The following is a 56,937-nucleotide window of genomic DNA, read 5'->3' as shown; positions in this document are numbered from 1 at the left end:
GCTTCATGGCGCGACCTTTCGGGCGGCGGGGGCGGACGCGGGGTGGATCGTGGCGCCCAGGACGCCGTGATCGTACGCACTCTCCGCGTGCACCGTCTGGTCCAGGCCCGTCAGCTCCTCCTCGGGCGACGCCCGGAAGCCCATCAGCCTGTGGATGGCCTTGGCGATGCCGTATGTGACGAGGAAGGTGTACGCCGCCACGACCAGCACCGCCAGGAGCTGCTTCCCGAGCTGGCCGAACCCGCCTCCGTAGAACAGGCCCTCCTTCGTGGCCGAGCCGGTCATCGTCGAGGTGGCGAAGAGGCCGATCAGGAGTGTTCCCACGACGCCGCCGATGAAGTGCACGCCGACCACGTCGAGCGAGTCGTCGTAGTGGAACCGGAATTTCCAGGCCACCGCGTACGAGCAGACGACACCGGCCGCCAGGCCAACCACCGCCGCGCCCAGGACGCCCACGACGCCGCAGGCCGGGGTGATCGCGACCAGGCCCGCCACCGCGCCCGACGCGGCGCCGAACGTCGTCGGGTGGCCGTCGCGCTTCTGCTCCACGAACAGCCAGCCCAGCAGGCCCGTGCAGCCCGCGATCAGGGTGTTGAAGAGGGACGCGGCGGCCAGACCGTTGGCGCCGAGGGCCGAGCCGCCGTTGAAGCCGAGCCAGCCGAACCAGAGCAGGCCCGCGCCCATGACGACCATCGGCAGGTTGTGCGGGCGCATCGCGTCCTTCTTGAAGCCCGCCCGCGGGCCGAGCACCAGACACAGGGCCAGGCCCGACGCGCCGGACGCGATCTCGACCACGAGTCCGCCCGCGAAGTCCAGGGTGCCCAGGTGCTGCCCGATCCAGCCGCCGGGGCCCCAGACCCAGTGCGCCACGGGAACGTATACGAGCAGCGCCCACACGGGTACGAAGACCAGCCACGCGGCGAATTTCGTGCGGTCCGCGACGGCTCCGCTGATCAGCGCCGCAGTGATGATCGCGAACGTCAGCTGGAACGTGGTGAAGAGGAAGGTGGGGACCGTGCCGGTGAGGGACTGCGGTCCGATGCCCGCCATACCCGCGTGCTCCAGGCCGCCGATCAGGCCGGCGAAGGAGTCGTCGCCGAAGGCGAGCGAGTATCCCGCCACCAGCCAGACGACGGTCACGAGCGCGATCGAGACGAAGCTCATCATGAGCATGTTGAGGACGCTCTTGGAGCGGACCATGCCGCCGTAGAACAGCGCCAGGCCGGGTGTCATCAGCAGGACGAGGGCGGTGGCGGCGAGCAGCCAGGCGGTGTCGCCGCTGTCCAGGGAGGGGGCCGCGAGGGGGAGGGTCGTGGCAGGCATGCGAGCCAGCGTCACCGGTCCGGGTTTCCGAATCCGTACCCCGGCGTTTCCGCCGTGTTTCGTGTTGCCGAGCCGTTACCGGGACCTCACGGTGCTCGCGGGCTTCGCGGATCAGGGACAATGGGCGCCATGAGCGTTCACACCCCCGCTGCCGGATCCGCCCATCGCGCCGGTTTCGCCTGCTTCGTCGGCCGTCCCAACGCGGGCAAGTCCACCCTCACGAACGCTCTGGTCGGCAAGAAGGTGGCCATCACCGCCGACCAGCCGCAGACCACGCGGCACACCGTGCGCGGCATCGTGCACCGCGAGGACGCGCAGCTGATCCTCGTGGACACCCCCGGACTCCACAAGCCGCGCACCTTGCTCGGCGAGCGGCTGAACGACGTGGTGCGCACCACGTGGGCCGAGGTCGACGTCATCGGGTTCTGCCTCCCCGCGAACGAGAAGCTCGGCCCGGGCGACCGGTTCATCGCCAAGGAACTCGCGTCCATCAAGAAGACGCCGAAGATCGCCATCGTCACCAAGACCGACCTCGTCGACAGCAAGACCCTCGCCGAGCAGCTCATCGCCATCGACCAGCTCGGCAAGGAGCTCGGCTTCGAATGGGCAGAGATCGTGCCGGTGTCGGCCGTCGGCGACCAGCAGGTCGGCCTGCTCGCCGACCTCATCGTGCCGCTGCTGCCCGAGGGGCCCGCGCTCTACCCCGAGGGCGACCTCACCGACGAGCCCGAGCAGGTCATGGTCGCGGAGCTGATCCGCGAGGCCGCGCTCGAAGGCGTACGGGACGAGCTGCCGCACTCCATCGCCGTCGTCGTCGAGGAGATGCTGCCGCGCGAGGACCGGCCCGCCGACAAGCCGCTCCTCGACATCCACGCCTTCGTCTACATCGAGCGGCCCAGCCAGAAGGGCATCATCATCGGCCCGAAGGGCAAGCGCCTCAAGGACGTCGGCATCAAGTCCCGCAAGCAGATCGAGGCGCTGCTCGGCACGCCCGTCTACCTCGACCTGCACGTGAAGGTCGCCAAGGACTGGCAGCGCGACCCGCGCCAGCTGCGCAAGCTCGGCTTCTAGCGTTTCGTGGGGCTGAGGTCCTGCACGCCGATCACCCGCAGCAGTTCGAGGCGCTCGTACGTGTCCGTGCCCGGCCGCGCCGAGTGCACGACGAGCTGCTGGTCGTGGCTGTCGCTGAGCAGCACCTCGCAGTCCAGGTCGAGCACCCCGACCACCGGGTGCAGGAAGCGCTTCGTCGCCGCCCGGCGCACGGACACCTCGTGCGACGCCCACAGCTCCTCGAACTCCGCGCTCACACCTCGGAGTTCGGCCACCAGCGCGGCGGGACCCGGATCGTCGGGGCGCGCCGCGACCACCGCCCGCAGGTGCGCCACGTGCGCGCGGGCGTGCGTCGCGTAGTTCTCCGGCGGGATCATCGCGCGCACGGCCGGGTCCGTGAAGTAGCGGCGGACCAGGTTCTCGCCCGTGTGCTCGCCCGACAGGGCCACCGCCATCGTGTTCTGCGCGAGCACCTCGCCCCAGTCGCTCAGCACCTGCGCCGGCAGGTCGTGCAGCCGGTCCAAAATCAGCAGAAGGCCCGGCCGTACGTGCGCCGAGGGGCTGCCCGCGCGCGGTGGCTCCTCGCCCGCCAGATGGAACAGGTGGTCGCGCTCGTCCGCCGTCAGGCGCAGCGCCCTGGCCAGCGCGGTCAGCATCTGGCGCGAGGGGTGCGAGCCGCGGCGCTGCTCCAGGCGCGTGTAGTAGTCCACCGACATCCCGGCGAGCTGCGCCACCTCCTCGCGCCGCAGGCCGGGCGTGCGGCGCCGGGCGCCCGCGGTCAGGCCCACGTCGGAAGGGGCCAGGCGGGTGCGGGAGCGGCGCAGGAAGTCGGCGAGTTCGGCACGGTTCACTTCTTCAGGGTCGCCCGGGCCGTCCGGCTTATCCAGGGCGCGCCGCTCCCTGGATAAGCGCGTCTCTCCCGCCGGGGCGCCGTCGCGCCGACGGTGGTGTGCATGGCTACGACGACGAGGAGGCGGCCATGCTGACATTGGTGACAGGTGCGACCGGGCAGGTCGGGCGGCGGTTCGTGCCCCGGCTGCTGCAGAGCGCGGCGCCCGGCGACGAGGTCCGGGTCCTGGTGCGGGACGCGGCCCGCGGTGAGCGGTTCGCCGGACTGGGCGCGCAGGTGATGGTCGGCGATCTGCGGGACGCCGAGGTGCTCGGCAAGGCGACGGCCGGGGCGGACGCGGTGGTCAACGTCGCGGCGGCGTTCCGCGGAGTGCCGGACGAGGAGGCCCGCGCGGTCAACCGGGACGCGGCGATCGAGCTGGGGCGGGCCGCGGTGGCCTCCGGGGTGCGGAGGTTCGTGCAGGTCAGCACCGGGCTCGTGTACGGCGCCGGGCGGGGCAGGCCGCTGGTGGAGTCCGACGAAACCGTGCCGGGCGGGGCCATGTGGGGGGCGTACCCCGAGTCGAAGTGGGAGGCGGAGCGGGCGCTCGCCGCGATGGAGGGGCTCGACGATCTCCGGATCGGGCGGCTGCCCTTCGTGTACGGCGACGGGGATCCGCATCTGGTGGACGTGATGCGGTGGGCGCCGATGTGGCCTGCCACGCAGCGATTGCACATGGGGCACCATGCCGATGTGGCTCAGGGGTTGCGGCGGCTGTTGTACGCGCCTGGGGCTCAGGGGGTTTACAACATCGCCGACGATGCGCCCGTCACGACGGTCGATCTCTACGCGCTCAACGGTCTGGTGGTGCCGGGTGAGCTGTACGACAAGGTCGATCCGGATCCCTGGCGTGCGGTCCTGTCGACCACCCGGATCCGCCACGAGCTGGGCTACCGCCCGTTCTACCCGTCTGTCTGGGTCGCCCGAGACGCGGGCGCGCTCTAGCCCACCCCGGGGGGCGCGGGGAACTGCGCGCTCAGCCACGACGTGGGCGCGCCCGGGGACGAAAGGGTGGCCGGGGTTGGTGCTGGGCCCTGGGGCTCTGCCCCGGTCCCCGCTCCTCAATCGCCGGAGGGGCTGGTTGTGGCGGGGGTGCGCTCGGGGAGGAGACCGTGGGGCGACGGTGGTCAGGCGGTCGCCGGCTGGGCTATCAGCGCCGTGCCCACCGGGTGGAAACCCAGGCGCGCATAGATACGGGCCACCTCATCGTCCCCGGCCGACAGGAACACCGTAGAGATGCCGGCGGCCAGCGCGTGGGTGACCAGGGTTCCGGTCACCGCCAGACCGAATCCCCGCCGCCGCGCCGCAGGCAACGTGCCGACGCCGGCGATCTCCGTCACGTCGCCGACCGGCAGGTGCATGCCGGAGCAGAGGACCACCCCGTCCTCGACGGCCGCCGCGAGGACCGTGCGGCCCGACCGGATCCGGTCCTGGTGGTGCGGCACGCTGCCGTCCCCGGCCCGTGCCGTGATCTCCGCGGTGAGTTCCGCGGCGCCGGCCGGGCCCGTCGCGGTGCCGGGGTGGGCGAACGCCACGTGGGGCAGCGCCAACGCCGCGGCGAGGAACGGGTCCTGCGCGCCGAGGACCCGGACCCGGGGATGCGGCTCGGGTACGGGCGCGGACGCGTCCCGTGCCATCAGCGGATGCGCGCTGACCCGCAGCCCGGCCGCCTCCACGGCCGCCCGCATGCCCGGCGTGGTCTCCGCCACCCACTCGAACGCCTCGGGCAGCCCCAACTCCCGCAGCCGCGCGCACACTTCGCGGACGTCGGCGGCGCTCGGCGGCGGGGCGTCGGGACGCAGCGCGGGTCGCGCGTAGTAGGGCCAGCCCGGCCCCTCGCGGACGAAGAGCGTGAGCGAGCCGTACTCCTCGACGCGGGCGGCGGCGCGCGGCACCGTGTCGTAGTACCGCTCCAGGCGGCCCAGAAGGGTGGAGTGCGCGTCGATCGCGGTCATGGGCGCGGAGGCTACGTCATCCCCGCTGCGCCCGCAGCGCGTCCCGCAGCCGGCCGTCAGCGGGCCACGTGGTCGCAGGCCACCGCCGCCGTCGAACCGCCCCTGATCCGGCCCGGCCCGGCGCCGAACACGTCCCGGACCGAGGCGGAGACGTCCCACTGGAAGCCGAGCGGCAGGGGCAGGGACCGTGCGGCAGGGGCAAGGCCCCTACCGCAGGTGGAAGTTACGCCCCTTCCTTGAGGACCCGCGTGATCAGCTTGCGCTGCTCGTCCGTGAGCCGGGGGTCCGCGCAGTACACGGTCCGCCCGTCCACGGTGATCGTGTAGCTGAACCCGTCGGGGACCCCTATCGGCGGCGTGCCCCGGCCCGCGGCCACCGCCTTCTCGGCCAGGGCGTGCCACTCATGGGCGTCCGGGCGCCCCGCCGTGTCGATCTCCGCGTGCCGGTCGATGCCGGCGAACCCGCCCGTGCGTGAGACGTGAATACGCATGAGTCCCTGTCTACCCCTGAAAGAGCCGTCGGTCACTGGGCGGGGGTCACTGGGTGGGGACCCCGACCTGTTCCCATGCCTTGAGGACCGACTGGTGCTCCTCGCCTGCGCCGTAACGGGCCTGCGACGCCTTCACCGTCGCCTTGGCGAAGTCGGCGAACAGGCAGTCCTGCTTCAGTTCGCCGCTGGTGAGGGTGTCGTACCAGATCAGCCCGGCCCGCTCCCACGCGTGCCCGCCCAGCGACTCGGCGAGGATGTAGAAGGCGTGGTTGGGGATGCCGGAGTTGATGTGCACGCCGCCGTTGTCGCGGCCGGTCCGTACGAAGTGGTCCATGTCGGCGGGTTGCGGGTCCTTGCCGAGCACGTCGTCGTCGTACGCCGTGCCCGGGGCCTTCATGGAGCGCAGGGCGACGCCGGTGACGCGCGGCGCGAGCAGGCCCGCGCCGATCAGCCAGTCGGCCTCGGAGGCGGTCTGGCCGAGCGTGTACTGCTTGATCAGTGAGCCGAAGACGTCCGAGATCGACTCGTTGAGGGCGCCGGGCTGCCCGAAGTACGTGAGGTTCGCCGTGTACTGCGTGATGCCGTGTGTCAGCTCGTGGCCGATGACGTCGACGGGGATGGTGAAGTCGAGGAAGATCTCGCCGTCACCGTCGCCGAACACCATCTGCTCGCCGTTCCAGAAGGCGTTGTTGTAGTCCTGGGAGTAGTGCACCGTCGCGTTCAGCGGCAGGCCCTCCCCGTCGATCGAATGGCGGCTGAACTTCTCCAGGAAGACCTCGAAGGTCGCGCCGAGGCCGGCGTGCGCACGGTTGACGGTCGCGTCCTTGCCGGGCTTGTCGCTCTCGCCGCGGACCTTGCGTCCCGGCAGGTCCGTGTGGTGCCGGGCGTCGTAGACGGTGCGCTGCGGCTTCTCGGGCGCGGCGCCGGCCGGCGGGGCCACGGAGGGCGCGCCGAGCACGGTCGTCATCCGGCGGCGGGTGCGCTCGTAGGCGTCGCGCTCCAGGCTCTTGCGGGCGGCGGCGGCGATCGCCGCGTCGTCGGACTGGGCGATCCGGTCCTGGAGGTGGGGCGGCACGATCGTGCAGAAGACGGGCTCGAACCCCTTCGGGTTCCCCGTCGGGTTGGCGGTCATGCGCTGCAATGTGGCACTGGGTCATGCGGCTGTCACTACCTGCCACCATGATTGCTGAAATAGAGGTATTGATCACCTCTTGGCCGTTAAAGAACCCTGGTCCCGCATACTGATACGGGCCTTCCCGTCCGGCGCGTCTCGGCTAGGGTGCTGTGCATCATGCGTTTCGGGTTGCTTCTCCTTAGCTGCCGCGGTGAGGGCCTGTAGTCGAGGCCGACCCCCTCCCCGCGGAGTTTGGCGTTGCGCCGTCGGCCGCCTTACCGGCCACCCCTCGAGGAGCCCCACGCATATGTCGAACTTCCAGCGCCCCACGTCGATGCCGATCCACAAGTACGGCCAGTACGACCAGGTGGACATCCCCGACCGCACCTGGCCCGCCAACCGGATCACGGCCGCGCCCCGCTGGCTCTCCACCGACCTGCGCGACGGCAACCAGGCGCTGATCGACCCCATGTCGCCGGCCCGCAAGCGCGAGATGTTCGACCTGCTGGTCCGCATGGGCTACAAGGAGATCGAGGTCGGCTTCCCGAGCTCCGGGCAGACGGACTTCGACTTCGTACGCTCGATCATCGAGGACCCGGACGCGATCCCGGACGACGTGACGATCTCCGTACTGACGCAGGCCCGCGAGGAGCTGATCGCGCGGACCGTGGAGTCCCTGGTCGGCGCCAAGCGCGCCACGGTCCACCTGTACAACGCGACGGCGCCGGTCTGGCGCGAGGTCGTCTTCCGCGGCTCCAAGGACGCGGTCAAGCAGATCGCCGTGGACGGCACGCGCCTGGTCATGGAGTACGCGGAGAAGCTGCTGGGCCCCGAGACGGTCTTCGGCTACCAGTACAGCCCGGAGATTTTCACCGACACCGAGCTGGACTTCGCCCTGGAGGTCTGCGAGGCCGTCTGCGACGAATGGCAGCCGGGCCCGGACCGCGAGATCATCCTGAACCTGCCCGCCACGGTCGAGCGGTCGACGCCGTCCACGCACGCGGACCGCTTCGAGTGGATGAGCCGCAACCTGACGCGCCGCGAGTACGTCTGCCTGTCCGTGCACCCGCACAACGACCGGGGCACCGCCGTCGCCGCCGCCGAGCTGGCGATCATGGCCGGTGCCGACCGCATCGAGGGCTGCCTGTTCGGCCAGGGCGAGCGCACCGGCAACGTCGACCTGGTGACGCTGGGCATGAACCTGTTCTCGCAGGGCGTCGACCCGCAGATCGACTTCTCCGACATCGACGAGATCCGCCGCAGCGCCGAGTACTGCACCCAGATGGAGGTCCACCCGCGCCACCCCTACGCGGGCGACCTGGTCTACACCGCCTTCTCCGGCTCCCACCAGGACGCCATCAAGAAGGGCTTCGAGGCGATGGAGATCCGCGCCGCGAAGGCCGGCAAGACCATCGACGACATCGAGTGGGCCGTCCCGTACCTGCCGATCGACCCGAAGGACGTCGGCCGCTCCTACGAGGCCGTCATCCGCGTCAACTCGCAGTCCGGCAAGGGCGGTATCGCCTACGTCCTGAAGAACGACCACAGCCTGGACCTGCCGCGCCGGATGCAGGTCGAGTTCTCCAAGGTCATCCAGGCGAAGACGGACGCCGAGGGCGGCGAGGTCACGCCGAAGGACATCTGGAACGTCTTCCAGGACGAGTACCTGCCCAACCCGACCAACCCGTGGGGCCGCATCCAGGTCAAGGCCGGCCAGACGACCACCGACACCGACGGCGTCGACACGCTGACGGTCGAGGCCGCGGTCGACGGAGTCGAGCAGGTTCTGGTCGGTACCGGCAACGGTCCGATCTCCGCGTTCTTCCACGCGCTGCAGGGCATCGGCATCGACGCCCGCCTGCTGGACTACCAGGAGCACACGATGAGCGAGGGCGCCTCCGCCGTCGCCGCCTCGTACATCGAGGTCGCCATCGGCGACAAGGTTCTGTGGGGGATCGGCATCGACGCGAATACGACACGTGCGTCGCTGCAGGCGGTCGTCTCCGCGGTCAACCGCGCGACCCGCTGACCCGTCTGAGCTGCACGTTCGCGGCCCCGTACCCCTTTTGAGGGGGTGCGGGGCCGCGTCATGTCTCGGCCACCGGGCACGCCTCCCGTGACCTTGGCGTGACCAAGGTGCTGACGCCGCATCGACAATGTGGCTAACATCACGCCAACGCCGCGATGTTGCGGCGCCGTTACGGAGGTGTGCGACGTGCTGCCGATCTGGGGACGTATGCGACGAACCGGGATCTCACGGGTCTTGGGCGTGCACACCGCATGGACCACCGTGGGCGACGGCGAGTTCTTCTGCCCCGGCTGCGGTGGCGACCGCAACTACGAGCGGTGCACGGGCCGCCGCCGCTTCACCGTGCTCGGCGTGCCGGTGGTGTCGCGCGGCGAGACCGGGCCCGTCGTCCAGTGCGCCGCCTGCGCCGACCGGTTCGGCATGGACGCCCTCGACCACCCGACCACGCACCGGTTCTCCGGCATGCTCCGCGACGCCGTGCACACGGTCGTCCTCGCGGTGCTCTCGGCCGGCGGCTCCTCCTCCCGTACGTCGCTGGAGTGCGCGGTCGGCATCCTGCGGGCGGCCGGGTTCGACGACTGCTCCGAGGAACAACTGGCGGCGCTGGTCGAAGCGTTGCGCCTGGACACCGGGCGGCTGCCCGAGCACTGCGGGGCCGGCGCCGGGCTCGCCATAGAGCTGCACGAGGCGCTCGACCCGCTCGCCCAGCACCTAGCCCCGGCCGGCCGGGAGTCGATCCTGCTCCAGGGCGCACGGATCGCCCTGGCCGACGGCCCGTACTCGGCGGCCGAGCGGGACGCGCTGGGCACGGTGGGCGCCGCGCTGACCATGTGCACGGACGAGGTGAACCGCCTGCTCGCGGTGGCGGCGCGCACACCCAGCTGAGCACTGATGAGCCCCGCCTCTCGGACGAGAGGCAGCGGGGTCCGGGGCAGAGCCCCGTGTCCCTGAGCCGAGCCCCGCCCCGCCACCGCACCCGCATACTCCCGGGGGAGTACGGCCACACCGAAGTCGCCCCGCGCAGTACACCCCGCCTCGATCCTGAGCCCGACGAAGACCCCCTCCACGTCCCGGAGTCTGGACCCACGAACTCAGTGACGAAAGAGGGGCCCACTCATGGGGGGACCACCCGCACAGACGGCACGGCGCCGCCGAACCGCCCTGCCCTGGACGCTGCTGGCGCTATGGATAGCCGTCCTCGCCCTGGCCGGCCCCTTCGCCGGGAAACTCGGCGACGTACAGCACGACCGGGCCGTCGACTACCTGCCTTCCGGCGCCGACTCCACCCAGGTCGCCGAGGTCCGGGCCCGCCTCCCCGGCGGGGAGACCACGGAGCTGGTGCTCGTCTACCACCGCGACGGCGGCCTCAGCGCGGCGGACCGGCAGGCGGCCGAACGCCAAGTAGCAGCCGTGGAGAACGAGTTGGAGCTCGTAGCGACACCGGAAGGCGTGCCGTCCAAGGATGGCGACACCCTCATGTACCCCGTCGCCAGCACCGCGCCCGGCCAGGACGAGAAGGCCCGCGACGCCTTCGTGAACGACGTACGGGACCTCGCCCACGACACCGGCACCGACGCCGGCGCCGGAATGAGCGTCGACGTCGGCGGACCCGGCGCGCTCGCCACCGACGCGGCCGAGGTCTACGGAGCACTCGACGGGCCCCTGCTCTACACGACCGTCGCCGTCGTCGCCCTGCTGCTGATCCTGATCTACCGCAGCCCGTTCCTGTGGCTCGTCCCGCTCGCCGTCGCCGCCGTCGCCGACTTCCTCTCGATGGGCGTCGCGTACGGCCTCAACCAGACCTTCGGGACCACCGTCAGCGGCCAGAGCTCCGGCGTCATGACCATCCTCGTGTTCGGCGCGGGAACGGACTACGCCCTGCTCATCGTCGCCCGCTACCGGGAGGAGCTGCGGCGGATCGAGCGGCCCCACGACGCCATGCGCGCGGCCCTGCGCGGCTGCGGGCCCGCCGTGCTCGCCTCCTCGGGGACCGTCGCCGCCGGACTGCTGTGCCTGCTCGCCGCCGACCTCAACTCCTCGCGCGGCATGGGCCCGCTCGGCGCCGTCGGCGTCCTGTGCGCGCTCGTCGCCATGCTGACGCTGCTGCCCGCCGTGCTCGTCCTGCTCGGGCGGCGCGTGTTCTGGCCGCTCGTGCCCGCGTTCGGCTCCCGGCCCAAGGCCCGCAGGTCCCTCTTCGCCGCCATGGGTTCGTCGGCCGGGCGCAGGCCGCTCGCCGTGCTCGGCGCCGGAGCCGTCCTGCTCGGCGCGCTCGCCCTCGGCGCCTTCGCCCTGCCCGGCACCCTCAAGCAGCAGGACTCCTTCACCTCCGCGCCCGACTCGGTCACCGCGATGAAGACGCTCGCCGCCGCCTACCCGGAGAAGGGCACCCAGCCGATCACCGTCATCGCCCCGACGGGCCGTGCGGACGACGCGGTCGGGACGGCCAGGTCCACCGACGGGGTCGCCGACGTCCGGCGCGGGCGCAGCGGCGGCGGCTGGACCGAGATCAGCGTCGTCGCCGAGGGCGCCCCGCAGTCCGCCGCCGAGACCGCCACCATCGAGGCGCTGCGCGACGGACTCGACGGCCGGGGCGCCTACGTGGGCGGGCCCAGCGCCGAACAGCTCGACCTGAAGGACACCAACGCCCGCGACCGGCTCGTCGTCGTCCCCATCGTGCTGGCGGCGGTACTGCTGATCCTGGTCGCCCTGCTGCGCAGCCTCGTCGCACCGCTGCTGCTGCTCGTCGCCGTGGTCGCCGTGTGGGGCGCGTCCCTCGGCATCGCCGGACTCGTGTTCGGCCCGGTGTTCGGCTTCGACGGTACGGATCCGGGCCTCGGGCTCCTCTCCTTCGTCTTCCTCGTCGCCCTCGGCGTCGACTACGGCATCTTCCTCATGCACCGGATGCGCGAGGAGGTCCTGGGCGGGGCGGACACCGGGACGGCGGCGCTCACCGCGCTGCGCACCACGGGAGCGGTCATCGCGTCCGCCGGGCTCGTCCTGGCCGCCACGTTCGCGGTGCTCACCAACATGCCGCTGGTCCAACTCGTCGAGCTGGGCTTCGTCATCGCGGTCGGCGTACTCCTGGACACCTTCCTCGTACGTACGTACCTGGTGACGTCGGCGAGCCTCGCGCTCGGCCGGAAGGTGTGGTGGCCGGGGCCGCTGTCCCGCGCGCCCGAGACGCCCGCGCCGCCGGCCGCCGAACCCGCGCTCGCCCGTACACCCTGATATCGCGATTCAAGGCGCCCCTGCCTGCCGGAGGGGCGCCTTCCTGACGGAGGATGTGCCGGTGGACGTCACACGCCTGTTCCTGCCGCGCGGTCTGCTCCGGGCCGGCGGCCCGCCGGACCCCGGCCGGGTGCTGCGCCAGGACGCGGTGCTCGCTGCCGCGATGGCGGCCGTCGCCGTGTGCCTGGCGCTCCGCCTCCATGGTGAGGGGCGGCAACTGACCGTGCTGGGATGGGTGTTGCTGCTGGCCGCGCATGTACCGGCGGTCTGGCGGCGGCGGGCTCCGCTGGTCTCGTTCCTCGGCGTCGTCGCCTGCGTCGGGCCCTACCACGCGCTGAACTTCGACCATGCCGCGCCGCAAGTGGTGTCCCTGACGGCCCTGTTCACGGTCGCCATGACCGGCCGCCCCTTGCGTTCCCTGATCATCGGGGCCGGCGTCATCGGGCTGATGCTCTCCGTCAAGTTCGGCCAGAACATGGCCGAGGGACAGCAGGCCCTGCGGATCTCCGGCTGGATCGTCACGGTCGTCCTGCTCGGGGTGTACGCGCGACTGCACCGGCAGTACGTCGACTCGGTCGTCGAGCGGGCCGAGCGGGCCGAGCGCACGCGGGAGGAGGAGGCGCGGCGCCGGGTCGCCGAGGAGCGGTTGCGGGTCGCCCGTGACCTGCACGATCTGCTGGCCCACAGCATCACCCTGGTCGGCGTGCAGACGTCGGTCGCCGCTCATGTGCTGAACGCCGACCCGGACCGGCTCGACCGGGCCGCCGTCGCCAAGGCGCTCGACGACATCGCCGACACGTGCCGGTCCGCTCGCGGGGAGCTGCGGGCCACGCTGGAGGTGTTGCGGTCGATGCCGGACGAGGCGCGGGGGGCCTTGCCGGGGCTCGACGGGATACCGGAGTTGGTGCGGGCGGCTCGTACCGCCGGGGCCTCGGTCCTGGCCGATCTCGATGTCGACGGGGGGCTTGTGCCGGCCGGGGTGGGGGCGGCGGCGTACCGGATCGTTCAGGAGGCGCTGACCAATGCGGTGCGGCATGGTGGGGCGGGCCTCACCATTCGGGTGGGGGTGCGGGTGGGGGCGGGGGCGCTTGTTGTGTCGGTGTGTGATGACGGGGTCGGGATGGTGGCGTCGGGGGTGCCTGGGTTCGGGCTGGTCGGGATGCGGGAGCGGGTCCGTAGCGTGGGGGGTGTCCTGGATGTGGGGTCCGGGGAGGCGGGCGGGTTCGTGGTCACGGCGTCACTACCGCTCCCCGGCGCTCCCGTCACCCCCAGGGGCTCCGCCCCGGTCCCCGCTCCTCAATCGCCGGAGGGGCTTGAGTTGGCCGCACCCGGCGCTTCCGTCGCCCCCGGGGGCTCCGCCCCGGTCCCCGCTCCTCAATCGCCGGAGGGGCTTGAATTGACCGCACCCGGCGACGGGGTCGTGACCCGCAACGTCGTTGCGGCGCCCAGGCGGGGAGCCACCCGGTGACCCCGATCCGCGTACTGCTCGCCGATGACCAGGGACTGGTCCGCGCCGCCTTCGCCATGCTTGTCGAGTCCGCCGCGGACATGACCGTCGTGGCGCAGGCGGCGTCCGGGCGGGAAGCTGTGGAGTTGGCCCGGTCGGCTCGGGCCGATCTCGTCGTGATGGACATCCGGATGCCCGGTCTCGACGGTATCGAGGCCACCCGGCTGCTCGCCGCCGACGAGGACCTGGCGGGCGTGAAGGTCCTGATGCTGACGACGTACGACACCGACGAGCACGTCGTCGAGGCCCTGCGCGCCGGCGCCTCCGGGTTCCTCGTCAAGGACACCAGACCGGCCGAACTGCTCGACGCCATCCGCACGGTGGCCGCAGGCGACGCCCTGCTCTCGCCGGGCCCGACCGCCCGCCTCATCGCCCGCGTCCTGCGCGCCCCCGAGATCCCGGACCCCCGTCACGGCCCCCTGGACACCGCCGACGCCGCCCTGAACGGCCTCTCCGACCGCGAACGGCAGGTCCTCACGCTCGTCGCCCGCGGCCTCAACAACACGGAGATCGCCGAGACGCTGGGCCTCAGCCCCCTCACCGCGAAGACCCACGTGAGCCGCATCATGGGCAAGCTGGCGGCCCGCGACCGCGCCCAACTGGTCATCCTGGCCTACGAGTCCGGGCTCGTGACCCCCGTCAACATTCCCTAGCCGTGGTCAGGGTGAGGCCGTGTCCTCCCGCCCGCACCGCCCCGTGCGCTCAAGACCACCGCACGGCAGGCCCTGAGCCACGGCTACGACCTCGTACTCGTGGCGGACGGGCACACGACATCCGTGCGCCCCGACCCGTCGGACTCCGACCCGTCGGACTTCGTCCCGCCGGACCGGTCGATCGCCCACCACAACGAGATCTACCGGCACCTCGACTTCCCGGACCGCCGCATCCGCGTACAGCCGGCCGGTGAAGCGGCCTTCCGGGCGCCCTGAACGGCGGCCCTCAGGACACCTCCTGGACCAGGTCGTGCGTGGACTGCTCCTCGTCCACCGGGTGATGGCATCGGTAGACGTGGCCACCGGCTCCCCGGGGCTCCGGCATCGCCGCCGCGCAGGTGACGTCCGCCCGCCAGCACCGCGTACGGAACGGGCAGCCGGACGGCGGACGCGTGGCCGAGGGCACCGGCCCGGTCAGCGGGATCGGGTCGATGGGGTCGAGGAGGCCGGGCGTCGCCGAGAACAGGGCGCGGGTGTAGGGGTGGCGGGAGCGGTCGAGGACGTCGGACGCCGGGGTCTCCTCCACGATGCGGCCCAGGTACATGGTGATGACCCGGTCGCTCATCCGGCGCACCGTCTGGATGTCGTGCGAGACGAAGACCAGGGCGAGACCGAGCCGTTCCTTCAGGTCGAGGAGGAGGTTGAGGATCTGCGCGCGGACCGACACGTCGAGGGCGCTCGTCGGTTCGTCGGCCACCACGAGGTCCGGCTCCAGGGCCAGGGCCCGCGCGATGGCGACCCGCTGCCGCTGACCTCCGGAGAGCTGCCCGGGCAGTACGTCCGCCAGGGCCTTCGGCAGACCGACCAGACCCAGCAACTCCGTGACCCGCGCCTGCCGTTCAGCGGCGGTACCGCGCCGGTGCACGTCCATCGGGTCGCGCACGATCTGGCGTACGGTCAGCCGCCGGTTCAGGGCCGTCGACGGGTCCTGGAAGATCATGCCGATACCGGTGCCGAGCGCTGCGCGGCGCTGGGCGGGAGGCATGGTCCACAGGTCCGCGCCGCGGTGCGTCACGGTTCCGGAGGTGGGGCGCTGGACGCCCACCAGGACTTTGGCGAGGGTGGATTTGCCGCAGCCGGATTCGCCTACGACGCCGACCGTCTCGCCGGGAGCGATGGTCAGGTTCGCTGCGGTGAGGGCGTAGACGTGGTCGCGGGTGAAGAGGCCGTCGGAGCGGGCCTTGTGCACTACGTGCACATCGGCCAACTCCACCAGGGAAGTGGTCATTTCGGCTCCTTCTCCGGGGTCGTCGTGGCGGCGCCGCGCGCCGTGGGGACGGCGGCCGATACCGCGTCCGCGGGTGCGTCGTGGCTGGTCGCGCTCCGCGGCGGAGCCGCTGAATGATCCGGTCCCGCGCCCCTGGCGGCGACCGGGTGATGGCACGCTGACGAGTGCTTGAGCCCACCGGTCAGCTCGGGGGCCGTCTCCCTGCACACCTGTGACGCCAGCGGGCAGCGGTCCGCGAAGCGGCAGCCCGGGGGGAAGTCGGCGGGGGACGGGACGACGCCTCTGATCTGGGTCAGGCGGTCCGCCGCCGATTCCAGGGAGAGGACCGAGCCCAGCAGGCCGCGGGTGTAGTGGTGGCGGGGCGCCTCCACCAGGTCGGCCGTGACTCCCGTCTCCACGATCTGGCCGCCGTACATGACGACGACGCGGTCCGTGACGTCGGCGACCAGCGCCAGATCGTGCGAGACGAGGACGAGCGCGAAACCCAGCTCGGCGCGGAGCCGCAGCAGCAGCTCGATGACCTGGGCCTGCACGGTCACGTCGAGCGCCGTCGTCGGCTCGTCGGCGACGATCAGCTTCGGGTCGCGGGAGAGCGCCATGGCGATGAGCACGCGCTGGCGCTGGCCGCCGGAGAGCTCGTGCGGATAGCTGCGCAGGGTGCGGTCCGGGTCGAGCCCGACGACTTCGAGCAGCGCGGCGGGGGAGCGGTGGCCGCCGCGCCGGACGACCTGCTTGAGCTGGGCGCGTACGGTCATCGCCGGGTTGAGGGACGAGAGCGCGTCCTGGTAGATCATCGCCATGTCGTGGCCGAGGAGGCGGCGCCGGGTGCCCATCGGCAGGCCGACCAGTTCGCGGCCGTCGAAGGTGACGTGGCCGCGGATCCGGGCGCCCTCGGGGTGCAGGCCCATCACGGTCAGCGCGGTCAGTGACTTGCCGCAGCCGGACTCGCCGACCAGGCCGACGACCTCGCCGGGGCGCACGTCGAAGCTGATGCCGTCGACGATGTCGACCCCGCCGTGCCGTCCGTCGAAGCCGATGGCCAGGTCGCGTACGGAGAGGACGGGCGGGTCGTCCGGCAGCGGCCGGGCGCGGGAGCGCAGGCGGGCGGCGGCCTCGGGGAGGCCGGGGAGTTCGAGGACCTGGCCCGTGCCGGGCGCGGCGGCCTCCAGCCGGTCGGGCTCCCCGGCCGTCGGCACGTCACGCGCGGCGGGCGCCGCCCACGCGTCGGAGACGCCTTCGCTGAGGACGTTCAGGGACAGCACGGTGAGCAACATCAGCAGGCCGGGGAAGACGGTCGCCCACCAGCCGCCGATCAGCACCATGTTCTTGCCGTCGGCGATGACGCTGCCCCACGACGGGTCCGGGGGCCGCACGCCCGCGCCGATGAAGGACAGGGACGCCTCGAAGACGATGGCCTCCGCGACCTGGACGGTGCAGAAGACGAGGACGGGGGCGGCGCAGTTGATGGCGACGTGCTTGAGCACGATGTGCGGGGTGCGGGCTCCGATGACCCGCTCGGCCGTCACGTAGTCCTCGCCGTACTGGTCCAGGACGTTGGCGCGTACGACCCGGGCGATCGGCGGGGTGAACAGGAACGCGAGTGCGCAGATCAGCACCGGGATGCCGCCGCCGAACACGGCGACGAGCACGGCCGCGAGGGCGATGCCGGGGAACGCCATGACGACGTCGAGGCAGCGCATGACCGTCTCGTCCGCCGCCTTGCTCGACGTCGCCGCGACCGCGCCGAGGACCGCGCCGACGACGAGCGCGAGCAGGGTCGCCCCGAGCCCGATGGCCAGCGACCAGCGGGCCCCGTACATGAGCCGGCTGAGAATGTCGCGCCCGAGGCTGTCCTGCCCCATCCAGTGGTCGCCGGACGGCTGCCCGACCCCGTCCACCTGCGGCAACTGCTCGAGCGGATCATGCGGCGCAAGCACCGGCGCAAACACGGCCATGAGAACGACAAGAGTCAGAACGCCGAGAGAGACACGGGACAGCACCGGCAGACGGCGCAGCTTATTGAGCCCCTGCGGCGATCGAGCAGCGGGGTGCGGGGTGGAGCCCCGTGGCGTGGACCGGGTCATGCCGCCCCCCGCAGCCGCGGATTCACCAGCAGATACAGCACATCGATCACCAGGTTGACCACGACGAACCCCACGGCAGTGGTGAGCACCACCCCCTGCACCACAGCAGGATCCCCGTTCTTCACCGCGTCGATCATCAGCTTCCCCATCCCGGGCAACGAGAAGATCGTCTCCACGACCACCGCCCCGCCCAGCAGATAGCCCACGCGCAGCCCGAGCACCGTGAGCGGGTTGATCAGGGCGTTGCGCAGGACGTTGCGGCCGACCACGACGACCGGCGGGAGCCCGCTGCCGACGGCCGTGCGCACGTAGTCCTTGTCGAGCTCCTCCACGACGGCCGTCCGCACGATCCGGGTGAGCTGCGCGGCGACCGGCAGCGACAGGGCGAGCGCGGGCAGCGTCATCGTCCGCAGCCAGCCGGTCAGCGAGTCGGCCGGGTTGATGTATCCGCCGGTCGGGAACCAGCCGAGGTCGACGGCCAGGTACTGGATCATGAGCAGCGCCAGCCAGAAACCGGGCGCCGCGACCCCGGTCAGCGAGATGACGCGGACGATCTGGTCCCAGGTCCGGTCGCGGTGGATGGCCGCGCTGATGCCGAGCACAAGCGACACGACGACGGCGATGCCGAGGCCGAGGAAGGTCAGCTGGAGGGTGAGCGGCAGGGCGGTGGTGATCTGCTCGACGACCGGCTGCCGGGTCAGCACGCTGATGCCCATGTCGCCCTGGAGGAGATCCCCGACGAAGTGGAGGTAGCGCAGCGGCATCGGGTCGAGGAGTCCGTTGCGCTCGCGGAAGTCGTGCAGCTGCTGCGGGGTCGGGTTGGCGCCCTGGAAGTACGCGGACGCCGGGTCGATGTCGGCGAAGCGCATCACGAGGAACACGAACAGGACGATGCCGAGCAGCAGTGGCACGAGCAGCACGAGCCGCCGGGCGAGGATTCTGGCGATCACGGCCACGGGCGTGAACTCCCTTATGTGGACGGCTACTTGTGCGACTTACGCGGGATGCGCCTTGAGGACGTTGATGCCGGGATAGGGCTGGGCCTGCACTCCGGTGATCTTCTTCGCGTCCCAGGCGGTCATCAGCTCGTTGTGCACGACGGGGTAGATGACGGCCTGCTCGGCGACGACGTCCAGGTACTCCTGGATCATCGCCTTCTTCTTGCCGGCGTCCGGTTCCCGGGTGGCCTGGTCCATCTGCCTGAAGAGCTGCTTGGCGGTGGGGTCGTCGGCCCAGCGGGCGTAGCCCATCCAAGGGTTGGTGGGTCCGTAGTTGTAGTGCATGATCAGGTCCGCGTCGAGGCCGAACTGGTTCGGGTTCGAGGCCGCGGCCACCACCTGGTAGTCCTTCTTCTGGTCCATCTTGGTGAAGACGGCGGTGGTCTCCTGCGGGTCGAGCGTGGTCTTCACGCCGATCGCGTCCCAGGAGGCCTTGATGGTCGGCAGGCAGTCGACGATCCAGGACACGTTGACGGCCATGAGGCTGATGCCGAGTCCGTCGGCGCCCGCGTCCTTCAGCAGCTTCCTGGCCTTCGCCGGGTCGTAGTCGTAGACCGTGCCGGCGCGGCGGTGGCTCGGATTCCCCTCGTTGAGGAACGAACTCGCGGCTGTGCCATGCCCTTTGAGCGCGACCTCGATCATCTTCTTCTTGTCGATGGCGTAGTGCAGCGCCTGGCGCACGCGCACGTCGTCGAACGGTTTGTGCGCGGTGTTGAACATCAGGAACAGGTTGTTCATCCCGGCGCCGCCCTCGACGGTGAGCCCGTCCTGCTCCAGGCGCCGGATGTTGGCGTACGGGATGTTGTCGGCGATCTGCGCGTCGGCGCTGCCCCCGGAGATCTTGGCGACGCGCGGCGCCGCGTCGACGATGGTCAGCCAGTTCATCTTCCGGTAGGCGGGCTTGCGGGGGCCGTTGTAGTCGTCGAACGCCTCGAAGGTGGTGTTCGTCTTCGGCTGGTGCGAGCTCTGTCTGTACGGACCCGAGCCGACGGCCTTGCCCTTCATCGCGTCGTCCCACCCGCCCGGCCGGGAGAACACGTGCTTCGGCATGATCTTCGCGAGGGCCAGCCGCGCGACCCCGTCCGGGAAGGGGAACTTGAGGACCAGTTCGACCGAGGAGTCACCGGTCTTCCTGACCTCCTTCAGCCAGCTCTCGAAGAACCCCTTGGCGAGCGTCTGGGTCTTCGCGTCGAGGATCCGGTCGAAGACGAACACCACGTCGTCGGCCGTCACCGGCTTCCCGTCGTGCCACTTGGCGCCCGGGCGGAGCGTGAACTTCCACACCGTGCCCTTGAGTTGGGCCGCGCCCGGCACCTCGGTCGCCAGCGCCGCGTACGGGGCCCGGGTGATCGGATCGGTGTCCACGAGACCCTCGTAGATGTGGTGGTTGCCCGCCATCGCGAACGCGGACGCCGTCTGTGTCGGGTCCCAGCTGCCGTCGTTGCCGTAGCCGATGACGGCCGTCAGGGACGTCGAGCCGCCCGCGCCCCCGTCGTCACCCGTGTCGTTCGTGGACTTCGGCCCCGACGAACAGGCCGACAGCGACGTGGAGATGGCGGCCGCCGCACCCAGGGCGCCGGTGTACTTGAGGAAGGAGCGGCGTCCGGTCGTGTCGTGGTCGCTCATGGTGCCTCCAGTGACTCGGAGATCCAACGTCCTACGTCTTGGGTAGCGACGTGACCATAAGAGGACCCGGAGGGGCGGTCAAGAGATCGCGCAGGATCCCGGGGGCGCACGCCGCTGCGCCCCCGGGAAGATCTTTCGCCCCGAGGTGGGACGTGGGATGTCTGGAGCGCCTACGATGCGGCGCATGTCCGACGAGCCCATGAGTCCGGCCCTGCGCCCACGCCGCGTCAGCCACCAGGTCCAGCGCGCGGTGACGCAGCAGATCCTGGACGCGGGACTGCGGCCCGGGGAACTCCTGCCCACCGAAGCCGAGTTGATGGAGACGCTCGGCGTGAGCAGGAACTCGGTACGGGAGGCGCTCAAAGCCCTCCAGGCGCTCGACATCGTGGAGATCAGGCACGGTTACGGCACCTACGTCGGCCAGGCGTCGCTGACCCCGCTCGCCGACGGCCTCACCTTCCGCACCCTGCTGCGCCCCGCCGACGACGCGCACGCCCTCGCGGAGATCCTCCAGGTCCGCGAAATACTGGAGGAGGGCCTGGTCCGGCGCGTCGCGGCCGCCCCGCCCGACGCCGGCACCCTGGACCAACTCGACGCGATCGTACGGAAGATGGGGGAGGCGGGCGAGGCCGGCGAGCCCTTCGCCGACCTGGACCGCGAGTTCCACGAGACGCTCTACGGCTCCCTCGGCAACGAACTGATACCGCAGCTGCTCGGCGCGTTCTGGAACGTCTTCGACCGGGTCGCCGGGGTGCGCCAGTGGGCCGGCGACCCGGCGCCCGAGGTCACCGTCGACCGGCACCGGGCCATCGTGACCGCCCTGCGCGCCCGCGACGTGGCCGGCGCCGAGCAGGCCATGGCCACACACTTCCGCGGCATCGAGAAACGCGCCGAGCAGGAGACCCGCGGGGTCGGCTGAGCACCTTCTGGTCCCGGGGACCTAGGGGCCGATGCCGGCGTCCAGGCTGTAGACGATCCCGTCGACCGTGTCGTCGTACAGCCCGCCCTCATATGCCTTGGTGTACGCGGCCAGGCCGAGGGCTTCCCGGCTTCGCCGTTCCGCGTCCGCGCGGACGGCGACGAGCTTCGTGTTGCCCATCTGCGGGAGGCCGAAGGCCAGCCACAGGCGCTGCGCCGAGCCCAGCAGCCGGGCCCCCGCCTCACCCTGCCCGTCGGCCACGGTCGCGGCGGCCAGCACATCGGCGGCGAGGGCGACCCCCAGGGTGTCGTGGAGTTCGGCCTTGCCCCGCAGGCTCGCGCGGGCGTGCCCGGCGGCCTCGGCCCAGTTGCCGAGCCCGAACTCGGCCAGGGCCTGCAAGTAGTCGCCGAACGCCCGCCCCCAGCACTCGCCGCGCGCGCCCAGCTCGGTGGAGACCCCGTACGCGATCGACTTGCCCAGATCCAGGTCGCCGAGATGGATGCGGGCGAACGCAAGAGAGAGCCGGTTCATGAAGCACGCGGCCTCGAAGGAACCCCACAGGGTTTCGGGCGGGGCCGCGTCCAGCGTGGTGAGCGCCCGCTCGGGCTCACCTTGCTGGGTCAGGATCGTGCCTTCGAGGTAGTCCGCCGCCACCCGCACGGCCGGATCGGCGGACGTCGCGGCCAGGACCCGGAGCTCGGCGGAGTGCCGCAACGCCACGTCCAGACTGCCCTGCCCCACGGATACGACTCCGCCGGCCCACAGGGCCTTGCCGTACTCGGGGCCCGGCTCCGGGCCACCCGCCAGGGCCCGGTCCAGGTAATGGCGGCCCTCGCGCGCAAAGCCGCACGCGAACCAGAAGACCCACAGGGCGCCGGCCATCTCCAGTGCGACACGGCGCGGGCCGTCGCGGAGCGCGAAGTCGAGGGCCGCCCGGATGTTGGCGTGTTCGGCCGTGATGCGTGCGCTCCACGCGGTCTGCCGGTCGGACAGCCACTCGCGATCGGCCCGCACCGCCAGCTCCCGGTAGCGCTCCAGGTGGGCCCGGCGCACCGCCGTCTCCTCGCCCAGCTCGCGCAGCCAGTGCGCCCCGTACTCCCGCACGGTGTCGAGCAGCCGGTAGCGGGCCGGGCCCGCCGTGCCCGGGACCGGACGCACGAGGGACTTCGAGATCAGCTTGTCGAGGAGGGCGGGAACGGCGTCGGCGGTCAGCGGGCCGCCGGCGGTCACCGCCCGGGCGTCGGCCAGGTCGAAGCCGGCCGCGAAGACGGACAGGCGCGCCCACAGCAGCCGCTCCAGGGGCGCGCACAGTTCATGGCTCCAGCCGATCGTGGTGCGCAGCGTGCGGTGCCGGGGCGCGGCCGGGGAGCCCGGGGCGTCCGGGACGACGAGGGTGTCGAACCGGTGCAGCAGCCGCTCGTCGAGCTGGCGCAGGGTCAGCTCCGGCAGCTGGGCCGCGGCCAGTTCGATGGCGAGCGGGATGCCGTCGAGACGGCGGCACACGGCGACGGCCGACTCCCGGTCCGCACCGCCCAGCCGGAAACCGTCGACGGCGGAGGCCGCCCGGTCGGCGAAGAGGGCGACGGCGTCACCGCCCGCCGTCTCGCTCTTCGCCGACGGTGCGGCCTCCGCCGTCACGGGCAGGGGCTCCACCTCCAGACGCCACTCACCCGGCACGCCCAGCGGTTCCCTGCTCGTCGCCAGGATCCGCAGCCCGGGGGCCGCGTCGAGCAGCCGGGACGCGAGGCGCGCGCACTCCCCGATCAGATGCTCACAGGTGTCCAGGACGAGCAGGACGTCGCGGGTGGCGAGCCATTCGGCGATGAGTTCCTCGGGAGGCCTGGCCGACTGGTCGAGGAGTCGGAGCTCCTCGAAGATGACGTGGCCCAGGAGCGAGGGTTCGCGCAGGGGCGAGAGCGGGACCAGCCGCGCGCCGTCGCCGAAGAGCGGGGCCGCGCGACGTGCGGCGCGTGCGGCGAGCCGTGACTTGCCGACGCCGCCGACGCCGGTGAGCGTGATGAGCCGGTGCCGGGTCAACGCCGCGTCGAGCAGGCCCAGTTCCTTGTCGCGGCCGATGAAGCTCGTCGTCTCCGCGGGGAAGTTCTCCACCCGCACCGCCCTCCCGGCCTGGTCCGCCGCGCGCTCGCGCGGCGTCGCCGGACAGTCTGCTCCGGTGCGGATCCCGCGCCGGTGAATGACGCAAGTTGAGCAGGTGCTTGCGGCCCGGCCCGCCGACGCGGACAGATGACGACAACGAAGGGCGGCTCCGGTCATGGATGCACCCACTGCGGACAATGCGGCGCACCACAGCGGGTGTTCGGACAGAGTGGGCCGCTCAGCGCGGCGGGGCAGAGCGGGGCGGAGCAGGCGGGAGGCTCCCGCATGACGGTGCGGGAAAGTGGGCGAATGCGCTGGCGGAGGGCGAGGCACCTGGCGCTGCCGGCGACCGTGAGCTTCCTGCTCGCCGTGGTCGGCGGGCTGTACGACGGCTGGCGGCCGGCGGTGGCGGCCCTGCTGCTCGGACCGGTCCTGGCCTGTTCCCGGCTCGGCGTCCGCGGCACGCTCACCGTCGTCGGATGGAGCGCGGTCCTCGCCCTGTCGGCCGGCGCCGTCCGTCATCTGACGGACACGTCACCGTTCCTCGTCGAGTACCTGCTGCTCCTGGCGGGCGGCGCCGTGACCGTCCGCATCGCCAGGGAGAAGACGGCGCGCGCCGCCGCACTCCAGTACGCCACGGAAGTGGCCCAGGTGGCCCAGGGCGCGATCATGCGCCCGATGGCCGCCCGGGTCGGCGGGATCGACGTCTGCACCCGGCACCACTGCCCCCTGGAGCCCGCCACGGTCGGCGGAGACGTGTACGACGTCGTCAACACCCCTTATGGGACACGGGTGTTCATAGGTGACGTACGCGGTCACGACCTGGACGCGGTGCAGACCGCCGCGTCGGTGCTCGCGGGCTTCCGCGACCTGGCCTATGTGACCCCCGAACTCACCGACATCGCCGTACGGCTCGACGCCCTTCTCGCCCCCGAGCTCGGGCCGGAGAACTTCGTCACCGCGCTGTTCGCCGAGTTCGCGCCGGGCGAGGTCCGGATCGTCAACTGCGGGCATCCGCCACCGCTGCGCACCGGCCGTTCGCCCCGGCTGCTCGGGCCGGTCGAGCCCGCACTGCCGCTGGGGCTCGGCACCCGGCCCGGCAGCCGCCGGTGCTGGTTGCAGCCGGGGGACCGGGTCCTGTTCTACACCGACGGCCTGACCGAGGCGCGGGACGCCGAGGGGGCCGAGTTCCCGCTGCTGGAGCAGTGCGCCCGGTCGCTGTCGGCGGTCCTTCCGGGTGACGCGCTCAACGCGCTGTACGACGCGGTGACCGCCCACACCGGAGCGCCGCTCCTGGACGACGTGGCTCTCGTGCTGTGCCAACAGGCCGAGGTCGTCGGGGACGTTGTCGACGAGGCGCAGGCGGCGGGCGACGCGGCGCAGGCGGCGGGCGAGCACGCCCGCGAGAACCGGATGGACGCAGACCTCGGACCCAGGTGACGGGTCTCCCGGGACGGTCCGTCCCGGGCCGACGTGATCAGCCGTACCTTCGGCGCGCTCCCGCATCGCACCGCCGCTCGGCGGCCTCTGCCCTGCGCCCGGGGCGCATCGTCACCACCCCACCGATAGGACACAACGTCACCACGAAGGTACTAAGCGTGAAATAGGATCGGCGTCGCGCCGCCCCCACCTGGCCGGACCCGGGGGCGAACGCACCGGTCGCCCCGTGTCCATCGTGCAAGCACGGCGTTGTCCGGTTGACGCGGCGACCCGCCCGGCCGTCACACCCCTCGCGCAGCAGGACGCAAAACGGACAGGAGCGCCCCCCGATGAAGCCAGCGATCGGTTCGTACGCGGTCGACATGAGCACCGGCCGGGTGGGACGGGTGATGGGCCACGAGGGCCCGTACGTACAACTGCGCCCCTTCGGCGGCGGTCGCGAGTGGGACTGCACGCCCGACATAGTGCGTGAGGCCACCACCACGGAACGCCTGCGGGCGGCGACGGCGTACGCGAACAGAAGAAGCCGCGGCGAGGTCCCCTGATCCGGCGGGCTCCGGCCTACGGACACGGCCGGCGGCCGGCCCGGGAGTGTGGGGAACACCACGTGCGGGGCGCGGGGCCGGGCCCGTGGGCGCGTGAAGGGGTGACCGCGCCGCGGGGCCCCTTCGCGTAGAGGCAGAATGGGGGGATGAGCCTGCTCCGGGAAGACGACGACGCCGCCCGCGGGGGTGCGCGATGAGTCTCTTCCGTGATGACGGGATCGTCCTGCGGACCCAGAAACTCGGCGAAGCCGACCGCATCATCACCCTCCTCACGCGCAATCACGGCCGGGTCCGCGCCGTGGCCCGCGGCGTGCGCCGCACCAAGTCCAAGTTCGGGGCGCGGCTCGAACCGTTCTCCCACGTCGACGTGCAGTTCTTCGCCCGCAACAGCGAGTTGGTCGGGCGCGGCCTTCCGCTGTGCACGCAGAGCGAGACCATCGCCGCGTACGGCGGCGGCATCGTCACCGACTACGGCCGCTACACCGCGGGCACCGCCATGCTGGAGACGGCGGAACGGTTCACCGACCATGAGGGCGAACCGGCCGTCCAGCAGTACCTGCTCCTCGTCGGCGCCCTGCGCACCCTCGCCCGCGGCGAGCACGAGTCCCACCTCATCCTCGACGCGTTCCTGCTCCGCTCCCTCGCCGTGAACGGGTACGCGCCCACGTTCGGCGACTGCGCGAAGTGCGGAATGCCCGGCCCCAACCGGTTCTTCTCGGTCGGCGCGGGCGGCTCGGTTTGCGTCGACTGCCGGGTACCGGGCAGCGTCGTACCCTCACCGCAGGCCCTCACCCTGCTCGGCGCGCTGCTGACCGGCGACTGGGAGACGGCCGACGCGAGCGAGGCACGCTTCGTGCGCGAGGGCAGCGGCCTGGTGTCGGCCTATCTGCACTGGCACCTGGAGCGCGGACTGCGCTCGCTGCGCTACGTGGAAAAGGGCTAGCGCGAGCGCTGAAAAGCTGTAGCAGAGCTGGAAACTGAGCTAGGGGAGAGGCCGGAAACATGGCACGTCGCGGAATCCTCGGACGGTCCCGCCGTGAGTACGAGGCGCCCGAACCGCACCCGTCGGGCGCGCGGCCGCCGAAGATCCCGGGCGAGCTGGTGCCGGGACACGTCGCCATCGTCATGGACGGCAACGGACGGTGGGCCAAGGAGCGCGGACTGCCGCGGACCGAGGGCCACAAGGTGGGCGCCGAGCGGGTCCTGGACGTCCTCCAGGGCGGCGTCGAGCTGGGCGTGGGCGCGATCTCGCTGTACGCCTTCTCCACCGAGAACTGGAAGCGGTCGCCCGACGAGGTCCGCTTCCTCATGAACTTCAACCGGGACTTCATCCGCAAGACCCGCGACCAGCTCGACGAGCTCGGCATCCGGGTGCGCTGGGTCGGCCGGATGCCCAAGCTGTGGAAGTCGGTCGCCAGGGAGCTGGAGATCTCCCAGGAGCAGACCAAGGACAACGACAAGCTGACCCTGTACTTCTGCATGAACTACGGCGGCCGCGCCGAGATCGCCGACGCGGCGTTGGCTCTCGCCGAGGACGTGAAGGCGGGCCGGCTCGACCCGTCGAAGGTCAGCGAGAAGACGTTCGCGAAGTACCTGTACTACCCGGACATGCCGGACGTCGACCTGTTCCTGCGGCCCAGCGGCGAGCAGCGCACGTCCAACTACCTTCTCTGGCAGAGCGCTTACGCCGAGATGGTCTTCCAGGACGTCCTCTGGCCGGACTTCGACCGCCGTGACCTGTGGCGCGCGTGCGTCGAATACGCCTCGCGCGACCGGCGCTTCGGCGGGGCTACCCCTAACGAGGTGCTTCTGCAGCTGGAGGCCGAGGGCTAGACCGGGATCCGGTCGCGTCTGCGGGGCACTGCGCGTCGCGGTCCGCGGGCCCGGTGGGGGGCTGGTCGCGCAGTTCCCCGCGCCCCTGGAGGTGCGCACTACGTGCGCTGCCTCCAAGGGGAAGGCGCGGCGAAGCCGCAGGTCTTCAGGGGCGCGGGGAACTGCGCGCTCAGCCACACACAACCCGCACCCGGCGACGGCCCCCGTACAAGACCCCCCGTACAAGACCCACTCACCGCGCGGCAGCGCACTCCGCACAGGTGCCGAAGATCTCCACCGTGTGCGCCACATTCACATACCCGTGCTCAGAGGCGATCGCCTCCGCCCACTTCTCCACCGCGGGCCCCTCGACCTCGACCGCCTTGCCGCACATCCGGCAGACCAGGTGGTGATGGTGGTCACCGGAGGAGCACCGCCGGTACACCGCCTCGCCCTCCGACGTGCGCAGGACATCGACCTCGCCCGCGTCGGCGAGGGACTGGAGCGTGCGGTAGACCGTGGTCAGGCCGACGGAGTCGCCCTTGTGCTTCAGGACGTCGTGCAGCTCCTGGGCGCTGCGGAACTCGTCCACCGCGTCGAGTGCTGCCGCCACTGCCGCGCGCTGGCGGGTAGACCTGCCTCGAACCGGGGCTGCCACGGTTTCCTCCTCACATCCCTGCCACGTACGTACCGCCGCCATTGTGCCAGGCTGCGCCGTGACCGGGTCAGACCTTGGCGGAGGCCTGCTCGGGGATCGCGCACTCCGCCGGATCGCCCGGCACCGCCGTCGCCGCCCGTGCCCGGCGCCGGGCCAGCGGGGTGGCGAGGAGCGTCAGGGCGATGAAGACGCCGATGGTCAGGAGCACGATCGTCGCGCCGGGTGGCACGTCCTGGTAGTACGACGTGACGGTGCCGCCCAGCGTCACCACGACGCCGATGGCGACCGAGATGACGAACGTCGCCTTGAAGCTGCGGGTCAGCTGCTGCGCCGCCGCCACCGGGACCACCATCAGGGCCGACACCAGAAGCAGGCCCACCACGCGCATCGCGACCGTCACCGTGACCGCCGCGGTGACGGCGATCAACAGGTTGAGGGCACGCACGGGAAGGCCCGTGACCCGCGCGAACTCCTCGTCCTGGCTCACCGCGAACAGCTGCCGGCGCAGGCCCACCGTGACCAGCACGACGAAGGCGGCGAGCAGGCAGATCGTGACGACGTCCTGCTGCGAGACCGTGGTGAGCGAGCCGAAGAGGTACGAGGTCAGGTTGGCGGTCGAGCCGCCCGGCGCCAGGTTGATGAACATCACACCCGCGGCCATACCGCCGTAGAACAGCATGGCGAGTGCGATGTCGCCGCGGGTCTTGCCGTACCAGCGGATGAGTTCCATCAGGAGTGCGCCGAGGACGGAGACGAGCATCGCCATCCACACCGGGGACCAGGAGAACAGGAAGCCGAGGCCGACACCGGTCATCGCCACGTGGCCGATGCCGTCGCCCATCAGGGCCTGGCGGCGCTGCACCAGGTAGATGCCGATGGCCGGGGCCGTGACGCCGATGAGGACGGCGGCGAGCAGGGCCCGCTGCATGAAGGCGTAGTCGAGGAATTCCATGGTGTGGCCTTCTAGCTCAGCAGTCCGGTACGGATCGGTTCGGCGTCCGCCGCCGAGTGCGGGTGGACGTGGTCGTGGCCCGGCAGGGCGTGCTGCCCGACCGCCTTCGGGGGCGGCCCGTCGTGCAGGACGCAGCCGTCGCGCAGGACCACCGCGCGGTCGATCAGCGGTTCGAGGGGGCCGAGTTCGTGCAGGACGAGGAGGACGGAGGCGCCCGCCGCGACCTGCTCGCGCAGGGTCGCGGCGAGGATCTCCTGGCTGGCGAGGTCGACGCCCGCCATCGGCTCGTCCATGATCAGCAGCTCGGGTTCGGCGGCCAGGGCGCGCGCGATGAGCACGCGCTGGTGCTGGCCGCCGGAGAGGGCGTTGACCGAGTCCTTGGCGCGGTCGGCGAGGCCGACCATCTCCAGGGCGCCGCGCACCGCGTCCCGGTCGGCCGCCCGCAGGATGCCGAAGCGGGCCCGGGAGAGCCGGCCGGAGGAGACGACCTCGGTGACCGTCGCGGGCACCCCGCCCGCGGCCGTCGTGCGCTGCGGTACGTAGCCGACGCGCGCCCACTGCTTGAAGCGGCGGCGCGGGGTGCCGAACAGCTCGATCTCGCCGCCGGTGAGCGGCACCTGCCCGATGATGCTGCGCACGGCGGTCGACTTGCCCGAGCCGTTCGCGCCGAGCAGGGCGACGACCTCGCCGCGGCCCACGGTCAGGTCGATGCCGCGCAGTACGGGGCGTGACCCCAGCTCGGCCGTCACCCCGCGCAGGGTGATGACGGGTTCGGTCATCTCGCTGCCGCCCTTCAACTCAGCTGATCCATATGTCACTTGGCGCCGAGAGCCTTCTGCAGCGCCGCCAGGTTCGACTCCATGACCTGGAGGTAGTCGTCGCCCTTGGACTTGTCGGTGATGCCCTCGATCGGGTCGAGTACATCAGTCTTGAGCTTCGCGTCACTCGCCAGGGTCTTCGCCGTCTTGTCGCTGACGAGGGTTTCGTAGAAGACGGTGGTGACGCCGTCGGCCTTCGCCATCTTCTGGAGGTCCTTGACGCGGGCGGCGCTGGGCTCGCTCTCCGGGTCGAGGCCGCTGATGGCCTCCTCGGTGAGCCCGTAGCGCTCGGCGAGGTAGCCGAAGGCGGCGTGGGTGGTGATGAAGGTCTTGGAGCCGGTGTTCTTCAGGCCGTCCTCGAACTTCGTGTTCAGGTCGTCCAGCTTCTTGACCAGGGCCGTGGTGTTCTTCTTGTAGTCCGCCGCGTGGTCCGGGTCGGCCTTCTCCAGGGCCTTGCCGACGCCCTCGGCGACCTCGGTGTACTTCACCGGGTCGAGCCAGATGTGCGGGTCGGAGCCCTCGCTGTCGTGGTCGTGTCCGTCTTCTTCGGCGTGCTCCTCGGCGTGCCCGCCGACCTCGCTGCCGTGCTTCTCCAGGCTGGTCAGGGAGGCCGCGTCGATCTTCGTCTGCGTGCCGGACTGGTCGATCGCCTCGTCCACCGCGGGCTGCAGGCCCTTGAGGTGGAGGGCGACGTCGGACTCCTCGATCTGGGCGCGCTGCTTGGCGCTGACCTCCAGATCGTGCGGCTCCTGGCCCGGCTCGGTGAGGTTGCTGACGGAGACGTGGTCGCCGCCGATCTGCTCGGCGAGGTACTGCATCGGGTAGAACGACGCCACGACGTCGAGCTTGCCGTCGTTCTTGCTGTCCGCGCTCGACGACGAGGAGCAGGCGGACAGGCCCACCAGACCGAGCACCGTGGAGGCGGCGACGGTGGTGCTGGATATGAGGCGGCGGCTGGGGCGGCGAGCAAGGCGTACGTTCATGACAGTCATTTTCAACAAAACTGGAAACGATTGTCAACAAGGCCTTCGTCACGCTCGGTCCCGCTCTGTACCCCCGAATCGATTTGGTTGAGGGGGTGGGCCCGCCGGTAACCTGAAGCATTCGCTCCCGGAGCGCGTATCCAGCGAGCTTCAACGTCGTCGTAATGAAGAGAGCACCGTGGCCGCCGACAAGATCGAAACCATCGTCAGCCTCAGCAAGCGCCGTGGCTTCGTCTACCCCTGCAGTGAGATCTACGGTGGTCAGAAGGCCGCCTGGGACTACGGTCCGCTGGGCGTGGAACTGAAGGAGAACCTCAAGCGCCAGTGGTGGCGCTACATGGTCACTTCGCGCGAGGACGTCGTCGGTATCGACTCGTCGGTGATCCTGGCCACCGAGGTCTGGCAGGCGTCGGGCCACGTCGCCACGTTCAGCGACCCGCTGACCGAGTGCACCTCCTGCCACAAGCGGTACCGCGCGGACCACCTCGAAGAGGCGTACGAGGAGAAGAAGGGCCGGGCGCCCGAGAACGGCCTCGCCGACCTCACCTGCCCGAACTGCGGCAACAAGGGCACGTTCACCGAGCCCAAGCAGTTCTCCGGCCTGCTCTCCACGCACCTCGGCCCGACCCAGGACAGCGGCTCCATCGCCTACCTGCGTCCCGAGACCGCGCAGGGCATCTTCACCAACTTCAGCCAGGTCCAGACGACTTCGCGGCGCAAGCCCCCGTTCGGCATCGCCCAGATGGGCAAGAGCTTCCGCAACGAGATCACGCCCGGCAACTTCATCTTCCGCACCCGCGAGTTCGAGCAGATGGAGATGGAATTCTTCGTCAAGCCGGGCGAGGACGAGAAGTGGCAGGAGTACTGGATGGAGCAGCGCTGGAACTGGTACACCGGCCTGGGCCTGCGCGAGGAGAACATGCGGTGGTTCGAGCACCCGCAGGAGAAGCTCTCCCACTACTCCAAGCGCACCGCCGACATCGAGTACCGCTTCCGCTTCGGCGGCAGCGAGTGGGGTGAGCTGGAGGGCGTCGCCAACCGCACCGACTACGACCTCTCCGCGCACGCCAAGGCCTCCGGCCAGGACCTCTCCTACTTCGACCAGGAGAAGGGCGAGCGGTACACGCCGTACGTCATCGAGCCCGCGGCCGGTGTCGGCCGCACCATGCTCGCCTTCATGCTCGACTCCTACTTCGAGGACGAAGCGCCCAACGCCAAGGGCAAGATGGAGAAGCGCACCGTCATGCGCTTCGACCCGCGCATCGCCCCGGTGAAGGTCGCGGTGCTCCCGCTGTCCCGCAACCCCGACCTGTCCCCGAAGGCCAAGGGCCTCGCCCAGGCGCTGCGCCAGCACTGGAACATCGACTTCGACGACGCCGGCGCCATCGGCCGCCGCTACCGCCGCCAGGACGAGATCGGTACGCCGTTCTGCGTCACGGTCGACTTCGACACCCTCGACGACAACGCGGTGACGGTGCGCGAGCGCGACACCATGAAGCAGGAGCGCGTCTCCCTCGACCAGATCGAGGGCTACCTGGCCAGCCGCCTGATCGGCTGCTGACCCCAGCTTCACCTGTCTTTGAAGGGCCCCGGTCCGCCGTTCCGACGGTGGGCCGGGGCCTTTTGCTGCACACTGCCGCTGTGCCTCACACGACGAACAACAAGGTCAGCCGCTGGGACCAGCACGGCCGCGGTCATGTCGTATGGATCGAACGGGTCGGGCTGCGGCGGCGGTTGACGTGCGAGACGTGCGGGTGGCGCAGGCCGGCGCGGTTCCTGCCGTGGATAAGACAGGCTCTCGAGGCGCGGGAGCACCTGGAGCGGGAGCACCAGGCGACCGTGGACCCCGGGGGTTCCTGAAGACGGGCCCTAGCGGGCGGCGATGCCGCGCAGCAGCAGGGTCAGCACCGTGTCGAACGACTGCTGGGCGCCGGGCCGTGACCACTCCGGCGCGTGCACCGGGTCGTGGAACTGGGTGGTGGCCTCGAAGAGGGCCCGGGCCGTGACGCCGATGTCCGGGGCCTCGAACCGGCCCTGGCCGACGCCCTCTTGGAGGATCGCGGTCAGCTGGTCCGTCAGCTCGTCGATGTGCGCGTAGACGACGTCGCTGTTCTCCCTCGCGAGCACCGAATACGTGTCGAACAGCTCGGGGTCGTCGCCCGCCTTGTGCCGCTTGGCGTCGAACAGGGCCGCGAACCAGAGCCGCAGCTTGGCGGGCGGCTCCTCCGGGCCCGCGACGACCTCGGCCAGCACCGCCGTCGTCCGGTCCAGCCAGCGCCTGGTGACCGCGCCGCGCAGCTCCGCCTTCGTACCGAAGTGCCGGTAGACCGAGCCGTGGCTGACCCCGAGCGCGCGCGCCACGTCGACCACGGTGGCCTTCGCGGCCCCGTGCCGGCGCAGCACGTCCTCGGTCGCGGCGAGGATGCGCTCGGGGGTCAGAGTTTCGGTCGGTGCCATGTCAGTGACCGTACCGGGCCCTGATCAGCGCTCGCTGTCGAGGTGTGCCATCTGCGCTGCCGGGTAGCGCTCGCCGGCCGCGGCGTCGGCGGGCACGGCCGCCTCGATCGCGGCGAGGTCGGCGGCGTCGAGGGTGACGTCGAGCGCGCCGAGGGCCTCGGTCAGACGGGCGCGGGTGCGGGCGCCGACCAGCGGCACGATGGCGGCGTCGTGCAGCGCGCCCTGGGCCAGTACCCAGGCGATCGCGATCTGCGCGACGCTCACGCCCTTCTGTTCGGCGATCTTGCGGAGCTGCTCGACGAGGCCGAGGTTGTGCCGGAGGTTCTCGCCCTGGAAGCGGGGGCTCATACCGCGGAAGTCGTTCGCGGCGAGCGTGCGGTCCTGGGTGAAGTGGCCGGAGATCAGGCCGCGCGACAGGACGCCGTACGCGGTGATGCCGATGCCCAGTTCGCGCACGGTCGGCAGGATCGACTCCTCGATGCCGCGCGAGATGAGGGAGTACTCGATCTGGAGGTCGGAGACCGGGGCGGTCGCGGCGGCCCGGCGGATCGTCTCCGCGCCGACCTCGGACAGGCCGATGTGCCGGACGTGGCCCTTCTCGATCAGCTCGGCGATCGCGCCGACGGTCTCCTCGATCGGCACGTCGGGGTCGAGGCGGGCGATCCGGTAGACGTCGATGTGGTCGACGCCGAGGCGCTGGAGGCTGTACGCGGCGAAGTTCTTCACGGCGGCGGGCCGCCCGTCGTAGCCGCTCCAGCCGCCGTCCGGGTCGCGCAGGGCGCCGAACTTCACGCTGGTCAGCGCCGCGTCGCGGGCCGCGGCCGGGGCGGTGCGCAGGGCCTCGCCGATCAGCATCTCGTTGTGACCCATCGCGTAGAAGTCCCCGGTGTCGAGGAGCGTGACGCCCGCGTCGAGGGCCGCGTGGATCGTGGCGATGGACTCGACGCGGTCGGCGTCGCCGTACAGGGCGGACATACCCATGCAGCCGAGGCCGAGGGCGGAGACGTGCGGGCCGGTGGTGCCGAGGGCTTGGGTGGAGAGGTTCATGCCTCCACCTTGGCATGACAGATGACAGATTTCAATATCTGTCATCTGTCACCTGTCATTTGTCACCCGTGGTGTGGTGTGCGCCGTCCCTCTGCGTGTCACACCACTTGTCGGGGCAGCCGCAGGCTCAGCCCCACCGTCAGTGCCACCGCCGCGAGCTGCACCAGCAGCGTCGTCACCAGGGCGTCGCGCATGCCCAGAGTGGGGTTCAGGGAGAGGAAGAGCGTGCCGAGCGTGGCCACGCCGAGCGCCAGGGCCGCCTGCTGGAACGTCGTCATCACACCGCTGCCGACCCCCGCCCGCGCCGACGGGACCTCGGACAGGATGATGCGGAAGAGGATGGGCAGCTGGAGCGCCTGGCCCGCCCCGGCGAGCGCCGCGCCCGGCAGCAGCTGGAGCACTCCGAGCTCCGGCCAGGTGTGCCGCGCCGCCAGCGCGATCAGCGCCACCCCGGCCGCCTGGACGAGACCGCCCGCCGTCACGACGCGCGTGCCCCAGCGGGCCACCAGGCGGGGGCCGGCCAGCGACGTGGCGAAGAAGACCGCCGCCATCGGGGCGAGCGCCAGACCCGCCGCGGTCGCGTCCAGCCGCTCGCCCTGCTGGAGCGCCACCGCGATCACGAACATGAACCCGCTGAACCCGACCGAGAACGGGACCACGAGCGCCAACCCCCGGCGCAACGAGACGAGTCGGAAGAGGGACGGCGGGATCAGCGGCGAGCCGCCCGCCCGGTCCGCCCGGCGCTCCACCGCGTAGAAGGCGTACGAGAGGACCGGGAACGCCGCCAGTGACAGCCAGGTCCACAGCGGCCAGCCCGCGGCCCGGCCCTCGGTCAGCGGGGCGAGAAGCGCGATCAGGGCGAGGGCGAGCAGCACCGTGCCGGGTACGTCGACCCGTTCGGGGCGCGCCGAGCGGGTCTCGGGGACCGCGCGGACCGTGAGGAGAAGGGCGACGACGACCACCGGCACGTTCACCAGGAACACCGAGCGCCAGCCCGAGCCGAACAGGTCCGCGGAGACGAGTACGCCGCCGAGCACCTGCCCCGCCACCATCGACAGGCCGGCCGTCGCCCCGTACATGCTCATGGCCCTGGCCCGGCGCGGACCGGCCGTCGTGGCCTGGATCGTGGCGAGCACCTGCGGCAGCATCGCGGCCGCCGCCGCGCCCTGCGCGACCCGCGCCACGACCAGCGTCCCGGCCGTCGGCGCCAGACCGCAGGCCAGCGAGGTGAGGCCGAACGCGGCCATGCCGCCGATGAACAGCCGGCGCCGCCCGAGCTGATCGCCGAGCCGGCCGCCCAGGACGAGCAGGACGGCGTAGGCGATGCCGTACCCGGCGACGACGAGTTCGAGGACCGGCTCGCTCGCCGACAGATCGCGGTCGATGGTGGGCAGGGCGACATTGACGATGAAGAAGTCGATGAGCGGAAGGGCCGCGCCGAGCAGCACCGTGAACAGGCCCGGGCCGCTCAGCGAGAAGCCGGGCGCCGCGGCGGGCGCGACCGGCGGGGACTGCGTAGGGGTGGTCATGGCACCGAGCGTCCGCCGCCGCTCAGGCTGGTACCAGAGTGTCCTTATCCTGGTAGAAGCTCTACCCGGAAACAGGATGGCCGTGCGCGGCGGCCGGGTACAGGCTGGGGAGATGACCACCATGACGCAGGACGCGCGGCCCACCGAGGTCCGGCGGCACGAGCTGGCCGGGTTCCTGCGCAGCCGCCGCGAGCGCATCACGCCCGAAGAGGTGGGCCTGCCGCGCGGCCGGCGCCGCCGCACGCCCGGGCTGCGCCGCGAGGAGGTCGCGCACCTGTCGGCGGTCGGCGTCACCTGGTACACGTGGCTGGAGCAGGCCCGGTCCATCCAGGTCTCGGCGCAGGTCCTCGACGCACTCGCCCGCACGCTGCGGCTCGACGCCGCCGAGCGCGCCCATCTGTTCGGCCTGGCCGGCGCGGTCGATCCGACCCCGGCGGCGAGCTGCCCCACGCTCACGCCCGAACTGCGGCAGATGCTCACGCAGTTGGAGCCGATGCCGGCCTGCGTGCAGAACAGCCGCTACGACATCCTCGCCTACAACCGCACCTACGGGCGGCTGCTGTGCGACCTGGACGCGATCGCGCCCGAGGACCGCAACATGATGCTCCTCGCGTTCACGCACGAGCAGTGGCGGTCCGCGATCGTCCACCGCGACGACGTGCTGCGCCTGATGGCCGCCAAGTTCCGGGCGGGCATGGCCGACCACCTCGCCGAGCCCGCCTGGAAGCTCGTACTGAAGCGGCTGCTCGATGAGTCCGCCGAGTTCCGTGAGCTGTGGGGCCGCCACGAGGTGGTGCGCTCGCAGCCCAACAGGGTCAAACACTTCCTGAACCCCTACGTGGGGCCGGTCGCCGTCGCGCACACCGATCTGTGGCTTGGCCGGGACAGCGGGGCGCGCATGGTGACGTACACCCCGGTGGACGACGTCTCCCGCGAACGCATCGGGCGCCTTTACGAGTTGGCGCTCAGCGCGACCGGGTGACCGGGGCCCGTGACCTGACTTCATGACCTGACTTCATGACCTGGCCTCATGACGTGGCCTCATGACGTGGCCTCATGACCCGGCGGCCGCTCGGGCCGCTGCCGCGTCCTCCGGCTCCTCGAGGCGTTCGGCGGTCCGCCGCGCCGTCTCCCGCGCCCAGTGGCCGCTGGTCAGCGCCCCGAGGACCAGCACCGCGAGGCCGCAGCCGGTGATGATCCACCAGCAGCCCCGGCTGGCTCCGACGAAGGCCTGCGCGTACGAGGATCCGGCGACGCCCGACGCGAGGACCGCGCCGATGACGGCGACGCCGAGGGTCTGCCCGATCTGCCGGCTCGTGGAGGCGACGGCGGCCGCGACACCGGCCTGGGCGCGCGGCATGCCGGAGACGGCGGTGTTCGTGATGGGCGCGTTGACGAAGCCGAAGCCGATGCCGAACAGGACGTAGCCGACGAACAGCGTGACGTTCGACGTCTCCGCGTCGAACGCCGCGAACAGGACGCCGCTGGCCGTCATCATCACGCCCGCGACCAGCAGCGGCAGCCGCGGCCCCCGGTTGCCGACGAGCCGCCCGGACAGCGGCGCGCAGACCAGCGTCATCGCCGCCATCGGCAGCATCCACAGGCCCGCGTGCAGGGCGTCCAGGCCGCGCACGTTCTGGAGGTAGAGCGTGGACAGGAAGAGGAAGCCGCCGAGCGCGGCGAAGCCGCAGACCGCGATGACCGTGGCCCCGCTGAACGGCGCCGACCGGAAGAACCGCAGGTCGATGAGCGGCTCGGGGCGGCGCGGCTCGTACAGCAGGATTCCGGCGAGCGAGGCGACGGCGACCGCCGCGCAGGCGATATTCCGCGCCGACGTCCAGCCCGCCTCCGGCGCCTCGATGATCGCGTACGTCAGTGAACCGAGCAGCGCGATGACCAGGAGCTGGCCGACCGGGTCCGGGCGGCGGGCCTTGGGGGCGCGGGACTCGGGAACGTAGCGGAGGGTGAGCAGGAGCGCGGCGAGGCCCACGGGCAGATTGATCCAGAAGATCGAACGCCAGCCGACCGAATCCACCAGCACGCCGCCCACCAGCGGCCCCGCGGCCATCGAGATGCCGACGACACCGCCCCACACACCGATGGCGCGGGCCCGCTCACGCGGATCGGTGAACGTGTTCGTGATGATCGACATCGCGACCGGGTTGAGCATCGAGCCGCCCACCGCCTGCACCATCCGGAACGCCACCAGCATGTCCAGGTTCGGCGCGAGCGAGCAGGCCACCGACGCCGCCGTGAACACGATGAGCCCGGTCATGAAGACCTTGCGCCGTCCGATCCGGTCGGCGGTCGAACCGGCCAGCATCAGCAGTGCGGCCAGCACCAGCGTGTAGGCGTCGATCGTCCACTGCATGCCCGAGAGCGTGGCGTCGAAGTCCTTCGCCATGGAGGGGAGGGCGACGTTCAGGACGGTGTTGTCGAGACTGACGATCAGCAGGCTCATGCAGCAGATCGCGAGGACGAGCATGCGCCTCTGATGGGTGAGGGTCGGTGGTGCGTCGGGCATGTTTTCGACGGTATCCGGAATGCCGCGGGGGTGGGCACGTGAGTCCATGCGTGCGTTCATGCGTGCCTCCATGCGTGATTCATGCGTGAGTCCATGCCGACCAGCGTCGTCGCCCGCTCAGACGGGTACCAGAGTCTCCTTATCGTGTTACAGGCAGTACCTGGCAACAGGATGAGGGCGGGGGCATCCTGGTGGCATGAGCACGGGGGCAGCATGAGCACGGGGGCAAAATGAGCAGGGGGACGGTATGACCGTTGGAACGCCGGCCGCTACGACGGCCGAGGTGCGCCGCGCCGAGCTGGCCGCGTTCCTGCGCAGCCGCCGCGAGCGCATCACACCTGACCAGGTCGGCCTGCCGGGCACCGCCCGCCGCCGCACCCCGGGCCTGCGCCGCGAGGAGGTCGCCCATCTCGCCTCGGTCGGCATCACCTGGTACACGTGGCTGGAGCAGGGCCGCGCCATCAACGTCTCGGCCGGCGTCCTGGACGCCATCGCCCGCGCCCTGCTCATGGACCCCACCGAGCGCGCCCACGCCTTCGCCCTCGCCGGGACGGCCGACCCGCGCGCCGAGACGATGTCCCCGGCCGTCACCCCGACGGTCCTGCGCATGCTGAGGCGCCTGGAGCCCTACCCGGCCGAGGTGAAGAACGCCCGCTACGACGTCCTCGCCCACAACCGGGCCTACGTCGACGTCTTCGGCGACCCCGCCGAACTCGACCCGGCCCACCGCAACGCCCTGTGGATGATGTTCATGAACGACCGCTGGCGCGTCCGCTTCCTCGACCGTGACGTCATGCTCCCCGAGCTCATCGCCAAGTACCGCAAGGCGATGGCCGAACATGTCGCCGACCCCGCGTGGAAGGCCCCCGTCGACGAACTCCTCGCGGTCTGCCCGGAGTTCCGCGAGCTGTGGGAGCGGCGCGAGGTCGCGTCGATGGTCTCGCACGTGAAGCGCTACGAGCATGTGGACCCGGAGATCGGTCTGCTGAACCTGGAGCACCGGCACATGTGGCTGGCGCCGGAGACGGGGGCGTACCGCGTCGTCGCGTACGTGCCCGCGGACGACGAGACCGAGGAGCGGTTGGAGAGGTTGGCGCGGGTGGAGCGGGTGGAGCGGGCGGCGCGGGTGGAGCGGGTGGAGCGGGTGGAGCGGGCGGCGCGGGTGGCGGTTGGGCCGGGCTGACCGGACTCGGAGCCCTTCCATGCGGGCCCCTGGCCGGGTTGGGAGCCCTTCCGTGGGGGCCCCGGGCCGGGTTCGGAGCCCTTCCGTGCGGGCCCCTGGCCGGGTTCGGAGAACGTTCCGTGCGGACCCCCGTTCGGCGTACGAGACAATAGGGGCATGACCGTTTCGACCACGCCCCTCGCCATCGGACCGCACGCCGTCGTCCCGCCCGTGGTCCTCGCGCCCATGGCCGGGATCACGAACGCGCCCTTCCGGACCCTGTGCAGGGAGTTCTCCGGCGGCAAGGGCCTCTTCGTCAGCGAGATGATCACGACGCGGGCGCTGGTCGAGCGCAACGAGAAGACCATGCAGCTGATCCACTTCGACGCGAGCGAGAAGCCCCGTTCGATCCAGCTGTACGGGGTCGACCCGGCCACCGTCGGCAAGGCCGTCCGCATGATCGCGGAGGAGGACCTCGCCGACCACATCGACCTGAACTTCGGCTGCCCCGTCCCCAAGGTCACGCGCAAGGGCGGCGGCTCCGCGCTCCCGTACAAGCGGCCTCTGCTGCGGGCGATCCTGCGCGAGGCCGTGACCGGTGCGGGCGACCTCCCGGTCACGATGAAGATGCGCAAGGGCATCGACGACGACCACATCACGTTCCTCGACGCCGGCCGGATCGCCGTCGAGGAGGGCGTGACCGCGATCGCGCTGCACGGGCGGACCGCTGCGCAGCACTACGGCGGGACCGCCGACTGGGACGCCATCGCCCGGCTCAAGGAGCACGTCCCCGAGATCCCCGTCCTCGGCAACGGCGACATCTGGTCCGCGGACGACGCGCTGCGCATGGTCCGCGAGACCGGCGTGGACGGGGTCGTCGTCGGCCGGGGCTGCCTCGGCCGGCCGTGGCTCTTCGCCGACCTCGTCGCGGCGTTCGAGGGGCGGCCCGACCGGGTACGGCCCACGCTGCGTGTGGTCGCCGACGCGATGGTGCGGCACGCGTCCCTGCTCGGGGAGTGGATCGGGGACGAGGCGCGCGGGGTCATCGACTTCCGCAAGCACGTCGCCTGGTACCTCAAGGGGTTCGCGGTCGGTTCCGAGATGCGCAAGCGGCTGGCGATCACCTCGTCCCTGGCCGAGCTCCGGGCCGGTCTGGACGAGCTGGACCTGGAGCAGGAGTGGCCGGCGGGCGCGGACGGGCCCCGGGGGCGGACGTCCGGCAACAACCGGGTCGTGCTTCCGGACGGGTGGTTGCGGGACCCGTACGACTGGGCGGGGCTCTCCGAGGATGCGGAGTTGGACACGTCCGGGGGCTGATCGGCTCGCCCCGCCGCGTCTGAACCTCTCTCGCTGTCGGCCGCGGGTGGGTGAGGGCTGGTCGCGCAGTTCCCCGCGCCCCTGAAGGCCTGCGGGGTGTGCGTGTACGCCGCCTATGCCTGTGCGGGCACGCGCGCGCCGCGTCCGATCGCGTCTCGTCGCCGTCCGCGGCCCCGGTGGGGGCTGGTCGCGCAGTTCCCCGCGCCCCTGGAGCGTGCGGCTTCGCCGCTGCGCTGTGGGGGTGTGTGCGTTGGGCGCGGCCCTGGTGGGGGCTGGTCGCGCAGTTCCCCGCGCCCCTGGGGCGTGCGGCTTCGCCGCTGCCCCTGAGGTGGCGCACGTAGTGCGCATTTCAGGGGCGCGGGGAACTGCGCGGGCAACCCCCACCGGGGTGCGGTCGACCATCCACCGTCACCGTCCACGATCGTGATCGCCCAAGATCTGGCCGGATCAACCACCCCGCCGCACGCGAGCCGCACCCCACCGTCGCGACCCACCCCCACCCTGACCGGCCCCGTCAAAGCGACCAGCGCGTCCGCATGGTGAAACCACCCCGCCCGAACCCCGCTTCAAACGGCGTGATTCTCGCCACCCCTGATCACCTTCACGCTCAGATGAGCGGAAATTCGCTGACTGCACTTCTCCAAGCCCTGGCACTCAGTGCCACTGCTCGATCATTTATGATCTGAACGCACATGAGAGCGCACACTGCTCATGTGAGCGATTTACCGGGTCTACGGGAGTTGACCCTTCAGGAAGTGAACTCACGCCACCGAGCGCCCGTACCCGGCGGTCACTTTCGATCTCCTGGCGGACGGGTGGTTACGGCCGCATGACAGCAAAGTGGACGTACCCAGGGGCCTTGGATCTGGGTATGTTCCTCGCCGTCAGGGCAGCCACCGAGCCTCGAGGAGTCGAGACCCGTGTCGGAAAACAAAGATCCTCAGGTAACCGATCAGGTAACCGATCAGGGCGCGAAGTTCGTCTATGACTTCACCGAGGGGAACAAGGACCTCAAGGACCTTCTCGGCGGCAAGGGTGCCAACCTCGCCGAGATGACCAACCTGGGGCTTCCCGTCCCGCCGGGCTTCACGATCACCACCGAGGCCTGCAAGGTCTACCTCGACAGCGGCGCCGAACCGGTGGCACTGCGTGACGAGGTCGGTGCGCACCTCGACGCCCTCGAGAAGAAGATGGGCAAGAAGCTCGGCCAGGCCGACGACCCCCTTCTCGTGTCGGTCCGTTCGGGCGCCAAGTTCTCCATGCCCGGCATGATGGACACCGTCCTCAACATCGGCCTCTCCGACAAGTCGGTGCAGGGCCTCGCCAAGCAGGCCGGCGACGAGCGCTTCGCCTGGGACTCGTACCGCCGCCTCATCCAGATGTTCGGCAAGACCGTGCTCGACGTCGACGGCGACCTCTTCGAGGACGCGCTGGAGAAGGCCAAGCACGCCAAGAAGGTCACGGTCGACACCGACCTCGACGCGGCCGACCTGAAGAAGCTCGTCACCCGCTTCAAGAAGATCGTCAAGACCGAGGCCGGGCGCGACTTCCCGCAGGACCCGCGCGAGCAGATGGACCTCGCCATCCACGCGGTCTTCGACTCGTGGAACACCGACCGCGCCAAGCTGTACCGCCGCCAGGAGCGCATCCCCGGCGACCTCGGCACGGCCGTCAACGTCTGCTCCATGGTCTTCGGCAACCTCGGCCCCGACTCCGGCACCGGCGTCGCCTTCACCCGCGACCCCGCCTCGGGCCACCAGGGCGTCTACGGCGACTACCTGCAGAACGCGCAGGGCGAGGACGTCGTCGCCGGCATCCGCAACACGGTGCCGCTCGCCGAGCTGGAGCAGATCGACAAGAAGTCGTACGACCAGCTCATGCAGATCATGGAGACCCTGGAGAACCACTACAAGGATCTCTGCGACATCGAGTTCACCATCGAGCGCGGCCAGTTGTGGATGCTCCAGACCCGCGTCGGCAAGCGGACGGCCGGTGCCGCCTTCCGTATCGCCACCCAGCTCGTCGACCAGGGCCTGATCGACGAGGCCGAGGCCCTCCAGCGGGTCACCGGCGCGCAGCTCGCGCAGCTGATGTTCCCGCGGTTCGACGACGAGGCGAAGGTCGAGCTGCTCGGCCGGGGCATCGCCGCGTCGCCGGGCGCCGCCGTCGGCAAGGCCGTCTTCGACACGTACACCGCGATCAAGTGGTCGCGCTCCGGCGAGAAGGTCATCCTGGTCCGCCGCGAGACCAACCCCGACGACCTCGACGGCATGATCGCCGCCGAGGGCATCCTGACCTCGCGCGGCGGCAAGACCTCGCACGCGGCCGTCGTCGCGCGCGGCATGGGCAAGACCTGTGTCTGCGGCGCCGAGGAGCTGAACGTCGACACCAAGCGGCGGCGGCTGACCGTCGGCGACGTGGTGGTCGAGGAGGGCGACACGATCTCCATCGACGGCTCCACCGGCAAGGTGTACCTCGGCGAGGTGCCCGTCGTGCCGTCCCCGGTCGTCGAGTACTTCGAGGGCCGTATGCACGCCGGCGCGGACGACGCCGACGAACTGGTCGGCGCCGTGCACCGGATCATGGCCTACGCGGACCGAGTACGCCGCCTGCGCGTACGGGCCAACGCCGACAACGCCGAGGACGCCCTGCGCGCCCGCCGGTTCGGCGCCCAGGGCATCGGCCTGTGCCGCACCGAGCACATGTTCCTCGGTGAGCGCCGCGAGATGGTCGAGAAGCTGATCCTCGCCGACACGGACACCGAGCGCGAGGAGTCCCTCAAGCAGCTCCTGCCGCTCCAGAAGCAGGACTTCGTCGAGCTGTTCGAGGCGATGGACGGACTGCCGGTCACCATCCGGCTGCTCGACCCGCCGCTGCACGAGTTCCTGCCCGACATCACCGAACTGTCGGTGCGCGTCGCGCTCGCCGAGTCCCGCCAGGACAACAACGAGAACGACCTGCGGCTGCTCCAGGCCGTTCACCGGCTGCACGAGCAGAACCCGATGCTGGGTCTGCGCGGCGTGCGGCTCGGGCTCGTCATCCCCGGCCTGTTCGCCATGCAGGTACGCGCCATCGCCGAGGCGGCCGCCGCCCGCAAGAACGCCAAGGGCGACCCGCGCGCCGAGGTCATGATCCCGCTCGTCGGCACCGTCCAGGAGCTGGAGATCGTCCGCGAGGAGGCCGACCGCGTCATCGCCGAGGTCCAGGAGCAGAGCGGCGTCCAGCTGAAGCTCGCCATCGGCACCATGATCGAGCTGCCCCGCGCCGCCCTCACGGCCGGCCAGATCGCCGAGGCGGCCCAGTTCTTCTCCTTCGGCACGAACGACCTCACCCAGACCGTCTGGGGCTTCAGTCGCGACGACGTGGAGGCCTCCTTCTTCACCGCGTACCTGGAGAAGGGCATCTTCGGGGTGTCGCCGTTCGAGACGATCGACAAGGACGGCGTGGGCTCCCTGGTGCGCAGCGCCGTCGAGGCGGGCCGGGCCACGCGACCCGACCTGAAGCTCGGCGTCTGCGGTGAGCACGGCGGCGACCCGGAGTCGGTCCACTTCTTCCACGAGGTCGGCCTCGACTACGTCTCCTGCTCGCCGTTCCGTATCCCGGTCGCCCGTCTCGAAGCGGGCCGCGCCGCCTCCTCGTCGGCGGGCAGCGACCACCGGTAGGGCCCCGGCCTCCGGAGCCGCCGTCGGTCCCCGACCCTCACCGATCGGCGGCGGCTCCGGTGCGAGACGGAGGGCGGCACCCCTGTGCGGGGGGTGCCGCCCTTTCCGTACGCGCCCTGTGCGGGGCGGCGTGCCCGCGGTACGCGTGCGGTGCGGGGCGGCGCGCCCGCGGTACGCGTGCGATGCGGTGCGGCGCGGTTGAGCGGAACCCTGTCGGGTAGGCAGCCGAGTTCACTGTCGGGTCAGGGAGCCGGTGTCGGATCCGCTGTTCGGCAAGCCACCCGGAACGAACGACCACCTCCAGGGAGCCCCACCATGAGCGGCTGGAACGCCGGCAACATCCCCGATCTCCGCGGCCGCACGGCCGTGGTCACCGGCGCCAACAGCGGCATCGGCTACGTCACCGCGCGCGAGCTGGCCCGCGCCGGCGCCCACACCGTGCTCGCCTGCCGCAGTGCGCGGCGCGGCACCGACGCGCTGGACCGGCTCCGCGCCGAAGTACCCGGCGCCGCGGCCGAGTTCGCGGCTCTGGACCTCGGAAGCCTGGACACCGTGAGGGAGTTCGCGGCCGCTTGGCAGGACCGGCGCCTCGACCTGCTCGTCAACAACGCCGGGGTCATGGCGCTGCCGTTCGGGCACACGGCCGACGGGTTCGAGACGCAGTTCGGCGTCAACCACCTCGGCCACTTCGCGCTGACCGGCCTGCTGCTGCCGAACCTGCTCGACGCGCCCGCCGCCCGCGTCGTGTCCGTCTCCAGCGGGCTGCACGTCCTGTCCAACATCGACATCGCCGACCTCAACAGCGAGCGGCACTACCGGCGCTGGGTGGCCTACGGCCGGTCGAAGACCGCCAATCTGCTGTTCGTGCACGAACTGGCGCGGCGCGTCGCCGCCACCGGCGCGGGCCTCGTCGCCGCCGCCGCGCACCCCGGCTACGCCTCCACGTCGTTGCAGACCCGCGGTGTCCGGATGGAGGGGCGCAAGGGCGCCGAGCGCTTCGTCGAAGTGGGCAACCGCGTCTTCGCGCAGTCCGCCGAGGCCGGGGCCCTGCCGACGCTCTACGCGGCGACCGCCCCCGACGTGCGCCCCGACGGCTTCTACGGGCCACGCGTGCTGATGTGGCGCGGGGCGCCCACCCGGTCGTGGCGCGCGTCGTGGACGCTCAACGATGTCGCGGGGGAGCGGCTGTGGGCGGCGTCGGAACAGCTGACCGGCGTCACGTTCCGCGGCCTGCGGGGATGACTGGGGCGGACCCAGGGCGGACCCGGGGGCGTAGCGACATGGCAGAGGCGCGCAGGGTCGGCCCCTGCGCGCCTCCGTGCGCCGCTACGCGGTGCGTACCGCGTAGGCCTCGACCGTGGTCGTCTCGTCGTCCAGGCAGCGCCCCGTCTCCAGGTCGAAGCGCTGCTTCAGCAGGGGCGACGCCACGAACGGGCGCCCCGACGCCGAGCCGAGCAGTCCGCGCGACAGCACCGCCGCGCCGGTGAACGGATCCGTGTTGTCCACCGCGTACAGGCGGCCCGCGCGGTCGAGGAAGAGCGCCGCCTGTCGGCCGTCGGGGAGCAGGGCCGCGACCCCGCGGCCCGGCGTCAGACGGTCCAGTCCACAGACGGTGAACCAGGATCCGTCGAGGCCGAGTTGAACCGAAAGCGTCGTCTTCTCGGGGGCGATCGTCGTCATCGTCATCGGACAGCCAGTCCTTCCAGGGGGATCAGCGGCAGTTCGGGCTTGATCTGGTCGCGCTCCGGGACGAAGCGGACCGTCGGGTCCGGGGTGTCGGGGGCGTTGACGAAGGAGACGAAGCGGGCCAGGCGCTCCGGGTCCTCGATGGTCTCGGACCACTCGTCGCGGTAGTGCGCGACGTGCGCGGCCATCAGCGCCTCCAGCTCGTCGCAGAGACCGAGCGAATCGTGCACGACGACATCCCGTACGTGGTCGAGGCCGCCGTCGATCCGGTCCAGCCAGGCGGCGGTCCGCTCCAGACGGTCGCCGGTGCGGATGTAGAACATCAGGAACCGGTCGATCAGCCGGATCAGTTCGGCGTCGCTCAAGTCCTGCGCCAGCAGATCGGCGTGACGGGGCGTCATGCCGCCGTTGCCGCCCACGTACAGGTTCCAGCCGTTGGCCGTGGCGATGACCCCGAAGTCCTTCGACTGGGCCTCGGCGCACTCCCGGGCGCACCCGGAGACCGCCGACTTCAGCTTGTGCGGTGCCCGCAGGCCGCGGTAGCGCAGCTCCAGATCGATCGCCATGCGCACCGAGTCCTGCACGCCGTACCGGCACCAGGTCTGCCCGACGCAGGACTTCACGGTGCGCAGCGACTTGCCGTACGCGTGCCCCGACTCGAACCCCGCGTCCACCAACCGAGCCCAGATCATCGGCAGTTGGTCGACGCGCGCGCCGAACAGGTCGATGCGCTGACCACCCGTGATCTTCGTATAGAGGTTGAAGTCGCGCGCCACCTCGCCGATGACGATGAGCTTGTCCGGGGTGATCTCGCCGCCCGGGATGCGCGGCACGACCGAGTACGAGCCGTTCTTCTGAAGGTTGGCGAGGAAGTGGTCGTTCGTGTCCTGGAGCGCCGACTGCTCGCCCTCCAGGACGTAGCCGTCCGCGCCGATCGTCGGGGCCAGCGAGGCGATGATCGAACCGACCGTCGGCTTGCAGACCTCGCAGCCCTCCCCGCCGCGCGCCTCCTCACGCCCGTGCTCGTCCAGCAGCCGCGCGTACGTCGTGATCCGCTTGACGCGCACGATCTCGTACAGCTCCTGGCGCGTGTGCTTGAAGCAGCCGCACAGCCCGTCGTCACCCGACTTCGGCAGCAGCTGCCCGATGAGCTTGACGCAACTCCCGCACCCTGTACCGGCCTTGGTGCACTTCTTCACCTCCGGCAGCGAGGTGTGCTCGCAGATCTCGCCCTTGGTGACGTTGTGGCAGGAGCAGATGACGGCGTCGGCGGGCAGCGCCTCCGGGCCGAGCTGCGCCGGGGCGCCCGCGCCCGCCGGCAGCACCAGCTGCTCCGGGGCGAGCGGCGGCACGGTCCCGGTCAGCGCGCGCAGCGTCCCGTACGCCTCCGCGTCACCGACGAGGATGCCGCCGAGCAGCTCGCCCTCGGCGCCGATGACCAGCTTCTTGTACGTGCCCGAACGCGAGTCGGAGTAGACGACGTCGAGGCAGCCCTCGCTCGCCCCGTGCGCGTCACCGAAGGACGCGACGTCCACGCCGAGCAGCTTCAGCTTGGTGGAAAGATCGGCGCCGGTGAATCCGGTGGTCTCCTGCTCGGCGATGGCCGTCGCGGCCGTCACCGCCATCTCGTAGCCCGGCGCCACCAGGCCGTACACCCGGCCGTCCGCCGCCAGCGCGCACTCGCCGATCGCGAACACATCCGGGTCGCTGGTGCGGCACTGCTCGTCCACGGCTATGCCGCCGCGCTCGCCCACCGTCAGGCCCATCTCGCGGGCGAGTTGGTCGCGCGGCCTGACACCCGCCGAGAAGACGACGAGGTCGGTCGCCAGCTCCGAGCCATCCGACAGCTTCATGCCGCTGACGACGGATCCGCGCTCCGGGTCCGCCACGATCTCCTGCGTGCCCACGCCGGTGTGGACGGACAGGCCCATGTCGGTGATCGTGCGGAGCAGGGCCGCGCCGCCGCCCTCGTCCACCTGGACCGGCATCAGGCGCGGCGCGAACTCCACGATGTGCGTCGTCAGGCCGAGGCCCTGGAGCGCCCCCGCCGCTTCGAGGCCGAGGAGGCCGCCGCCGACCACGGCGCCGACCGTCGCGTGCTTCTTCGCGTACTCCTCGATCGCGTACAGGTCCTCGATCGTGCGGTACACGAAGCAGCCCGTCGTGTCCTTGCCCGGAACCGGCGGCACGAACGGGTACGAGCCCGTGGCCAGCACCAGCGCGTCATAGGTCACGGTGAGACCGGAGCGGGCGCGCACGGTGCGCGTGGCGCGGTCGATCTCCACAGCCGGGTCGCCCAGGTGCAGCTCGATGCCGTGCTGCTCGATGAACTCCGGGTCCGTCATCGACAGTTCCTCGGGCGTCGTGCCCGAGAAGTACGAGGTGAGGTGGACCCGGTCGTAGGCGGGCCGCGGCTCCTCGCACAGGACGACCACGCGGTGCGTTTCGGTGAGGCCGCGCTCGGCCGCCGCTTCGAGGAAGCGCTGGCCGACCATGCCGTGACCGACGAGGACGAGGGTGCGCTTCGAGAGGGCGGGCGTGGGCTTTGAGGTCGCCATGTCAGAGGCCTCCGTCGTTGGTGAGCAGGTGGAGCAGCGGCGCGCCGTCGTCGGCGGGCAGCGATTCGTTCGATTCCCAGGCGTGCGCGAGCGCGCCGACCCCGCCCAGCGCGCCGACCAGGACCCCGCCGACCAGCCGGTCGCCGCGCACCACGACCCTGCGGTACGTGCCGCGCGTCGCGTCCGCGAGCTGGACGACGTCGTCCCCGGGCAGCGGCTCGGTCTCGCCGAACGCGGCCAGGTCCAGCGGGTCCGCGGAATGGGGGAGGGTCAGCCGGGTGAGCGTGCGGGTCCCGGTGTACTTCTTCGTACCGCCGGTGAGCAGACCCGCCAGCGCGTCGGCCTGTTCCAGCGCCGGTGTGGCGAGCCCGTAGACCGTGCCGTCATGCTGCGCGCAGTCGCCCACGGCGTAGATGTGCGGGTCGCTCGTGCGCAGTTCGTCGTCGACGACGATGCCCCGGCGCACCTCGAGCCCGGCGGCGCTCGCGAGCCCCGTCCGGGGTCGGGCGCCGCAGGCCAGGACGGTGACATCGGTGCCGAGCACGTAACCGTCGTGCAGTTCCACGCGGCGTACGTGGCCGTCGACCACGCCGACAGCCCGCACCCTGCACTCCGTGTGGATCTCGACCCCGAGCGACGTGAGGTGCTTGCGCACCAACTCCGATGACGCCGGATCCAGTTGGCGCTCCATGACCCGCTCGGCCTGCTGCACGAGCACCACCTGCGCGCCGCGCCGGGCCAGCGCGCGGGCCGCCGAGACACCTAGCAGACCGCCGCCGACCACGACCGCGCGAGTCCCCTGCGTCACCGCCTGCGACAGCGCCAGACAGTCGTCCATCGTGCGGAACGCGTGCACTCCGCCCGGCAGTTCGGTCGCCCCCTCCTTGAACAGGCCCCGCAGCGGCGGCAGCACCGGGTTCGCGCCGGTGGCCAGGACCAGCGTGTCGTACGCGACCTCGTCACCGCTCTCGCACTGCACCACCCGCCGGGCACGGTCCACGCGGACCGCACGGGTGTGGAGGCGGGGCCCGGGAGTCGCCGGCAGCTCGATGACGTCGGGGCCGTAAGCGCCCGCCAGGACCTCGGCGAGCAGCACCCGGTTGTACGGGGCGTGCGGCTCCTCCCCGATCAGCACCGCACGCTCGCCCAGACGGCGGGCGAGGAGGGTGCCGGCCAGGCCGGTTCCGATGACGACGACGCGATTCATGCTTCGTAGCGTGCGGGGCGGGTGTTTCCCGGTGGCGTCCCGTCGGTTTCCCGGGGGGAACGGTGGGCTCAGCGGAGGGGGTGGGCGGGTGTGAGGGGGCCGGGGTTGTCATGGGCTCGCGTTTTGGCAGCGGGCCGGTGGGGGCTGGTCGCGCCGTTCCCCGCGCCCCTGAGATGCGCACTGCGCGCGCCATCGCACGGGCGCGCGCCCTCATGGGGCTGCGGCGGAGCCGCATGCTCCAGGGGCGCGGGGAACGGCGCGCTCAGCCCCCACCGGGCCTAAAACGACAAGACGTCCCGTGTCTCCCCGAGCTCAGGGAACCCTCAAGTCTCCGGGTATTCGTGGACGGCACACCTATCCCGTCCATAGGGTCGGACCATGCCTGACATATCCCTGACCACCGTCGTCGTGCTCTGCCTCGCCGCCCTCGCGGCCGGCTGGATCGACGCGGTGGTGGGCGGCGGCGGCCTCCTGCTCCTGCCCGCGCTGCTGCTCGGCCTGCCGAACTCCGCCGCGGCCGGCCCGTACGCGCTCGGCACCAACAAGGCCGTCGCCATCGTCGGCACCACCGGCGCCGCCGTCACCTACGCCCGCAAGGCCCCCGTGGACGTACGCCTCGCCGTCCGCATCGGCACGGCCGCCCTCGTGGGCTCGACCGGCGGGGCGCTGCTCGCCGCGGGCATGAGCACGGACCTCCTCAAGCCGATCGTGATGGTGGTCCTCGTCGCCGTCGGCGCCTTCGTGATCTTCCGGCCGGCCTTCGGCACCGCCCCGAGCGCGACCCCCGTCTCGCCCCGCCGGGTCCTCGCCGCGATCGGCCTCGCGGGCCTCGGCATCGGCTTCTACGACGGTCTCATCGGACCCGGCACGGGCACGTTCCTGGTCCTCGCGCTGACCGCCATCCTCCACCTCGACCTCGTCACGGCCTCCGCCACCGCCAAGATCGTCAACTGCTGCACCAACGCCGGCGCGCTCGCGATGTTCGCCTACAAAGGCACCGTCTACTGGCAGCTCGCCGCCCTCATGGCCGTCTTCAACCTCGCGGGCGGGATGGTGGGTGCCCGTACCGCCCTGAAGCGCGGCGCCGGATTCGTACGGATCGTTCTGCTGACGGTGGTGTGCGCGCTCGTGGTGAAGATGGCCTACGAGCAGTGGGTGGCCTGATCCGATCCGGCCTGGTCCGGCGTGGTCCGGTCCGGCGTGGTCTGGCCCGATCTGGTGGTCCGGCCTGCCGGCCTGGCCTGCCGGCCTGGCCTCAGAGCCCGTCGCCCCTCGCCCTGCGATGCAGAAGCCAGGTGCCTCCCGCCGCCGCCACGGCCAGCGCCGCCACGCCCGCCGCCGTCGGTACGGGGTCCGGGCCGAGCGGGCCGGCGGTCCCCGCCTTCATCGGCTCCCTCGGCCGCTCCCTCGGCATCTGCGGGCCCGGCGCGCCCGCCCCTGCCCCCGTCCCCGCGAGCGACACGATCAGGTCGCCCGTCACCTCCGTGCCGTCGGAGCAGCGGGCGACGATCTCGTACGTTCCCGGCTGCGCCGACGCCGGCACCGCGAATCGTCCTGCGGCCTGCGCGGGATCCGGGGCGGGGCCCGGCGCGGAGGGGACCGGGGCCAGGGTGAAGGGGCCCGGCCCCAGCGTTCCCGCCTCCACCGCGGCCGACCCCCGCGCGCCGCAGGCCGTCGTGCTCACCGTGACCGTGCCGCCCGGCACCGCCGTCGCGGGGTACACCTCCAGGCCGCCCTGCGCCGCGGCGACGGGTGCCGCCGTGACGCCGGCGACAGTCAGGGCGAACGCGGCGGCGGTCAGACACAGGCCTGTGCGCATCGTGCTTGCTCCTTCGCGGGCGGCGGGTGCGCCCTGCAAACACGAGATAAGTACCTATCGTCCCGGTGCGCCTGTTGATGTTTCGTCAGGAGAGTGGTGTATGCGCCGATTGTGATGTGGTGGCAGGTTTGTTTGCGCTGGTCAGCCTGCGTGTCGCGGTTTGCCCGGCGGGCCGCCGCGCCTGCCGCGCGGTCGGGTGAACGGACACGGCGTCAGTTCACCGACACCGCCGACCATGTCGCCGTCACCGCCGCGTACTCCGCGCTGCCCGCCCCGTACAGATCCTTCGCCGCACTGAGCGTCGCCGTGCGCGCCCCCGCGTACTTCGTCGACGACGTCATGTACACCGTCAGCGCCCGGTACCAGATCTTGCCGAGCTTCTCCTTGCCGATGCCCGCCAGGGTCGTACCGTCGCACGTCGTGCCCGTGTGCTCCACCCCGCCGAACACCTTCGTCCCCGTGCCCTCCGCCAGCAGGTACGCGAAGTGGTTGGCTATGCCGGAGGAGTAGTGCACATCCAGGTTCCCGACACTTGAACTCCAGCAGTCCGGCGAGCTCCCGTCCTTGCTCGGGCGGTCCATGAAACGCAGCGCCGCCTTGCCGAAGCCCGGCTTGACGAGTTTCTCGCCGATCCGCCAGTCGCCCGGGTCGGACGCGTTGTCCGCGTGGAACTCCACGAGCGTCCCGAAAATGTCCGATGTCGCCTCGTTCAGGCCGCCCGACTCACCGGAGTAGGTCAGCGCCGCCGTCTTCGACGTCACCCCGTGCGTCATCTCGTGGCCCGCCACGTCGAGCGCGACCAACGGGCCGAACGTCGTCCCGTCGCCGTCCCCGTACGTCATGCAGAAGCAACTGTCGTCCCAGAACGCGTTGTTGTACTTGTTCCCGTAGTGGACCCGGTTGTACGAGCCCTTGCCGTCGCCCGCTATGCCGTTCCGGTTGTGGACCTGCTTGTAGTAGTCCCACGTCTGGTCCGTGCCGTACTGCGCGTCCACCGCCGCGCTCGCCCGGTCGGCGTTCGCGCCCGAACCCCAGCGGTTGTCCGCGTCCGAGTAGAGCGTCGCCGGGGCGCGGCTCAGGCAGATGCCGAGGATGCAGAGATCCGTCTTGTTCTGCGCGTCGCCCGTGTACGTGCCGCCGCGCGTCGCGTCCTTCAGCTGGTACGAGGTGCCCGACCGCGTCGTCTCCAGCGGGACCGTGCCGGAGTAGAGCGACCTGCCGTCACCGGACGCCGTCTCTATGCCGTCCCACGCGTCCATCTGTTTGCCCGTCAGCGCGTCCGTGAGCACCACGCGGGACACCGGGTTGCCGAGCGAGTCCTTCGCCGTGGTGTCCGTGCGCCAGGCCAGGGTCGGTGCGCCGTGCAGGGCGTCCACCACCAGGAGCGGCTTGGAGAGCAGCCTGCTCAGCGTCGTGCCGGGGTTGGCCGTGCGCAGTGCTTGTGCGGCGAGGTCCGCGGCCTTCGGGGCCTTGACCCTGGGGGTCGTGCTGGGGACTTCGAGGGTGCCCTGGGTTGCTCGGTCGGCGCCCTTGTAGGTGCCTGACCGGGTCAGGTGTACGACGAAGTCGCCGCCCAGGACGGGGAGGTGGCGGAACGTCCGGTCGTAACGGACGTGCTGGGTGCCGTCCTCGTCCACGATCACGTCGCGGACGGAGGGGGTCTGGGCCGGGGTCAGGTCCAGGGCGGCGGCGTTGGTGGTGAGGGCGGTGGCTGCGGCTGCCAGGGTGTTTGTGCGGGTGGGTGGGGGTGTGGGGGAGGCGCTCGCTGTGGCCGTGGGTGTCAAGGCCGTGGCCAGGAGGCAGGCTGCGGCCGCGATGGTGGTCCGGGTGGGTCTCATTGATCATTTTTAGGGGGTCATGACAAGGCGCGTCCAGGGTGTGGGGGTGCCGAGGGTGTGAAGGTGGAGCGCGTGAATGGAGGGTGGCTGGTTGCGGTTTGGTCGGCGGCTGGCGGGTTCGTTGTGGCCGGTGTGTGGGTGGGGGCGGGGGCGGTCGGGGTATGTCCGTGCTCGCCATCTCGATGTCGTCGCCGGTTGCGTCGGTAGCCGTGGCCAGGGGCAGGGGTGCTGCGCGCGGACATACCCCGCCCACCCCCTCCCGTTGTCCCCTACCTGTCCGCCGACGTCGTTCTTCCAAGCCCTTCCGGCTGTCGCCGACCCAGCCCCTGCGGCTGGCCGCCCCAATCAAGCCCCTCCGGCTGCCCCATCCAAGCCCCTCCGGCGATTGAGGAGCGGGGGCTGGGGCGGAGCCCCGGGGCTCGACACCGGCGCCGGGTACATCGGCATCGTCAACCGCCCGCGCGAGCCACCCGCACCGCACAAACCTTGAACTCCGGCATACGAGACGTGGGATCCAGCGCCGGATTCGTCAGGGTATTGACACGCCCCAGCCCGGGCCAATGAAAGGGCATGAACACCGTGTCGGGCCGAATCGTAGGGGTGAGCCGGGCCGGAGCCTGCGCCTCGCCACGACGGGAAGTGACCGTCACGGCGTCACCCTCCGCGATACCCAGACGCGCGGCCAGCCTCGGATGAAGCTCCACGAACGGCCCCGGCGCCGCCTTGTTCAGCTCGGCCACACGGCGCGTCTGCGCCCCCGACTGGTACTGCGCCACGACCCGCCCCGTCGTCAGATGGAGGGGGTACTCCCCGTCCGGCTCCTCCGCCGCCGGGCGATGCGACACGGGAACGAAACGGGCCCGGCCGTCCTCCGTGTGGAATTCGTCCAGGAAGAGGCGCGGCGTGCCCGGGTGTTCGGGGTCGGGGCACGGCCAGTGCAGAGCATCGCCCTGTGCCAGGCGGGCGTAGGAGATGCCCGCGTAGTCCGCAGGGCCGCCGGCCGACGCGCGGCGGAGTTCGTCGAAGACCTCTTCCGGGGCGGTGGGGAAGCCCTTCTCCAGTTCGGGTGCCAGGCGGGCGGCCAGGTCCCGGAGTACGTCCAGGTCCGAGTGGACCCCGGGGGGCGGGGCCACGGCTTGCCGGCGTAGGAGGACGCGGCCCTCGAGGTTCGTTGTCGTTCCCGATTCCTCGGCCCATTGCGTCACCGGGAGGACCACATCGGCCAGTTCGGCCGTCTCGGACAGGACCACGTCCGCCACTGCCAGGAAGTCGAGTGAGCGGAGTCGCTCCTCTATGTGCGCGGCGCGGGGGGCCGAGATCACCGGGTTCGACGCCATGACCAGCAAGGAGTGGATGTCTTCGCCGAGCGCGTCCAGGAGTTCGTACGCGGAACGGCCGGGGGCGGGGAGGTCGTCCGGGTCCACGCCCCAGATCTCCGCGACGTGGGCTCGGGCCGCCGGGTCCGTCAGTTTGCGGTAGCCCGGCAACTGGTCGGCCTTCTGGCCGTGTTCACGACCGCCCTGCCCGTTGCCCTGGCCGGTCAGGCAGCCGTAGCCGGACAGCGGGCGGCCGGGGCGGCCCGTGGCCAGGGCCAGGTTGATCCAGGCCCCCACCGTGTCCGTGCCCTTGGACTGCTGTTCGGGACCTCGGGCCGTCAGCACCATCGCGTGGTCGGGTGCCGTGAAGAGGCGTACGGCCTCGCGCAGGTCCGGGAGCGGAACGCCCGTCACCCGTTCCACGTACTCCGGCCAGTGCGCCATCGCCGCGGACCGCGCCGCCTCCCAGCCCTGGGTGCGCTCGCGCACGTACTCCTCGTCGACCTTGCCCTCCGCCACCACCAGGTGCAGCATCCCGAGCGCCAGCGCCAGGTCGGTGCCCGGGCGCGGGGCCAGATGCAGGTCCGCCTGGTCGGCGGTGCGGGTGCGGCGGGGGTCGATGACGATCAGCTTGCCGCCGTTGTCCTTCAGCTCCGTGAGGTAGCGCAGCGCCGGCGGCATCGTCTCGGCCAGGTTCGAACCGACCAGGATGACGCAGCCCGTGCGCGGGATGTCCTCCAGCGGGAACGGCAGACCCCGGTCCAGGCCGAACGCCTTCTGGCCAGCGGCTGCCGCCGACGACATGCAGAAGCGGCCGTTGTAGTCGATCTGCGAGGTGCCGAGGACCGTACGGGCGAACTTGCCGAGCGCGTACGCCTTCTCGTTGGTGAGTCCGCCGCCGCCGAAGACCGCGCACGCGTCCGGGCCGTGTGCCGTACGGGTGCGGGCCAGGCCCCCGGCGATCGCGTCCAGTGCCTCGTCCCAGGTGGCCGGTTCCAGGTGGCCGTCGGCCGAGCGGATCAAGGGGGTCGTCAGGCGGGCCCCGGGGGAGAGGACCTCTGCCGCGCTCTGGCCCTTTCCGCACAGCGCTCCGCGGTTCACCGGGAAGTCCGCCCGGCCCGCGACCGCCACGCCCGCGCCCGACGCGTCCGGCGTGAGCGTCATGCCGCACTGCAGCGCGCAGTACGGGCAGTGCGTGGGGGTGGAGGCCGGGGGCGGTGGGCTGGTCTGCGTGTGCATGGCCCCAGGGTGCGCCGGTCTTGTTACGCGGCGCTGGCGGGCGTGGTTACGCAGGTGGTACGCACATCTCGCAGTGGGCGGCGGGCGGGTGTGAGGTCAGCGCGGCTCGCTCAGCGCCCGGCGGATGCCGTCCTCCTTCGCGCCCAGGAAGTGGGGATCGGGGCGGATCATGACGTCCAGCGCCGCCTTGCCCGCCGCCAGCACCTCCCGGGCCCCGCCCGCGTACCAAATCAGGTCGTGCCGCTCATCCACCCCGACCCCGTACGCCGACACGCCCGCCGCCTCGCAGAGCGCCACCGCCCGCCGGACGTGGAAGGCCTGGCTGAGCAGCACCGCCCGGTCCACCCCGAAGATCTTCTTGGCGCGTACGCACGAGTCCCAGGTGTCGAACCCGGCGTAGTCGCTGACCACGGCCCCGTCCGGGACCCCGTGCCTGGTCAGGTACGTCCTCATCGCGTCGGGCTCGTCGTAGTCGGTGCGGCTGTTGTCCCCGGTGACGAGGACGGCGCGGACCCGGCCCGCCCGGTACAGCTCCGCCGCCGCGTCCAGGCGGTGAGCCAGATAGGGAGAAGGCTCGCCCTGCCACAGGCCCGCCCCGAACACCATCGCCACATCCGTACGCGGCACGTCGGCGGTCGACCGCAGCCGGTCCCCGGTCGACGTGAACAGCCACGTCGCCGGCAGCAGCGCCACCACACACACCACCATGACCCCCTGCAACGCCAGCCGCTGCCCCCGCCGAGTACGAGGCAGACGCGGACGCGGACGCGGATGCGGACGCGACAGACGCAGACGCACAAGAACCTCCGGTGGACGCCAACTGGTGAGTGGCGGGCGGTGAGTGGCGGGCGGCGAGTGGCGAGTGGCTTACGAAGCTAGGAGACGTCCTACGGGGGCAGATGGTTCGGGCCCGCGCAGCCGGGAGGCAACGCCCGCGGAACCGGGACACGGACGGGGGAGCGGTCGTTGAACCGGATCAGCCCTCCGGTGATCAGTCAGGTACGAGACGGGAGGGGGCGGTCGGGGTATGTCCGCGCGCAGCACCCCAGCCCCTGTCCAGGGCTACCGACGCAACCGGCGATGACATCGAGATGGCGAGCACGGACATACCCCGACCG

46 protein-coding genes and 1 pseudogene (1 of these 47 only partly in view) are annotated in these 56,937 nt (G+C 71.4%); 21 read left to right on the top strand and 26 right to left on the bottom strand.

Annotation, left to right across the window (positions count from 1 at the left end; all coding sequences use genetic code 11):
- Together ABD366_RS33665 and ABD366_RS33660 are read right to left on the bottom strand one after the other, a co-directional pair.
- Positions 1 to 7: the beginning of a P-II family nitrogen regulator gene (locus ABD366_RS33665; protein WP_324772267.1), read on the bottom strand. The gene continues 332 nt to the left of window position 1, outside the view; the window shows 7 of its 339 coding nt (coding positions 1-7); the start codon lies at positions 5 to 7; the stop codon falls past the left edge of the window.
- The gene (locus tag ABD366_RS33660; RefSeq protein WP_324772266.1) at positions 4 to 1,323 is read right to left on the bottom strand and encodes an ammonium transporter; all 1,320 of its coding nucleotides are present in this window, start codon (positions 1,321 to 1,323) and stop codon (positions 4 to 6) included. Before ABD366_RS33660 ends, ABD366_RS33665 begins: the two co-directional genes overlap by 4 nt.
- A gap of 120 nt (positions 1,324 to 1,443) precedes the next feature.
- Here ABD366_RS33660 and era point away from each other — a divergent pair, with 120 nt between their 5' ends.
- A complete protein-coding gene (gene era, locus ABD366_RS33655) occupies positions 1,444 to 2,394 on the top strand; it encodes a GTPase Era (RefSeq protein WP_324772265.1) in 951 nt (316 codons plus the stop codon).
- Here era and ABD366_RS33650 read toward each other — a convergent pair.
- Positions 2,391 to 3,224 carry a helix-turn-helix transcriptional regulator gene (locus ABD366_RS33650; RefSeq protein ID WP_324772264.1) on the bottom strand — a complete coding sequence of 278 codons (834 nt, stop codon included), beginning with the start codon at positions 3,222 to 3,224 and terminating at the stop codon, positions 2,391 to 2,393. The two genes, era and ABD366_RS33650, sit on opposite strands and share 4 nt — an antisense overlap.
- A 128-nt stretch (positions 3,225 to 3,352) precedes the next feature.
- Here ABD366_RS33650 and ABD366_RS33645 point away from each other — a divergent pair, with 128 nt between their 5' ends.
- Positions 3,353 to 4,207 (top strand): NAD-dependent epimerase/dehydratase family protein, encoded by an 855-nt coding sequence (locus ABD366_RS33645; RefSeq protein WP_324772263.1) that lies wholly within the window; start codon positions 3,353 to 3,355, stop codon positions 4,205 to 4,207.
- Between the two features lie 182 nt (positions 4,208 to 4,389).
- On the opposite strand, the gene ABD366_RS33640 is transcribed toward ABD366_RS33645, so the two are convergent.
- The 3 genes from ABD366_RS33640 to ABD366_RS33630 all read right to left on the bottom strand — a co-directional run bounded on the left by ABD366_RS33640 (position 4,390) and on the right by ABD366_RS33630 (position 6,839).
- Positions 4,390 to 5,217 (bottom strand): GNAT family N-acetyltransferase, encoded by an 828-nt coding sequence (locus ABD366_RS33640; RefSeq protein ID WP_324772262.1) that lies wholly within the window; start codon positions 5,215 to 5,217, stop codon positions 4,390 to 4,392.
- A 223-nt stretch (positions 5,218 to 5,440) separates the two neighbouring features.
- Positions 5,441 to 5,707: a protealysin inhibitor emfourin gene (locus tag ABD366_RS33635; RefSeq protein WP_324772261.1), complete on the bottom strand. Its 267-nt coding sequence runs from the start codon at positions 5,705 to 5,707 to the stop codon at positions 5,441 to 5,443.
- 46 nt (positions 5,708 to 5,753) lie between these two features.
- Positions 5,754 to 6,839, bottom strand: coding sequence for a M4 family metallopeptidase (locus tag ABD366_RS33630; RefSeq protein ID WP_324772259.1), 1,086 nt, complete (start codon positions 6,837 to 6,839; stop codon positions 5,754 to 5,756).
- Positions 6,840 to 7,128: 289 nt separating this feature from the next.
- Between ABD366_RS33630 and leuA the strand changes: the two genes are divergently transcribed.
- From leuA to ABD366_RS33600, 6 genes are all read left to right on the top strand, one after another.
- Positions 7,129 to 8,850, top strand: a complete 1,722-nt coding sequence (gene leuA, locus ABD366_RS33625; RefSeq protein WP_324772258.1) for a 2-isopropylmalate synthase — start codon at positions 7,129 to 7,131, stop codon at positions 8,848 to 8,850.
- A gap of 207 nt (positions 8,851 to 9,057) precedes the next feature.
- Positions 9,058 to 9,735: a tellurite resistance TerB family protein gene (locus ABD366_RS33620; protein WP_324772275.1), complete on the top strand. Its 678-nt coding sequence runs from the start codon at positions 9,058 to 9,060 to the stop codon at positions 9,733 to 9,735.
- Positions 9,736 to 9,966: 231 nt separating this feature from the next.
- Entirely contained in the window at positions 9,967 to 12,078 is a 2,112-nt protein-coding gene (locus ABD366_RS33615; RefSeq protein ID WP_324772257.1) for an MMPL family transporter, read from the top strand.
- A gap of 61 nt (positions 12,079 to 12,139) precedes the next feature.
- Positions 12,140 to 13,546 carry a histidine kinase gene (locus ABD366_RS33610; protein WP_411293810.1) on the top strand — a complete coding sequence of 469 codons (1,407 nt, stop codon included), beginning with the start codon at positions 12,140 to 12,142 and terminating at the stop codon, positions 13,544 to 13,546.
- On the top strand, positions 13,543 to 14,238 hold the full coding sequence (locus ABD366_RS33605; RefSeq protein WP_324772256.1) for a response regulator transcription factor: 696 nt from the start codon (positions 13,543 to 13,545) through the stop codon (positions 14,236 to 14,238). Before ABD366_RS33610 ends, ABD366_RS33605 begins: the two co-directional genes overlap by 4 nt.
- A 99-nt stretch (positions 14,239 to 14,337) precedes the next feature.
- The gene (locus tag ABD366_RS33600) at positions 14,338 to 14,514 is read left to right on the top strand and encodes a hypothetical protein (RefSeq protein ID WP_411293809.1); all 177 of its coding nucleotides are present in this window, start codon (positions 14,338 to 14,340) and stop codon (positions 14,512 to 14,514) included.
- A gap of 10 nt (positions 14,515 to 14,524) precedes the next feature.
- On the opposite strand, the gene ABD366_RS33595 is transcribed toward ABD366_RS33600, so the two are convergent.
- From ABD366_RS33595 to ABD366_RS33580, 4 genes and pseudogenes are all read right to left on the bottom strand, one after another.
- Entirely contained in the window at positions 14,525 to 15,526 is a 1,002-nt protein-coding gene (locus tag ABD366_RS33595) for an ABC transporter ATP-binding protein (protein ID WP_324772255.1), read from the bottom strand.
- 143 nt (positions 15,527 to 15,669) lie between these two features.
- A pseudogene (locus tag ABD366_RS33590) lies at positions 15,670 to 17,610 on the bottom strand (dipeptide/oligopeptide/nickel ABC transporter permease/ATP-binding protein); the annotation flags it as partial.
- A complete protein-coding gene (locus ABD366_RS33585; protein ID WP_324772254.1) occupies positions 17,607 to 18,566 on the bottom strand; it encodes an ABC transporter permease in 960 nt (319 codons plus the stop codon). The pseudogene ABD366_RS33590 and the gene ABD366_RS33585, both read right to left, overlap by 4 nt.
- Before the next feature lie 39 nt (positions 18,567 to 18,605).
- The gene (locus tag ABD366_RS33580; protein WP_324772253.1) at positions 18,606 to 20,234 is read right to left on the bottom strand and encodes an ABC transporter substrate-binding protein; all 1,629 of its coding nucleotides are present in this window, start codon (positions 20,232 to 20,234) and stop codon (positions 18,606 to 18,608) included.
- Between the two features lie 175 nt (positions 20,235 to 20,409).
- Between ABD366_RS33580 and ABD366_RS33575 the strand changes: the two genes are divergently transcribed.
- Positions 20,410 to 21,153, top strand: coding sequence for a FadR/GntR family transcriptional regulator (locus tag ABD366_RS33575; RefSeq protein WP_324772273.1), 744 nt, complete (start codon positions 20,410 to 20,412; stop codon positions 21,151 to 21,153).
- 21 nt (positions 21,154 to 21,174) lie between these two features.
- Here the strand turns inward: ABD366_RS33575 and ABD366_RS33570 are convergent, their stop codons facing one another.
- The gene (locus ABD366_RS33570) at positions 21,175 to 23,262 is read right to left on the bottom strand and encodes an ATP-binding protein (RefSeq protein WP_324772252.1); all 2,088 of its coding nucleotides are present in this window, start codon (positions 23,260 to 23,262) and stop codon (positions 21,175 to 21,177) included.
- Between the two features lie 297 nt (positions 23,263 to 23,559).
- On the opposite strand from ABD366_RS33570, the gene ABD366_RS33565 reads away from it, so the two are divergent.
- The 4 genes from ABD366_RS33565 (at position 23,560) to ABD366_RS33550 (ending at position 27,068) form a co-directional block, all read left to right on the top strand.
- Positions 23,560 to 24,690, top strand: a complete 1,131-nt coding sequence (locus ABD366_RS33565) for a PP2C family protein-serine/threonine phosphatase (RefSeq protein ID WP_324772251.1) — start codon at positions 23,560 to 23,562, stop codon at positions 24,688 to 24,690.
- A gap of 329 nt (positions 24,691 to 25,019) precedes the next feature.
- Positions 25,020 to 25,235 (top strand): hypothetical protein, encoded by a 216-nt coding sequence (locus tag ABD366_RS33560; protein ID WP_324772250.1) that lies wholly within the window; start codon positions 25,020 to 25,022, stop codon positions 25,233 to 25,235.
- Between the two features lie 193 nt (positions 25,236 to 25,428).
- On the top strand, positions 25,429 to 26,178 hold the full coding sequence (gene recO / locus ABD366_RS33555) for a DNA repair protein RecO (RefSeq protein ID WP_324772249.1): 750 nt from the start codon (positions 25,429 to 25,431) through the stop codon (positions 26,176 to 26,178).
- A 59-nt stretch (positions 26,179 to 26,237) separates the two neighbouring features.
- The gene (locus tag ABD366_RS33550; RefSeq protein ID WP_324772248.1) at positions 26,238 to 27,068 is read left to right on the top strand and encodes an isoprenyl transferase; all 831 of its coding nucleotides are present in this window, start codon (positions 26,238 to 26,240) and stop codon (positions 27,066 to 27,068) included.
- A 232-nt stretch (positions 27,069 to 27,300) separates the two neighbouring features.
- Here ABD366_RS33550 and ABD366_RS33545 read toward each other — a convergent pair whose 3' ends face one another.
- Genes ABD366_RS33545 through ABD366_RS33530 form a run of 4 tightly spaced genes read right to left on the bottom strand, consistent with a single transcriptional unit; the run spans position 27,301 to position 30,458 of the window.
- Positions 27,301 to 27,747 carry a Fur family transcriptional regulator gene (locus ABD366_RS33545; RefSeq protein ID WP_344443033.1) on the bottom strand — a complete coding sequence of 149 codons (447 nt, stop codon included), beginning with the start codon at positions 27,745 to 27,747 and terminating at the stop codon, positions 27,301 to 27,303.
- A gap of 25 nt (positions 27,748 to 27,772) precedes the next feature.
- Positions 27,773 to 28,657: a metal ABC transporter permease gene (locus tag ABD366_RS33540; RefSeq protein ID WP_324772246.1), complete on the bottom strand. Its 885-nt coding sequence runs from the start codon at positions 28,655 to 28,657 to the stop codon at positions 27,773 to 27,775.
- A gap of 11 nt (positions 28,658 to 28,668) precedes the next feature.
- Complete coding sequence (locus ABD366_RS33535; RefSeq protein WP_324772245.1) at positions 28,669 to 29,436, bottom strand: metal ABC transporter ATP-binding protein; 768 nt, start codon at positions 29,434 to 29,436, stop codon at positions 28,669 to 28,671.
- A gap of 35 nt (positions 29,437 to 29,471) precedes the next feature.
- Positions 29,472 to 30,458, bottom strand: a complete 987-nt coding sequence (locus ABD366_RS33530) for a metal ABC transporter substrate-binding protein (protein WP_324772244.1) — start codon at positions 30,456 to 30,458, stop codon at positions 29,472 to 29,474.
- Between the two features lie 178 nt (positions 30,459 to 30,636).
- Between ABD366_RS33530 and ABD366_RS33525 the strand changes: the two genes are divergently transcribed.
- A complete protein-coding gene (locus ABD366_RS33525) occupies positions 30,637 to 32,019 on the top strand; it encodes a glycine--tRNA ligase (protein WP_324772243.1) in 1,383 nt (460 codons plus the stop codon).
- An 80-nt stretch (positions 32,020 to 32,099) separates the two neighbouring features.
- Positions 32,100 to 32,318, top strand: a complete 219-nt coding sequence (locus ABD366_RS33520) for a hypothetical protein (protein ID WP_324772242.1) — start codon at positions 32,100 to 32,102, stop codon at positions 32,316 to 32,318.
- 9 nt (positions 32,319 to 32,327) lie between these two features.
- Here the strand turns inward: ABD366_RS33520 and ABD366_RS33515 are convergent, their stop codons facing one another.
- From ABD366_RS33515 to ABD366_RS33505, 3 genes are all read right to left on the bottom strand, one after another.
- On the bottom strand, positions 32,328 to 32,915 hold the full coding sequence (locus ABD366_RS33515) for a TetR/AcrR family transcriptional regulator (protein WP_324772241.1): 588 nt from the start codon (positions 32,913 to 32,915) through the stop codon (positions 32,328 to 32,330).
- A 24-nt stretch (positions 32,916 to 32,939) separates the two neighbouring features.
- Positions 32,940 to 33,962 (bottom strand): aldo/keto reductase, encoded by a 1,023-nt coding sequence (locus ABD366_RS33510; RefSeq protein ID WP_324772240.1) that lies wholly within the window; start codon positions 33,960 to 33,962, stop codon positions 32,940 to 32,942.
- 98 nt (positions 33,963 to 34,060) lie between these two features.
- The gene (locus ABD366_RS33505) at positions 34,061 to 35,491 is read right to left on the bottom strand and encodes an MFS transporter (RefSeq protein WP_324772239.1); all 1,431 of its coding nucleotides are present in this window, start codon (positions 35,489 to 35,491) and stop codon (positions 34,061 to 34,063) included.
- A 112-nt stretch (positions 35,492 to 35,603) separates the two neighbouring features.
- Here ABD366_RS33505 and ABD366_RS33500 point away from each other — a divergent pair, with 112 nt between their 5' ends.
- Positions 35,604 to 36,473 (top strand): helix-turn-helix transcriptional regulator, encoded by an 870-nt coding sequence (locus ABD366_RS33500; protein WP_324772238.1) that lies wholly within the window; start codon positions 35,604 to 35,606, stop codon positions 36,471 to 36,473.
- A 72-nt stretch (positions 36,474 to 36,545) separates the two neighbouring features.
- On the opposite strand, the gene ABD366_RS33495 is transcribed toward ABD366_RS33500, so the two are convergent.
- Positions 36,546 to 38,015, bottom strand: a complete 1,470-nt coding sequence (locus ABD366_RS33495; RefSeq protein ID WP_324772237.1) for an MFS transporter — start codon at positions 38,013 to 38,015, stop codon at positions 36,546 to 36,548.
- 247 nt (positions 38,016 to 38,262) lie between these two features.
- Here ABD366_RS33495 and ABD366_RS33490 point away from each other — a divergent pair, with 247 nt between their 5' ends.
- The 4 genes from ABD366_RS33490 (at position 38,263) to ABD366_RS33475 (ending at position 45,398) form a co-directional block, all read left to right on the top strand.
- A complete protein-coding gene (locus ABD366_RS33490; RefSeq protein ID WP_324772236.1) occupies positions 38,263 to 39,198 on the top strand; it encodes a helix-turn-helix transcriptional regulator in 936 nt (311 codons plus the stop codon).
- A 156-nt stretch (positions 39,199 to 39,354) separates the two neighbouring features.
- Positions 39,355 to 40,494: a tRNA dihydrouridine synthase DusB gene (gene dusB, locus ABD366_RS33485; RefSeq protein WP_324772235.1), complete on the top strand. Its 1,140-nt coding sequence runs from the start codon at positions 39,355 to 39,357 to the stop codon at positions 40,492 to 40,494.
- A 920-nt stretch (positions 40,495 to 41,414) separates the two neighbouring features.
- A complete protein-coding gene (gene ppdK, locus ABD366_RS33480; RefSeq protein ID WP_324772234.1) occupies positions 41,415 to 44,156 on the top strand; it encodes a pyruvate, phosphate dikinase in 2,742 nt (913 codons plus the stop codon).
- Between the two features lie 315 nt (positions 44,157 to 44,471).
- Positions 44,472 to 45,398, top strand: a complete 927-nt coding sequence (locus ABD366_RS33475; protein WP_324772232.1) for an oxidoreductase — start codon at positions 44,472 to 44,474, stop codon at positions 45,396 to 45,398.
- Between the two features lie 84 nt (positions 45,399 to 45,482).
- On the opposite strand, the gene nirD is transcribed toward ABD366_RS33475, so the two are convergent.
- The 3 genes from nirD to ABD366_RS33460 are packed head-to-tail and all read right to left on the bottom strand — an operon-like array spanning position 45,483 to position 49,607.
- The gene (nirD, locus tag ABD366_RS33470; protein ID WP_324772231.1) at positions 45,483 to 45,842 is read right to left on the bottom strand and encodes a nitrite reductase small subunit NirD; all 360 of its coding nucleotides are present in this window, start codon (positions 45,840 to 45,842) and stop codon (positions 45,483 to 45,485) included.
- Complete coding sequence (nirB, locus tag ABD366_RS33465) at positions 45,839 to 48,400, bottom strand: nitrite reductase large subunit NirB (RefSeq protein ID WP_324772230.1); 2,562 nt, start codon at positions 48,398 to 48,400, stop codon at positions 45,839 to 45,841. The genes nirD and nirB overlap by 4 nt, the downstream gene beginning before the upstream one ends.
- A 1-nt stretch (position 48,401) precedes the next feature.
- Positions 48,402 to 49,607 (bottom strand): NAD(P)/FAD-dependent oxidoreductase, encoded by a 1,206-nt coding sequence (locus ABD366_RS33460; protein ID WP_324772229.1) that lies wholly within the window; start codon positions 49,605 to 49,607, stop codon positions 48,402 to 48,404.
- Positions 49,608 to 49,985: 378 nt separating this feature from the next.
- Here ABD366_RS33460 and ABD366_RS33455 point away from each other — a divergent pair, with 378 nt between their 5' ends.
- Positions 49,986 to 50,771 carry a sulfite exporter TauE/SafE family protein gene (locus ABD366_RS33455; protein WP_324772228.1) on the top strand — a complete coding sequence of 262 codons (786 nt, stop codon included), beginning with the start codon at positions 49,986 to 49,988 and terminating at the stop codon, positions 50,769 to 50,771.
- A gap of 91 nt (positions 50,772 to 50,862) precedes the next feature.
- On the opposite strand, the gene ABD366_RS33450 is transcribed toward ABD366_RS33455, so the two are convergent.
- From ABD366_RS33450 to ABD366_RS33435, 4 genes are all read right to left on the bottom strand, one after another.
- Entirely contained in the window at positions 50,863 to 51,426 is a 564-nt protein-coding gene (locus tag ABD366_RS33450; protein ID WP_324772227.1) for a hypothetical protein, read from the bottom strand.
- 212 nt (positions 51,427 to 51,638) lie between these two features.
- Entirely contained in the window at positions 51,639 to 53,264 is a 1,626-nt protein-coding gene (locus ABD366_RS33445; protein WP_324772226.1) for a M4 family metallopeptidase, read from the bottom strand.
- A 449-nt stretch (positions 53,265 to 53,713) separates the two neighbouring features.
- A complete protein-coding gene (locus ABD366_RS33440; protein WP_324770611.1) occupies positions 53,714 to 55,819 on the bottom strand; it encodes a molybdopterin oxidoreductase family protein in 2,106 nt (701 codons plus the stop codon).
- Positions 55,820 to 55,915: 96 nt separating this feature from the next.
- Entirely contained in the window at positions 55,916 to 56,527 is a 612-nt protein-coding gene (locus ABD366_RS33435; protein WP_324770609.1) for a SanA/YdcF family protein, read from the bottom strand.
- Positions 56,528 to 56,937 lie beyond the last annotated feature (410 nt).

The sequence above is a fragment of the Streptomyces kunmingensis genome, assembly GCF_039533535.1.
GTDB lineage: Bacteria > Actinomycetota > Actinomycetes > Streptomycetales > Streptomycetaceae > Streptomyces > Streptomyces kunmingensis.
The sequence above is the reverse complement of the archived record's forward strand: the minus strand, read 5'-3'. Positions and strand labels throughout refer to the sequence as shown.

What these genes read in the sequence shown, in the direction of transcription:
- ABD366_RS33440 (WP_324770611.1), bottom strand. Translation starts at nt 55,819, where the DNA reads ATGCACACGCAGACCAGCCCACCGCCCCCGGCCTCCACCCCCACGCAC.
- ABD366_RS33505 (WP_324772239.1), bottom strand. Translation starts at nt 35,491, where the DNA reads ATGACCACCCCTACGCAGTCCCCGCCGGTCGCGCCCGCCGCGGCGCCC.
- ABD366_RS33510 (WP_324772240.1), bottom strand. Translation starts at nt 33,962, where the DNA reads ATGAACCTCTCCACCCAAGCCCTCGGCACCACCGGCCCGCACGTCTCC.
- nirD (WP_324772231.1), bottom strand. Translation starts at nt 45,842, where the DNA reads ATGACGATGACGACGATCGCCCCCGAGAAGACGACGCTTTCGGTTCAA.
- ABD366_RS33640 (WP_324772262.1), bottom strand. Translation starts at nt 5,217, where the DNA reads ATGACCGCGATCGACGCGCACTCCACCCTTCTGGGCCGCCTGGAGCGG.
- ABD366_RS33500 (WP_324772238.1), top strand. Translation starts at nt 35,604, where the DNA reads ATGACCACCATGACGCAGGACGCGCGGCCCACCGAGGTCCGGCGGCAC.
- ABD366_RS33495 (WP_324772237.1), bottom strand. Translation starts at nt 38,015, where the DNA reads ATGCCCGACGCACCACCGACCCTCACCCATCAGAGGCGCATGCTCGTC.
- ABD366_RS33450 (WP_324772227.1), bottom strand. Translation starts at nt 51,426, where the DNA reads ATGCGCACAGGCCTGTGTCTGACCGCCGCCGCGTTCGCCCTGACTGTC.
- ABD366_RS33545 (WP_344443033.1), bottom strand. Translation starts at nt 27,747, where the DNA reads ATGGCGGCGGTACGTACGTGGCAGGGATGTGAGGAGGAAACCGTGGCA.
- ABD366_RS33455 (WP_324772228.1), top strand. Translation starts at nt 49,986, where the DNA reads ATGCCTGACATATCCCTGACCACCGTCGTCGTGCTCTGCCTCGCCGCC.
- ABD366_RS33595 (WP_324772255.1), bottom strand. Translation starts at nt 15,526, where the DNA reads ATGACCACTTCCCTGGTGGAGTTGGCCGATGTGCACGTAGTGCACAAG.
- ABD366_RS33635 (WP_324772261.1), bottom strand. Translation starts at nt 5,707, where the DNA reads ATGCGTATTCACGTCTCACGCACGGGCGGGTTCGCCGGCATCGACCGG.
- ABD366_RS33490 (WP_324772236.1), top strand. Translation starts at nt 38,263, where the DNA reads ATGACCGTTGGAACGCCGGCCGCTACGACGGCCGAGGTGCGCCGCGCC.
- ABD366_RS33535 (WP_324772245.1), bottom strand. Translation starts at nt 29,436, where the DNA reads ATGACCGAACCCGTCATCACCCTGCGCGGGGTGACGGCCGAGCTGGGG.
- ABD366_RS33515 (WP_324772241.1), bottom strand. Translation starts at nt 32,915, where the DNA reads ATGGCACCGACCGAAACTCTGACCCCCGAGCGCATCCTCGCCGCGACC.
- recO (WP_324772249.1), top strand. Translation starts at nt 25,429, where the DNA reads ATGAGTCTCTTCCGTGATGACGGGATCGTCCTGCGGACCCAGAAACTC.
- ABD366_RS33580 (WP_324772253.1), bottom strand. Translation starts at nt 20,234, where the DNA reads ATGAGCGACCACGACACGACCGGACGCCGCTCCTTCCTCAAGTACACC.
- ABD366_RS33445 (WP_324772226.1), bottom strand. Translation starts at nt 53,264, where the DNA reads ATGAGACCCACCCGGACCACCATCGCGGCCGCAGCCTGCCTCCTGGCC.
- era (WP_324772265.1), top strand. Translation starts at nt 1,444, where the DNA reads ATGGGCGCCATGAGCGTTCACACCCCCGCTGCCGGATCCGCCCATCGC.
- ABD366_RS33460 (WP_324772229.1), bottom strand. Translation starts at nt 49,607, where the DNA reads ATGAATCGCGTCGTCGTCATCGGAACCGGCCTGGCCGGCACCCTCCTC.
- ABD366_RS33630 (WP_324772259.1), bottom strand. Translation starts at nt 6,839, where the DNA reads ATGACCGCCAACCCGACGGGGAACCCGAAGGGGTTCGAGCCCGTCTTC.
- ABD366_RS33540 (WP_324772246.1), bottom strand. Translation starts at nt 28,657, where the DNA reads ATGGAATTCCTCGACTACGCCTTCATGCAGCGGGCCCTGCTCGCCGCC.
- ABD366_RS33550 (WP_324772248.1), top strand. Translation starts at nt 26,238, where the DNA reads ATGGCACGTCGCGGAATCCTCGGACGGTCCCGCCGTGAGTACGAGGCG.
- ABD366_RS33660 (WP_324772266.1), bottom strand. Translation starts at nt 1,323, where the DNA reads ATGCCTGCCACGACCCTCCCCCTCGCGGCCCCCTCCCTGGACAGCGGC.
- nirB (WP_324772230.1), bottom strand. Translation starts at nt 48,400, where the DNA reads ATGGCGACCTCAAAGCCCACGCCCGCCCTCTCGAAGCGCACCCTCGTC.
- ABD366_RS33435 (WP_324770609.1), bottom strand. Translation starts at nt 56,527, where the DNA reads ATGGTGGTGTGTGTGGTGGCGCTGCTGCCGGCGACGTGGCTGTTCACG.
- dusB (WP_324772235.1), top strand. Translation starts at nt 39,355, where the DNA reads ATGACCGTTTCGACCACGCCCCTCGCCATCGGACCGCACGCCGTCGTC.
- ABD366_RS33615 (WP_324772257.1), top strand. Translation starts at nt 9,967, where the DNA reads ATGGGGGGACCACCCGCACAGACGGCACGGCGCCGCCGAACCGCCCTG.
- ABD366_RS33620 (WP_324772275.1), top strand. Translation starts at nt 9,058, where the DNA reads ATGCGACGAACCGGGATCTCACGGGTCTTGGGCGTGCACACCGCATGG.
- ABD366_RS33475 (WP_324772232.1), top strand. Translation starts at nt 44,472, where the DNA reads ATGAGCGGCTGGAACGCCGGCAACATCCCCGATCTCCGCGGCCGCACG.
- ABD366_RS33530 (WP_324772244.1), bottom strand. Translation starts at nt 30,458, where the DNA reads ATGAACGTACGCCTTGCTCGCCGCCCCAGCCGCCGCCTCATATCCAGC.
- ABD366_RS33565 (WP_324772251.1), top strand. Translation starts at nt 23,560, where the DNA reads ATGCGCTGGCGGAGGGCGAGGCACCTGGCGCTGCCGGCGACCGTGAGC.
- ABD366_RS33645 (WP_324772263.1), top strand. Translation starts at nt 3,353, where the DNA reads ATGCTGACATTGGTGACAGGTGCGACCGGGCAGGTCGGGCGGCGGTTC.
- ABD366_RS33560 (WP_324772250.1), top strand. Translation starts at nt 25,020, where the DNA reads ATGAAGCCAGCGATCGGTTCGTACGCGGTCGACATGAGCACCGGCCGG.
- ABD366_RS33575 (WP_324772273.1), top strand. Translation starts at nt 20,410, where the DNA reads ATGCGGCGCATGTCCGACGAGCCCATGAGTCCGGCCCTGCGCCCACGC.
- leuA (WP_324772258.1), top strand. Translation starts at nt 7,129, where the DNA reads ATGTCGAACTTCCAGCGCCCCACGTCGATGCCGATCCACAAGTACGGC.